The organism is Rhizobium sp. NZLR8 (assembly GCF_019685025.1).
Taxonomy (GTDB): Bacteria; Pseudomonadota; Alphaproteobacteria; order Rhizobiales; family Rhizobiaceae; genus Rhizobium.
Genome location: NZ_JABDVY010000020.1, coordinates 1 through 56,993 on the forward strand (window position 1 = coordinate 1; position 56,993 = coordinate 56,993).

Annotated in this window: 56 protein-coding genes (1 of these 56 running past the window's edge); 16 read left to right on the forward strand and 40 right to left on the reverse strand. The window is 61.9% G+C overall.

All coding sequences use genetic code 11. From position 1 onward, the window contains the following. Nucleotides 1–254: 254 nt before the first annotated feature. The 10 genes from HJB89_RS29680 to HJB89_RS29725 form a co-directional block, all read right to left on the reverse strand. The gene (locus HJB89_RS29680) at nt 255–2,078 is read right to left on the reverse strand and encodes a methyl-accepting chemotaxis protein (RefSeq protein ID WP_221150888.1); all 1,824 of its coding nucleotides are present in this window, start codon (nt 2,076–2,078) and stop codon (nt 255–257) included. Between the two features lie 416 nt (nt 2,079–2,494). Beyond that, nucleotides 2,495–2,956 carry a plant virulence effector HPE1-like domain-containing protein gene (locus HJB89_RS29685; RefSeq protein ID WP_207583152.1) on the reverse strand — a complete coding sequence of 154 codons (462 nt, stop codon included), beginning with the start codon at nt 2,954–2,956 and terminating at the stop codon, nt 2,495–2,497. A 93-nt stretch (nt 2,957–3,049) separates the two neighbouring features. After that, on the reverse strand, nt 3,050–4,333 hold the full coding sequence (gene purD / locus HJB89_RS29690; RefSeq protein WP_207583151.1) for a phosphoribosylamine--glycine ligase: 1,284 nt from the start codon (nt 4,331–4,333) through the stop codon (nt 3,050–3,052). A gap of 65 nt (nt 4,334–4,398) precedes the next feature. Continuing rightward, nucleotides 4,399–6,333, reverse strand: a complete 1,935-nt coding sequence (locus HJB89_RS29695; protein WP_221150889.1) for a DUF2207 domain-containing protein — start codon at nt 6,331–6,333, stop codon at nt 4,399–4,401. Between the two features lie 38 nt (nt 6,334–6,371). Next, the gene (locus HJB89_RS29700) at nt 6,372–7,634 is read right to left on the reverse strand and encodes a 3-phosphoshikimate 1-carboxyvinyltransferase (RefSeq protein WP_207583149.1); all 1,263 of its coding nucleotides are present in this window, start codon (nt 7,632–7,634) and stop codon (nt 6,372–6,374) included. 90 nt (nt 7,635–7,724) lie between these two features. Next, nucleotides 7,725–8,276: a LemA family protein gene (locus tag HJB89_RS29705; RefSeq protein WP_207583148.1), complete on the reverse strand. Its 552-nt coding sequence runs from the start codon at nt 8,274–8,276 to the stop codon at nt 7,725–7,727. A 61-nt stretch (nt 8,277–8,337) separates the two neighbouring features. Beyond that, entirely contained in the window at nt 8,338–8,889 is a 552-nt protein-coding gene (locus HJB89_RS29710; protein WP_221133253.1) for an AAA family ATPase, read from the reverse strand. Then, nucleotides 8,886–9,842, reverse strand: coding sequence for a glycine--tRNA ligase subunit alpha (locus HJB89_RS29715; protein ID WP_221142137.1), 957 nt, complete (start codon nt 9,840–9,842; stop codon nt 8,886–8,888). Before HJB89_RS29715 ends, HJB89_RS29710 begins: the two co-directional genes overlap by 4 nt. Before the next feature lie 278 nt (nt 9,843–10,120). Then, on the reverse strand, nt 10,121–10,312 hold the full coding sequence (locus tag HJB89_RS29720) for a hypothetical protein (protein WP_221117949.1): 192 nt from the start codon (nt 10,310–10,312) through the stop codon (nt 10,121–10,123). An 18-nt stretch (nt 10,313–10,330) separates the two neighbouring features. Next, the gene (locus HJB89_RS29725; protein WP_221117948.1) at nt 10,331–11,191 is read right to left on the reverse strand and encodes a S49 family peptidase; all 861 of its coding nucleotides are present in this window, start codon (nt 11,189–11,191) and stop codon (nt 10,331–10,333) included. A gap of 196 nt (nt 11,192–11,387) precedes the next feature. On the opposite strand from HJB89_RS29725, the gene HJB89_RS29730 reads away from it, so the two are divergent. After that, the gene (locus HJB89_RS29730) at nt 11,388–12,728 is read left to right on the forward strand and encodes an Nramp family divalent metal transporter (RefSeq protein WP_207583143.1); all 1,341 of its coding nucleotides are present in this window, start codon (nt 11,388–11,390) and stop codon (nt 12,726–12,728) included. 152 nt (nt 12,729–12,880) lie between these two features. Here HJB89_RS29730 and HJB89_RS29735 read toward each other — a convergent pair whose 3' ends face one another. Genes HJB89_RS29735 through HJB89_RS29745 form a run of 3 tightly spaced genes read right to left on the reverse strand, consistent with a single transcriptional unit; the run spans nt 12,881 to nt 14,200 of the window. Continuing rightward, nucleotides 12,881–13,147: a hypothetical protein gene (locus HJB89_RS29735; RefSeq protein ID WP_207583142.1), complete on the reverse strand. Its 267-nt coding sequence runs from the start codon at nt 13,145–13,147 to the stop codon at nt 12,881–12,883. A gap of 41 nt (nt 13,148–13,188) precedes the next feature. Continuing rightward, a complete protein-coding gene (locus HJB89_RS29740; protein WP_221150890.1) occupies nt 13,189–13,965 on the reverse strand; it encodes a tRNA1(Val) (adenine(37)-N6)-methyltransferase in 777 nt (258 codons plus the stop codon). 7 nt (nt 13,966–13,972) lie between these two features. Further along, nucleotides 13,973–14,200 (reverse strand): DUF2007 domain-containing protein, encoded by a 228-nt coding sequence (locus tag HJB89_RS29745; RefSeq protein ID WP_007632954.1) that lies wholly within the window; start codon nt 14,198–14,200, stop codon nt 13,973–13,975. A 108-nt stretch (nt 14,201–14,308) separates the two neighbouring features. On the opposite strand from HJB89_RS29745, the gene HJB89_RS29750 reads away from it, so the two are divergent. From HJB89_RS29750 to moaB, 4 genes are all read left to right on the forward strand, one after another. Continuing rightward, nucleotides 14,309–15,325, forward strand: a complete 1,017-nt coding sequence (locus HJB89_RS29750; protein ID WP_207583140.1) for a polyprenyl synthetase family protein — start codon at nt 14,309–14,311, stop codon at nt 15,323–15,325. A 132-nt stretch (nt 15,326–15,457) separates the two neighbouring features. Continuing rightward, on the forward strand, nt 15,458–17,290 hold the full coding sequence (locus HJB89_RS29755; RefSeq protein WP_221150891.1) for a tetratricopeptide repeat protein: 1,833 nt from the start codon (nt 15,458–15,460) through the stop codon (nt 17,288–17,290). A 10-nt stretch (nt 17,291–17,300) separates the two neighbouring features. Further along, entirely contained in the window at nt 17,301–18,197 is an 897-nt protein-coding gene (locus HJB89_RS29760; RefSeq protein ID WP_207583138.1) for a 4-(cytidine 5'-diphospho)-2-C-methyl-D-erythritol kinase, read from the forward strand. Continuing rightward, nucleotides 18,197–18,748 carry a molybdenum cofactor biosynthesis protein B gene (gene moaB, locus HJB89_RS29765; protein WP_221117944.1) on the forward strand — a complete coding sequence of 184 codons (552 nt, stop codon included), beginning with the start codon at nt 18,197–18,199 and terminating at the stop codon, nt 18,746–18,748. The genes HJB89_RS29760 and moaB overlap by 1 nt, the downstream gene beginning before the upstream one ends. Nucleotides 18,749–18,830: 82 nt before the next feature. Here the strand turns inward: moaB and HJB89_RS29770 are convergent, their stop codons facing one another. After that, entirely contained in the window at nt 18,831–19,145 is a 315-nt protein-coding gene (locus HJB89_RS29770; RefSeq protein WP_207583136.1) for a hypothetical protein, read from the reverse strand. Between the two features lie 183 nt (nt 19,146–19,328). Then, a complete protein-coding gene (locus tag HJB89_RS29775) occupies nt 19,329–19,847 on the reverse strand; it encodes a glycosyltransferase family A protein (protein WP_221150892.1) in 519 nt (172 codons plus the stop codon). 139 nt (nt 19,848–19,986) lie between these two features. On the opposite strand from HJB89_RS29775, the gene HJB89_RS29780 reads away from it, so the two are divergent. Continuing rightward, on the forward strand, nt 19,987–21,144 hold the full coding sequence (locus HJB89_RS29780; RefSeq protein WP_207583134.1) for a PA0069 family radical SAM protein: 1,158 nt from the start codon (nt 19,987–19,989) through the stop codon (nt 21,142–21,144). A 326-nt stretch (nt 21,145–21,470) separates the two neighbouring features. Beyond that, nucleotides 21,471–22,160, forward strand: coding sequence for a ribonuclease HII (locus HJB89_RS29785; RefSeq protein ID WP_221150893.1), 690 nt, complete (start codon nt 21,471–21,473; stop codon nt 22,158–22,160). A 293-nt stretch (nt 22,161–22,453) separates the two neighbouring features. On the opposite strand, the gene HJB89_RS29790 is transcribed toward HJB89_RS29785, so the two are convergent. The 12 genes from HJB89_RS29790 to HJB89_RS29845 all read right to left on the reverse strand — a co-directional run bounded on the left by HJB89_RS29790 (nt 22,454) and on the right by HJB89_RS29845 (nt 33,820). Further along, the gene (locus tag HJB89_RS29790) at nt 22,454–22,945 is read right to left on the reverse strand and encodes a F0F1 ATP synthase subunit B (RefSeq protein ID WP_207583132.1); all 492 of its coding nucleotides are present in this window, start codon (nt 22,943–22,945) and stop codon (nt 22,454–22,456) included. Nucleotides 22,946–22,948: 3 nt separating this feature from the next. After that, the gene (locus HJB89_RS29795) at nt 22,949–23,572 is read right to left on the reverse strand and encodes a F0F1 ATP synthase subunit B (RefSeq protein ID WP_207583131.1); all 624 of its coding nucleotides are present in this window, start codon (nt 23,570–23,572) and stop codon (nt 22,949–22,951) included. 77 nt (nt 23,573–23,649) lie between these two features. Beyond that, nucleotides 23,650–23,877, reverse strand: coding sequence for a F0F1 ATP synthase subunit C (locus HJB89_RS29800; RefSeq protein ID WP_207583130.1), 228 nt, complete (start codon nt 23,875–23,877; stop codon nt 23,650–23,652). Between the two features lie 68 nt (nt 23,878–23,945). Next, nucleotides 23,946–24,698 (reverse strand): F0F1 ATP synthase subunit A, encoded by a 753-nt coding sequence (locus HJB89_RS29805; protein WP_207583129.1) that lies wholly within the window; start codon nt 24,696–24,698, stop codon nt 23,946–23,948. Between the two features lie 63 nt (nt 24,699–24,761). Beyond that, on the reverse strand, nt 24,762–25,094 hold the full coding sequence (locus tag HJB89_RS29810; protein WP_207583128.1) for an AtpZ/AtpI family protein: 333 nt from the start codon (nt 25,092–25,094) through the stop codon (nt 24,762–24,764). Nucleotides 25,095–25,365: 271 nt separating this feature from the next. Next, nucleotides 25,366–26,559: a cell wall hydrolase gene (locus HJB89_RS29815; RefSeq protein WP_207583127.1), complete on the reverse strand. Its 1,194-nt coding sequence runs from the start codon at nt 26,557–26,559 to the stop codon at nt 25,366–25,368. Between the two features lie 363 nt (nt 26,560–26,922). Further along, entirely contained in the window at nt 26,923–28,821 is a 1,899-nt protein-coding gene (locus HJB89_RS29820; RefSeq protein WP_207583126.1) for a potassium transporter Kup, read from the reverse strand. 18 nt (nt 28,822–28,839) lie between these two features. After that, nucleotides 28,840–29,817 (reverse strand): magnesium transporter CorA family protein, encoded by a 978-nt coding sequence (locus tag HJB89_RS29825; RefSeq protein ID WP_207583125.1) that lies wholly within the window; start codon nt 29,815–29,817, stop codon nt 28,840–28,842. A gap of 477 nt (nt 29,818–30,294) precedes the next feature. Beyond that, nucleotides 30,295–31,476, reverse strand: a complete 1,182-nt coding sequence (locus tag HJB89_RS29830; RefSeq protein WP_207583124.1) for an Mrp/NBP35 family ATP-binding protein — start codon at nt 31,474–31,476, stop codon at nt 30,295–30,297. Between the two features lie 21 nt (nt 31,477–31,497). Further along, nucleotides 31,498–31,854, reverse strand: a complete 357-nt coding sequence (locus HJB89_RS29835; RefSeq protein WP_221150894.1) for a hypothetical protein — start codon at nt 31,852–31,854, stop codon at nt 31,498–31,500. Between the two features lie 152 nt (nt 31,855–32,006). After that, nucleotides 32,007–32,741 (reverse strand): LuxR family transcriptional regulator, encoded by a 735-nt coding sequence (locus tag HJB89_RS29840; protein WP_221150895.1) that lies wholly within the window; start codon nt 32,739–32,741, stop codon nt 32,007–32,009. A gap of 281 nt (nt 32,742–33,022) precedes the next feature. Further along, complete coding sequence (locus HJB89_RS29845; RefSeq protein ID WP_207583121.1) at nt 33,023–33,820, reverse strand: IclR family transcriptional regulator; 798 nt, start codon at nt 33,818–33,820, stop codon at nt 33,023–33,025. 108 nt (nt 33,821–33,928) lie between these two features. Between HJB89_RS29845 and HJB89_RS29850 the strand changes: the two genes are divergently transcribed. The 5 genes from HJB89_RS29850 to HJB89_RS29870 all read left to right on the forward strand — a co-directional run bounded on the left by HJB89_RS29850 (nt 33,929) and on the right by HJB89_RS29870 (nt 37,984). Beyond that, nucleotides 33,929–34,696 (forward strand): SDR family NAD(P)-dependent oxidoreductase, encoded by a 768-nt coding sequence (locus tag HJB89_RS29850; protein ID WP_207583120.1) that lies wholly within the window; start codon nt 33,929–33,931, stop codon nt 34,694–34,696. Beyond that, on the forward strand, nt 34,696–35,610 hold the full coding sequence (locus tag HJB89_RS29855; RefSeq protein ID WP_207583119.1) for a 2-dehydro-3-deoxygalactonokinase: 915 nt from the start codon (nt 34,696–34,698) through the stop codon (nt 35,608–35,610). Before HJB89_RS29850 ends, HJB89_RS29855 begins: the two co-directional genes overlap by 1 nt. Nucleotides 35,611–35,623: 13 nt before the next feature. After that, the gene (locus HJB89_RS29860; RefSeq protein WP_221117558.1) at nt 35,624–36,256 is read left to right on the forward strand and encodes a 2-dehydro-3-deoxy-6-phosphogalactonate aldolase; all 633 of its coding nucleotides are present in this window, start codon (nt 35,624–35,626) and stop codon (nt 36,254–36,256) included. Nucleotides 36,257–36,260: 4 nt separating this feature from the next. Continuing rightward, nucleotides 36,261–37,148 carry an SMP-30/gluconolactonase/LRE family protein gene (locus tag HJB89_RS29865; protein ID WP_207583117.1) on the forward strand — a complete coding sequence of 296 codons (888 nt, stop codon included), beginning with the start codon at nt 36,261–36,263 and terminating at the stop codon, nt 37,146–37,148. Nucleotides 37,149–37,375: 227 nt separating this feature from the next. Beyond that, complete coding sequence (locus HJB89_RS29870) at nt 37,376–37,984, forward strand: PRC-barrel domain-containing protein (RefSeq protein ID WP_207583116.1); 609 nt, start codon at nt 37,376–37,378, stop codon at nt 37,982–37,984. Nucleotides 37,985–38,102: 118 nt separating this feature from the next. Here the strand turns inward: HJB89_RS29870 and HJB89_RS29875 are convergent, their stop codons facing one another. Together HJB89_RS29875 and HJB89_RS29880 are read right to left on the reverse strand one after the other, a co-directional pair. Next, nucleotides 38,103–39,467 (reverse strand): EAL domain-containing protein, encoded by a 1,365-nt coding sequence (locus HJB89_RS29875; RefSeq protein ID WP_221150910.1) that lies wholly within the window; start codon nt 39,465–39,467, stop codon nt 38,103–38,105. Between the two features lie 120 nt (nt 39,468–39,587). After that, nucleotides 39,588–41,312, reverse strand: a complete 1,725-nt coding sequence (locus HJB89_RS29880; protein ID WP_207583115.1) for a response regulator — start codon at nt 41,310–41,312, stop codon at nt 39,588–39,590. A 185-nt stretch (nt 41,313–41,497) separates the two neighbouring features. On the opposite strand from HJB89_RS29880, the gene mutL reads away from it, so the two are divergent. Both mutL and HJB89_RS29890 read left to right on the forward strand, forming a co-directional pair. Then, nucleotides 41,498–43,300, forward strand: a complete 1,803-nt coding sequence (mutL, locus tag HJB89_RS29885; protein ID WP_221150896.1) for a DNA mismatch repair endonuclease MutL — start codon at nt 41,498–41,500, stop codon at nt 43,298–43,300. A gap of 171 nt (nt 43,301–43,471) precedes the next feature. Beyond that, nucleotides 43,472–43,702, forward strand: a complete 231-nt coding sequence (locus HJB89_RS29890) for a DUF2093 domain-containing protein (RefSeq protein WP_003588271.1) — start codon at nt 43,472–43,474, stop codon at nt 43,700–43,702. A gap of 115 nt (nt 43,703–43,817) precedes the next feature. Here the strand turns inward: HJB89_RS29890 and HJB89_RS29895 are convergent, their stop codons facing one another. From HJB89_RS29895 to HJB89_RS29905, 3 genes are all read right to left on the reverse strand, one after another. Beyond that, nucleotides 43,818–44,735: a sugar ABC transporter substrate-binding protein gene (locus HJB89_RS29895; RefSeq protein ID WP_207583113.1), complete on the reverse strand. Its 918-nt coding sequence runs from the start codon at nt 44,733–44,735 to the stop codon at nt 43,818–43,820. Nucleotides 44,736–44,813: 78 nt separating this feature from the next. After that, on the reverse strand, nt 44,814–45,578 hold the full coding sequence (locus HJB89_RS29900; protein ID WP_207583112.1) for an ATP-binding cassette domain-containing protein: 765 nt from the start codon (nt 45,576–45,578) through the stop codon (nt 44,814–44,816). Further along, nucleotides 45,575–46,633, reverse strand: a complete 1,059-nt coding sequence (locus HJB89_RS29905; protein ID WP_221131098.1) for an ABC transporter permease — start codon at nt 46,631–46,633, stop codon at nt 45,575–45,577. Before HJB89_RS29905 ends, HJB89_RS29900 begins: the two co-directional genes overlap by 4 nt. A gap of 99 nt (nt 46,634–46,732) precedes the next feature. On the opposite strand from HJB89_RS29905, the gene HJB89_RS29910 reads away from it, so the two are divergent. Then, nucleotides 46,733–47,617 (forward strand): GntR family transcriptional regulator, encoded by an 885-nt coding sequence (locus HJB89_RS29910; RefSeq protein WP_221150897.1) that lies wholly within the window; start codon nt 46,733–46,735, stop codon nt 47,615–47,617. An 89-nt stretch (nt 47,618–47,706) separates the two neighbouring features. Here HJB89_RS29910 and lpxK read toward each other — a convergent pair whose 3' ends face one another. The 6 genes from lpxK to HJB89_RS29940 form a co-directional block, all read right to left on the reverse strand. Then, a complete protein-coding gene (gene lpxK / locus HJB89_RS29915) occupies nt 47,707–48,780 on the reverse strand; it encodes a tetraacyldisaccharide 4'-kinase (protein WP_221150898.1) in 1,074 nt (357 codons plus the stop codon). A 202-nt stretch (nt 48,781–48,982) separates the two neighbouring features. Next, nucleotides 48,983–49,705, reverse strand: coding sequence for an HAD family hydrolase (locus HJB89_RS29920; RefSeq protein ID WP_207583108.1), 723 nt, complete (start codon nt 49,703–49,705; stop codon nt 48,983–48,985). A 9-nt stretch (nt 49,706–49,714) separates the two neighbouring features. Beyond that, on the reverse strand, nt 49,715–51,034 hold the full coding sequence (gene waaA, locus HJB89_RS29925; protein ID WP_207583107.1) for a lipid IV(A) 3-deoxy-D-manno-octulosonic acid transferase: 1,320 nt from the start codon (nt 51,032–51,034) through the stop codon (nt 49,715–49,717). A 265-nt stretch (nt 51,035–51,299) separates the two neighbouring features. After that, entirely contained in the window at nt 51,300–51,548 is a 249-nt protein-coding gene (locus tag HJB89_RS29930; RefSeq protein ID WP_207583106.1) for a DUF4170 domain-containing protein, read from the reverse strand. 61 nt (nt 51,549–51,609) lie between these two features. Further along, on the reverse strand, nt 51,610–52,419 hold the full coding sequence (locus HJB89_RS29935; RefSeq protein WP_207583105.1) for a 3'(2'),5'-bisphosphate nucleotidase CysQ: 810 nt from the start codon (nt 52,417–52,419) through the stop codon (nt 51,610–51,612). A gap of 78 nt (nt 52,420–52,497) precedes the next feature. Beyond that, a complete protein-coding gene (locus HJB89_RS29940) occupies nt 52,498–53,844 on the reverse strand; it encodes a TldD/PmbA family protein (RefSeq protein ID WP_221150899.1) in 1,347 nt (448 codons plus the stop codon). 119 nt (nt 53,845–53,963) lie between these two features. On the opposite strand from HJB89_RS29940, the gene HJB89_RS29945 reads away from it, so the two are divergent. Further along, nucleotides 53,964–55,778: a monovalent cation:proton antiporter-2 (CPA2) family protein gene (locus HJB89_RS29945; protein WP_207583103.1), complete on the forward strand. Its 1,815-nt coding sequence runs from the start codon at nt 53,964–53,966 to the stop codon at nt 55,776–55,778. Between the two features lie 12 nt (nt 55,779–55,790). Here the strand turns inward: HJB89_RS29945 and HJB89_RS29950 are convergent, their stop codons facing one another. After that, entirely contained in the window at nt 55,791–56,672 is an 882-nt protein-coding gene (locus HJB89_RS29950; RefSeq protein ID WP_207583102.1) for a patatin-like phospholipase family protein, read from the reverse strand. 12 nt (nt 56,673–56,684) lie between these two features. After that, a protein-coding gene (gene rsmD, locus HJB89_RS29955) for a 16S rRNA (guanine(966)-N(2))-methyltransferase RsmD (protein ID WP_039618105.1) crosses the window boundary here: on the reverse strand, nt 56,685–56,993 show its 3' portion. It continues 252 nt past the right edge of the window; the window shows 309 of its 561 coding nt (coding positions 253–561); its start codon lies off the right edge, out of view; its stop codon occupies nt 56,685–56,687.

The window sequence follows — 56,993 nt, forward strand, 5'->3', positions numbered from 1 at the left end:
AACGGCGGACGGAGACCCAGGCTCTCCCACGGGCTTGGTGTCCCAAAGGTGCAACGGTCTTCCATCCGCCACCGCAACAGGCAGTACTACGCCAATAGCGGGTAAAGGGAAGTTACAAAGGTGCCGGGCGGATGAGGGGCTGCTCTCGCCGAGCAATTTCATTCATGCTGATAGGCGTCCAAAACGGCACGGCCGCCGGAGAACCGACGGCCGCTAAGAATTTGGTGATGAAACGCCGATTGTCCCCGCGCCGTTTAAGCGGCGCGGCGACCCTGATGCATGGCCGGAGCAATGTTTTCGCCACTGACGCGGAAGCCGCGGATGAGATCGATCAGCTCGTCGGTGTCGGTGGCCAGCGTTTCCGCCGAGGCCGTGGTCTCCTCGGCCATGGCGGCGTTCTGCTGGGTGGCGGCGTCGAGCTGGTTCATCGACGACGAGATCGAGCGCAGCGTTGTGTCCTGTTCGGAGGCGCTGTGGGCGATCTTGGCGACGATCTCGTTGGCAGCCTTGATCTGGTCGGAGATGCGCTTCAGCGCCTCGCCAGCCTCGCCGACCAGTCGGACGCCATGGTCGACCTGGCTGGAAGAACGAGCAATCTGGTCCTTGATCTCCTTGGCCGCAGCGGCGGAACGCTGGGCAAGTTCGCGGACTTCCTGGGCGACGACCGCAAAACCCTTGCCGGATTCGCCGGCGCGGGCCGCCTCGACGCCGGCATTCAGCGCCAAAAGGTTGGTCTGGAAGGCGATCTCGTCGATGACGCCGATGATCTTGGTGATCTCCGAGGACGACTTCTCGATGCCGCTCATCGCTTCGATCGCCTGGGTGACGATCGCATCGCTGTGGGTGGCTTCGGTGCTGACCGAATGGACACGTTTGCTCGCCTCATGGGCGCCGTCGGCCGTCTGGCGGACGGCGACGGTGAGTTCGTCGAGGGCCGCCGAGGTTTCCTCGAGGCTTGCCGCCTGGCGCTCGGTGCGCTGCGACAATTCGTTGGAGGCGCGGCGGATCTCTTCCTTGCTGGTGCCGATATCGGTACCCTTGGCGCTGACCTTGGCCATGGCGGCTTCGAGATGCGACAATGCATCGTTGAAGTTGTCGCGAAGGGCGGCATATTTCTGGCCGAGATCGGCGCAGCGGACGGTGAGATCGCCACGCGCAGTCATCTCCAGCGCCTGGCCGATCGTCGTCACCACCCGGGCCTGGAGCGTCGCTTCGTCCTGTTGCTGGCGCAGGTTGTTCTCGCGCTCGTTTTCCAGCGCCAGCTGCTGGGCCGCCTCGCGATCCGACATCGCATGGCGTTCCCTGATCTTTTCTTGCAGCGACTGCGTCGCCTTGGCCATCATCCCGACTTCGTTGTTCATGCCGGTATGCGGAATGGCGATGGAAACGTCCTCTTCGGCCACCGCCTTCAGGGCGGCATGGACGCTGTTGAGAGGGCCCGAAATGCCGCGGATGACGACATAAGCGGCCAAAATAGCAAGGAAGAACAGTATGATGCTGCCGGACAAAGCGGTCAGGATCGTGCTGTTGATCTGGGCATCGAGATCTTCCATGTAGACGCCGGTGACGACGACGACCTTCCAAGGGTCGAAGGCCAGTGCATAGGCCGTCTTACGAAAATCGCCAGCCGGCTGACCCGGTTTGGCTGTGGAATAATATTCGACGAGACCGCCACCCTGCTGCCCGAGCCTGACCAGCTCTTCGCGATAGAGCTTGCCCTTGCTGTCCGGCTGGCCCTTGTTGATCTGCCCGACTTTCGAGGCATCGAAGTGGAACATCATCTGGATGTCGTAGCTATAGCCGAAGAAATAGCCATCGGGATCGTATTTCATTGCATTGACGGTGGCGTAGGCCTGCTTCTGGGCGTCCTCAAGCGTCATTTCGCCCGCGGTGACCTTGGCCTGGTAAAGCTTGAGAACAGAGACCGCCGACTGAACTTCGGAACGGAGCATGTCATAGCGCTCCTTGTAGATCGCATCGACCGAGGAGCGGATCTGCAGGGACGTGGCGATCGCGAAGGCGATCATCAGGCCGATGACCAGCAATATGAGCTGCTTCGATATTTTGAGATTTTTCATGAATCCTCGCAACGGGAATGGTGGGGCATTCCGGTGCGGTCTTCTACCGCTTGTGCGAGCGCGCCCAAGAAGACGACGCGTCTACCGCTGCTAAAAACAACATGCTGCGACCGGTGAGTAACAATTGAGGCTTATCCGATAAGAAAGCTTTAATTTTACTGTTTACGACGCGAATTCCCTAAAAATCTGGGGGCACCGACAAAGCAGAACCGCCGGACGTTCATCCGGCGGTCTGCAAGGGCCGAAATCCGCGCCCATTTTTCCGCATATGTTCCAAAACAGGAATGCACCCTCGCTTCTCTTCGAGGATGCATCCGGTCCACCGAAGTGGAACCCCAAGCGATCGAAACCTTGATCAGGCAGGGGCAGGGAACTTTCGTCTTTACGCAATTCCGGACGTTAAAACCGAAGTTGCTTTAAAAACGCATCTTGAATTCGGAAACGTTAAGCGTCGCCGGTTGTTCCGCCATGCCGGCGGCAACGGGCTTGGTGTCGCTTCCGATGACGGCTGCGGTCGTCGCGCTCATATCGATGCCATCGGCAGGCGGGGTCGGCGGCATGGCCGCAATGATCGCTTCCGGGGTCGCCTTGCTGACGAAGACTACGGGTGAGCCGCCCATCCAGCCTTCGGTGCGATAGATCTTCTTTTCGCCGCCGACATCGCGGACTTCACTGGCCTGGAGGACGCCGGGCTTAAGTTCCGGCACCTTATAGTCCTTCTTGACGAGTTCGGCCTGCAGCGGCGGGCAATTGACACAGGTTTCGGTGACGATGCTGCCGTCAGCGTGCGGCGCGGTCTTGCCGATCACCTCGATCGAGGACGCCATCGCCGAACCTGCCATCAGCAGGATTGCCGCACCGAGGAAAATCTGACGCATCAACGCACCTCCGTCTCACTGTGAGAGCGGTATAGCGCAGCTTTGTTTCCATCCCGTCAGGGGAAAGGGTAAAAATTTAAAGAACGCCGCGGTTTATACTTTGTCCGAGCCCGTTTCGCGCTCGATCGCCCGCCAGCCGATGTCGCGCCGGCAAAAGCCGTTTTCCCACCTCACCCGGTCGAGCAGCGCGTAGGCGCGGTCCTTGGCGTCGGCCACCGTGCCGCCCGAGGCGGTGACGTTCAGCACGCGGCCGCCGGTCGCAACCAGCGCGCCGTCCTTGAGACCCGTGCCGGCATGAAACACCTTCTCGCCCTCGCCTGCCTCGGGCACGGAGAGGATGGGCGTATTCTTCGCGTAGGCGCCGGGATAGCCTTTGGAGGCCATGACCACTGTCAGCGCCGGATCGTCATTCCATTCCGCCTTCAGCTGATCGAGCGTGCCGTTGGCGGTGGCAAGCAGCAGCGGCAGCAGATCGCTCTTCAACCGCATCATCATCACCTGGCATTCGGGATCGCCGAAGCGGACATTGTATTCGATGAGTTCCGGCCCCTTCCTGGTGATCATCAGCCCGGCGAAAAACACGCCGGAGAAGGGATGACCGCTCTCAGCCATGCCGCGGATCGTGGGCTCGATGATCTCCTTCATGGTGCGCTCGACCATTTCGGCAGTCATGACAGGCGCCGGCGAATAGGCGCCCATGCCGCCGGTATTGACGCCGGTATCGCCCTCGCCCACCCGCTTGTGATCCTGGGCGGTTGCGAGCGGCAGCGCGTTCTTCCCGTCGCAGAGGCAGAAGAAGCTTGCCTCCTCGCCATCGAGATAGGCTTCGACGACGACTTCGGCGCCGGCTTCGCCAAAGGCGCCCTCGAAGCAGTCGTCGACGGCCGCCAAGGCTTCATCCAGAGTCATCGCAACCGTCACGCCCTTGCCGGCGGCAAGGCCGTCAGCCTTGACGACGATCGGCACGCCTTCAGCGCGGATATAGGCTTTGGCCTTCGGCCCATTGTTGAAGCGCTGGTAGGCGCCCGTCGGAATGCCGTAGCGGGCGCAGATATCCTTGGTGAAGCCCTTCGAGCCCTCGAGTTGGGCGGCGGCGGCGGAGGGGCCGAAGACCGTCAGACCGTCGGCGCGCAGCCGGTCGGCAAGGCCGGCGACCAGCGGCGCTTCCGGGCCGACGACGACGAAATCGATCGCCTTCTCTCGGCAGAAAGCGGCGACTGCTTCATGATCCTCGATATTCAAGGGCACGAGGATGGCGTGTTCGCCTATGCCGGGATTGCCGGGTGCGGCGTAGAATTCCGTCATCAACGGCGATTGCGCCAGCTTCCAGGCGAGCGCATGCTCGCGTCCGCCCGATCCGATCAACAGAACCTTCATGCGCCACCCTTTCCTTTTGCCTCTGGCGGTTAAGGGCCAAGGGCCGAAAGGTCAAGCGGGAAAGCTTACCAGCCGCCGCCCCCACCGCCTCCGCCACCCCCGCCGGACGAACCGCCGCCGGAAAAACCGGAGGACGAACTCGAGGGCGGCGGCGCAGGGATCGTCGAGGCGATGGTCGAGGCCATCGACGAGGAAAAGCCGCCGATGCGGTCGGAAAAGCTGCCGCTGTTGAAATTGCCGGAATACCAGGCGGGCGCATAGGCGGCAGCCGCACCGGCCGCGGCGGCTGCAAGCCAGGTCTCGAAGGTGCGCGACCAGGGTTTTTCGACCCCAAGCGCCACGGCATAAGGCAGCAGCGTCTCGAAATGCCGCGGCGACATTTGCGGGGCGCCCGCCGTGTTCATCCGGTCTTTCTCGGCCAGCGTCAAATATTGGCGCAAGCCGTCTATGCCATCCATCATCTTGGCGCCGAGCGGGGTCGGCGCGCTCATGATGAAGAAATAGAGGATGTTCAAAAGCACGATGCCGCCGACGGCAAAGAGCATCGGCGTTTCATGCAGTTCCACCAGCGACGAGGCAAGCGCCATAACGACGACCGCAAGAATGCTGATGCCGACGAAAACGCCGACCGCGGTGGCGATGATGGCGATGATCTTGCCGAACAGCGACGTGCCGCGATGCAGCGACCTGACGAGGGCGGCAGCGAACACGGCAACAAAAACCGCGATGGCGGTCGGGATCAGCATCAGCGCGATCGTCTCCGGTTCCAGCGAGCCAAAGACGAACAGCGCCACCAGGGCGGCGGCGCTGAGCGCGATGCCGCCTGCGGTATAACCGAGGTTGGAATTGTAATATTTGCCGCGGTGCTCCTTCTCGATCGCCGAACGGAAGGCCTGGCCGACGGATTTGACCCGCTCGCCATTGGCCTTGTCGATCGCCAGTGTCGAACCCGCACCGCCGGCAACCTTCAGCAATTCGATTTCGCCGGCCTGGAATTTCTCCTTGCCGAGCGCTTTACCGGTACCTTGGATGACGATTGAATTCTTCAGGTCTTCGAGCTTGACGTAACCGCGGACGGCAAGATTGAGCGCCGTGGCCGACAGCGCGATCCAGCCCTCGCCGGAGAAGCCCTTATTGTCGATGTAGTTGACCAGCGCCGGCGAGATGCCATCAGGTGCGTCCCAGCGCGGCACGACGACGCCGCGGGCGGGATCGCGGCCGACTTTCAGCCAGGACCAGGTGTAATAGGCGAAAACCAGGATCAGACCGCCGAAGCCGATGAAATAATTACGGTTGTCCTTCAGCCACCATGTGCTTTCCATATCCGCGCTCGGCGGATCGATCGACCCTTTCGGCATGCGGATCGCGAAAGTCAGGCCCTCATTGGCGTCAAGCGGCGCGGTCGTTGCAAAGACCAGGCCGGCGCCGGTCTCGTCGACGCTGGCGTTCTTTCCCGTCCCGCCCTGAGGGCCGGTAAAGAAGACCGTGTCGGTGGCGGTAACACCCGGCGGCAGCGTCACCGTCGCCGTGGCCGAGCGGATCGGGAAGATCCAGCCATTGCCGGTGACGTTCCAGTAGAGTTCGGCATGATCGTCGAAATAGCGGATCTGGCGGTTGGTCCGGTAGGTGAAGACATAACGATGACGACCCGGCGTCACCCTCACGTCGGCAGAACCGGCATAGATGCGGATGCCGCCCGAAATCGATTCGGTATGCCAGGGCTCATCCGCGCCGTCGCGCTGCACCGAGACCATATTGAAATCGACGCTGCGGCGACGCTCTGCGGCATCGGTGAAGTAGAGCGGGAAATCACGAAAGATGCCGTGATTGATCTGGTTACCCTCGGCATCGACGGTGATCGTTTCCGTCACCGTCATCGCGCCGCTCTTTTCGAGTACGATGTCGGAGGCGAAACTGTCGATGACCTCGGCGGCAAAGGCCGCCGGAGCAGCGAACATCAACAGCAGTGCAAAACAAAACCCGAAAAACCGACGCCCCATCCCTGTCTCCCCGCCGGCAGCCTCGGCTGCACGTTACCTCAATCTTTGTCCTGATATGTCACGCCGAGGGCGGCGAGCGTCCGCCAATAGGCGGGGAAGGTCTTGCCGACGCAATCGGGATCGAGAATGGTGATGCCGTCGATCTTCAGCCCGGCGAGCGCGAAACTCATGGCGATACGGTGATCGGCAAAGCTGTCGATCTCGGCCGGAAGACGCTGTCCTGCAAGTGCGGGATCGGACTTTACGATCAGATCGTCGCCCTCTTCGCGGGCAAGCCCCGGAACGATACCGTTGAGGCCGGTCGAGAGCGCCCGGATACGATCGCATTCCTTGACGCGCAGGTTGGCGATGCCGACGAAGCGAACCGGCGTCTCGTTGAAGGCGGCAAGCACCGCAAGCGTCGGGACGGCATCCTGCATCTGCGAGCCGTCGATCTCCGCCGGCAGCTGCGGAAAACGGGCGATCATGTCGTAGGCGCGCGCATCCGGCTGCGAAAAGGCGTCGGAGGGAACGCCGAGATCGATCGCGCCGCCGGTCAGGACCTCGGCGGCCCAGAGGTAGGTGGCAGCCGAGGCATCGGGCTCGACGATGAAGTCGGCGGCGCGGTAGCCGGTCGGCTCGACGCGCCAGGTGACGGCGCTGGTCTTTTCGACCTTGGCGCCGAAGGCTTTCATCGCCGCCGTGGTCAGATCGATATAACCGAGCGCGCCGATATCCTCGCCGACCAGTTCGATATCGACCGGCCGGTCGCCGCCGGCCGCCATCATCAGCAGCGCCGAGACATACTGGCTGGACAGACCGCCATCGATGCGGATGCGGTCGGCCTGGAAGCGGCCGGTGCCTTTGACGGTGACCGGCGGGCAGCCGGTTTCGGCGCTCGCATCGATGCCGAGGGTGCGCATCGCCTCGACCAGCGGGCCGATCGGGCGCTTGCGCATATGTTCGTCGCCATCGACGATCACCGTGCCGTCGACCAGGGCGGCCGCGGCCGTCAGGAAGCGCGTCGCCGTGCCGGCATTGCCGAGGAAGAGCGGCGCTTTCGGCGGCAGCAGCCTGCCGCTGCCGGTAACGACGAAGCTGGTATCATCGGGCTCGTCGATCACAACACCCATGGCGCGCAGCGCATCGGCCATATAGCGCGTATCGTCGCTCTTCAGCGCACCGGTCAGCCGGCTCGTGCCCTTGGCGAGGCCGGCGAGCAGCAGCGCGCGATTGGTGATCGACTTCGAGCCCGGCGGCATGGCGCGGCCCGAAAGCGGCTTGCCCGGCGGGATGATCGTGAGTTTGGCTGTGCGTGTCATGCTGAGTCTTCCGTCCATGGGGCGAGCCTTATCGGCCGCAGTCTGCCCCTGCTCTTAATCGCTTTTTCGCAAAGGCAAAATGCCGGATCGTCAGAATTTCACGCTGGGAACGGCGCGGTCGGTCTCGTTGGTGATTTCGAAATATTCCCGCTTGGCAAAACCGAATTGGCCGGCGACGAGATTGGAGGGGAAGCTTTCGACCTTGACGTTCAGGTCGCGGGCGGCACCGTTGTAATACCGCCGCGCCATCTGCAGCTCGCCTTCCATGGTTTCCAGCGAGGCCTGCAGCTCGGCAAAATTCTGGTTGGCCTTGAGATCGGGATAGGCTTCGGCGAGCGCGATGACCCGCCCGAGCGCTTGGCCAAGCAGGCCTTCCGCCTGCGCCCTGCCGGCAACATCGCCTGATGGCACCGCCTGCGCCTTGTTGCGAAGCGAAACCACCTCTTCGAGCGTGGTCTTTTCATGGGCGGCATAACCCTTGACCGTCTCGATCAGGTTCGGGATCAGATCGGCACGGCGCTTCAGCTGCACGTCGATGCCCGACCAGGCTTCCTCCGCCATCTGCCGGGAGCGAACCAGGCCGTTGTAGATAAAGACGACGTAGAGCACGACCAGAACGATGACGCCAAGTGCAATATACATCGCGAATCCCCCGCAGCGAAGTAATGTCCGGGCGGAGACTACGCAGGTTTCCCGGTTGCCGTCAAACGCCGATATCTCCGAGGATTCGGGCCATCGTGTGCTCCGGCGAAAGGCCTGTCGTGTCGATTTCGACGGTGCGTTCAGCCAGTCCGCGCAGCAGTTTATAGTTTGCCCGCAACCGTTGCAGCGTTGCCGTATCCGTCAGCTTGAGCGCCTCGGACCGACCGGGAGAGGCAAGGCGCCTGGCATTCTCTTCCGGCGCACAATCGAGCAGGATCGCCACAAGATTAACGCCTCTTGCGGCAGCCAGATCGCGATACCAGGAGAAGACCGCACTATCATCTGCGTCATCCGAGAGCGCATCGGTGAAGACGAAGCTTTCGGCCGGGTCGGCGCGCACGGCATGGTCGAAAAACGCCTGGCGGATCTGCCCGCGCAGCGATGCGTGCAACGGATCGCTGCGGGAGAACAGAGCCTCGGCCGGATTGAGCAGCGTGTGATTGTCGATGAGCCGCGCGCCGAGCCTTTCAGCCAGCAAACGGCCGACGGTCAGCTTCCCGGTGCCTGGCCAGCCGTTGATATGGACGATACGGCTGGCAGGCTTTTGCGTCACGCCGCCTCTTTCGACAGGTTGACGCCGCCAGCGTCGGTCAGCAGGAAGGCTTCGCCGCAGGCCTTGGCGAGGGTGCGCACGCGCAGGATATAGCTCTGGCGCTCGGTGACGGAGATGACGCCGCGGGCGTCGAGCAGGTTGAAGACGTGGCTGGCCTTGATGCACTGGTCATAGGCCGGGAAGACGCATTTGTGCAGGCGCTGGTTGGCGTTGTCGGCAGGCGCGCCGGCATCGAGCAGCGCCCGGCATTCCTTCTCGGCATCGACGAAGTGGCGATGCAGCATCTCGGTATTGGCGAATTCGAAATTGTGGCGAGAGTATTCCTGCTCGGCCTGCAGGAAGACATCGCCATAGCTGATCTTCTCATCACCTTCGCGGCCGTTGAAGTTCAGGTCGTAGACATTGTCGACACCCTGGACATACATGGCGAGGCGTTCGAGGCCATAGGTCAGTTCGCCAGCGACCGGCGAGCATTCGATGCCGCAGACCTGCTGGAAATAGGTGAACTGCGACACTTCCATGCCGTCGCACCAGCATTCCCAGCCGAGCCCCCAGGCGCCGAGCGTCGGGCTTTCCCAGTCGTCCTCGACGAAGCGGATATCGTGCAGCAGCGGATCGAGACCAATCGCCGAAAGCGATCCGAGATAAAGCTCCTGCAGATTCGCAGGGTTCGGCTTCAGGATGACCTGATACTGGTAATAATGCTGCAGCCGGTTCGGGTTTTCGCCGTAGCGGCCATCGGATGGGCGCCGCGACGGCTGGACGTAGGCGGCCTTCCACGGCTTGGGGCCGAGGGCGCGCAGCGTTGTGGCGGGGTGGAAGGTGCCGGCGCCGACTTCCATGTCGTAGGGCTGCAGCACCGCGCAACCCTTGTCCGCCCAATAGTTATGCAGGGTCAGGATCAGCGCCTGGAAGGAGCGCTTCGGGTTCATATGGTCTGGCATAGCTGACATGAAACGGCACCGATTGCTTAGGGATTATCGGCGTGACAGGTGCCATGGAGGGCGGCAGGGGTCAAGAGTTTTGCGCGGGTGGCGAACGCTGTGTGGAGAGAGCCTCTGCCCCTCACCCTAACACTCTCCCCGTAAACGGGGCGAGGGGACCTGCCCTGCGAGAAGCCAGCGAGGGACGGAGACGTTGCGGCATATCCCCTTCGCCCCGTTTGCCGGGAAAAGGTGGCGGCAGCCGGATGAGGGGCAGCCCCGACGCGCGGCAAGCGGAGCTGTGGCGCCTATTCTCCCTCGCGCTTCAGCCGGTATTCCCCGGTCACCGGATCCTTGACCAGCGTGCCGATCGCGCCGGTCTGGCGCTCTTTCTCAGCCAGGCGCGACTTTTCGGCGAGCTTGCGGGCATCGGAGACGAAGCGACGATAGAGCCACCAGGCTGAGAAGACCAGGATCAGGATGGTAATAAGCTGCGGCATGACCCTATTCTGCTCCCCTCAAAGCCCGAAACGGCTCCACAATGCTCTTTCTTCCGCGGCTTCGGCAAGCCCTGTGGCAAGACCGGACGCCGCCCCTTCGAGCGACACCGGCGACACGCCGGGAATGCGGCGGCCGAGCAGGCCGCGGCCGGCGGTGACAAGCTCCAGCTTGGTCTTCTGGCCGTAGCGCCGCTTCAATTCCTGGCGCATGTCGCCGAGGCCATCGATGAGGCCGAGCTCAAGGCCGCGGGTGCCGCTCCAGAACAGGCCGGAGAACACCGCCGCATCATCCCGCAGCTTGCCGGCGCGGCGTTCGCGCACCATTGCTATGAAAACCTGGTGGATTTCGAGCTGCAGGCTCTTCAGGTATTCGATGTCCTTTTCCTTTTCGGGCTGGAAAGGGTCGAGGATCACCTTGTTTTCGCCGGCGGTGTAAACGCGGCGCTCGACGCCGATCTTCTTCAAGAGCTCGGGAAAGCCGAACCCGCCGGAAACGACGCCGATCGAGCCGACGATCGAGGTGGCGTCGGCAATGATCTCGTCGCCGGCAAGGGCGATCATGTAACCGCCGGACGCGGCGACGTCCTCGACGAAGACCAGCACCTTCTTCTGCTTCTCGCGAGCGAGTTCCCGAATGCGGGTGAAGATCAGGCGGGACTGGACGGGCGAACCGCCGGGCGAATTGATCGAGATGGCAACCGCCGGCGCGTCCTTCATGGCGAAGGCCTTCTCCAGAACCGGAGCGACATTGGCGAGATTGAGGGCCGGCCGGAACTGGCCGCCGCCGCTGACGATCGCCCCCTGCAGCCGGACGACCGGGATGGTGATGCCGTCCTTGCGGAACCGTTTCGGCAGCAGCTTTCTCAACAATCCAGCCATCTCTTATCCTTCGCTTCGGGTCGCACGATCGTCAATCCGCGATCGGCATCCATGTATGCGCTGGAACGACAAACGCAATGGCTGCGTTCTCGAAACATCGGACCTGAAAACATCGGATTGATTTTGTTGTTGCGAATGACTTGCATTATCATTCTAATTCGTCATAGTGCAGACACGATAAACAGGTGGAAATCGCATGGATGCCCTGAATCCGAATGCAAGAAGCGGCTGGCGGCACGAACGCGGCGAGGCGTCGCTATCGGATGTCTACCGCACCGTCGGAACCGGGCGTCATAGCTCGAGATGGCGGCGGGCGGCCGCCTTCGCCGGACCGGGCTACATGGTCGCCGTCGGTTACATGGATCCCGGCAATTGGGCGACCTCGCTCGCCGGCGGCTCGAAATTCGGCTATGCGCTGCTCACCGTCGCGCTGCTTTCCAACCTGATGGCGATCGTGTTGCAATCGCTCTGCGCACGTCTGGCGATCGCCTCCGGCCGTGACCTCGCGCAGGCCTGCCGCGACGCCTTTCCGAAATATGTCTCGATACCGCTGTGGGCCTTTGCGGAAATCGCCATCATCGCCACCGATATCGCCGAGGTGATCGGCACGGCGATCGGCCTCAACCTGCTGATGGGCATCCCGCTCGAACTTGGTGTGCTGATCACCGCGCTCGACGTCTTCGTCATCCTCTTCCTGCAGAAGCTTGGTTTCCGCTGGGTGGAAGCCTTCATCATTGCGCTGCTCGGCGTCATCGCGGTCTGCTTCGGCGTGCAGATCCTGCTTGCCGACCCGCAATGGGGCGCCGTCGTCACCGGCTTCTTCCCGACGACGGAGATCGTCACCAATCCGGAGATGCTCTATCTGGCGCTCGGTATTCTCGGCGCGACCGTCATGCCGCACAATCTCTACCTCCACTCCGGCATCGTCCAGACACGGGCCTATGGCCATACGGTTCCCGAGAAGAAGGAGGCGCTGACCTTTGCGACGATCGACTCGACGGTGGCCCTGTGCTTCGCCCTGCTGGTCAACGCCTCGATCCTGATTCTCGCGGCTGCCGCCTTCAATGCGCATGGGAAGACCGATGTCGTCGAACTCGGCGACGCCTATTCGCTGCTGTCGCCGCTGCTCGGTCTCGCCATCGCGCCGACGCTGTTCGGCATCGCGCTCTTATGCTGCGGCCTCAACTCGACGGTGACGGCAACACTTGCCGGCCAGATCGTCATGGAAGGCTTCCTGAAGATCAGGCTGAAACCTTGGGTGCGCCGGCTGATCACCCGCGCCATCGCCATCGTGCCGGCGGCGATCGTCACCATCTGGTATGGCGACCAGGGCACTGCGGAGCTTTTGATCCTCACTCAAGTGGTGCTCAGCCTGCAGCTTTCCTTCGCCGTCTTCCCGCTTGTCATGTTCACCGCCAGCAAGGCCAAGATGGGCGAACTCGTCGCGCCGCGCTGGCTGAGCGGCATCGCCTATCTGATCGCAGTCGTCATCGCCGGCCTCAACGTCAAGCTGCTCTTCGACTTCGTCACCGGCTAACGAAAGTGCGGCGCCGGCTGCGTGCGGCGGTCCGGGACTAAGAAACGACAGCGCGGCGCATCGACCTTGGTTGATGCGCCGCGCTTTGATTTGTCCGCCATTCATCGATCGATTTGGATCCACCAGGTCTCTAACTGCGGTTTTCCGACCATTCAGGAGAGTTCCGATTTGGCCAGGAGATGGGCATCGCCGCTGTCGTCTCGGACGGCCACGCCGGATTTCAACATGTCAAGCAGATCGGCGCTGAAGGCTTGCTCGCCGATCTCAGTCGTTAGCTGCAGGATCTCGCTTTGGACCCGATGTCGGTAAAGCGCCACCTGTGCAGCGTCATGCGGGATCCACTGATATCCTTTGTCATTATAGGCAGCAACGATGCGCAGAAGATCGAGCAGGCGCTTCCGCGGGTCGGATATTGTCACAAATCATCCCTCGCCAATGAACAGCTTCGATGCACGCGCTTTCAAAGCCTGGCATAGGCCGCCCGGCCATTGTTGAAATCATCGACGAGAGGGGAGAACTTATGGCTGCCTTCTTCGTGCATGATCAGAGGCGCGCGCAGCGACAGTCGAGCCCGCGATCCCTTGATCGCCGTCATCAGGATACGGACGGCGTTTTCACCCTGGCGCGGATGAATGGTAGTGATCTCGATGCCGCCAAAACGCCGGCCACAGGCGATAACGATCTCGGCGATCGATTGCGGCCTTGCGATCAGCGACAATTGCCCGCCCGAGATCATGATGGCGCCAGCCGTGCGGATCCAGCTTTCAAACAGGCCGTCGGTCATCGCATGGGCTTCGGCCTTCAGCGCATCCGGCGTGCGCCGGTCGCCGGCGTGGTTGAAGGGCGGGTTCATGATGACGTGGTGGAAACTCTCGTCGATGAGACCGGCATCGTTGCGCGCCTTGGCAGTCAGCGTCACATCGGCTTCGACGACGCTGACGCGGGCGGCGAAATGGGCATTTTCGGGCAGAAGGATGCTGCGGCGGGCATAATCGGCCATCTCGGCCGAACGCTCGAAAAGCACCACGTCCGCATCGGCAAGGCGCGAGGCGACGGCAAGGCCGGCAGCACCGGCGCCGGCGCCGAGATCGGCGACCCTGACCGGCCGATCGTCAGCGACGAGGGCGCCAAGCAGCATCGCATCCATGCCGGCGCGATGGCCCCTGCCCTTCGGCTGCACCAGATGGAAGGCGCCGCGATGAAAGGCATCGATGGTTTCGGCAGGCTCCCCGATCATCGGGCGCTCACTTCCTGTCGCGCAATTCGCCGCCGAGGCCGGCGTCGGTCAGGATGCGGCGCGCCTGATCGGCCATCTCTTCATCCACCAGCAGGCGGCGCGGCAGCATGCCGAGCGAGCCTTCCAGCACGCTCATGCCCTGATCGGCGATGAAGCAGTGAATTCCGGCATCCTTCATCAAACTCTCGGCAAAGGAGAGCAGAACGGGGTCGTTGGCGCGGATAAGTTCATGCATTTGCCGTCGTTTTCCTTCCAATTTCGTCTTGCGCGACAATTCACCCCTTGCCGCGTCCATCGCCCCTTTCTATTGTCAGATGCAAAGAATGAACAGGAGTCCGGGTCGTTGGGCGTGGTCATACCGCTTGAAGAAAGCAAAAACAAACTGGCATCCATCAAGCCATTGGTCGATCTCACCAGGGCGGACATGGAGCGGGTGAACCAGCTCATTCTGTCCAAGGCCGGCTCCGATGTGCAGATGATCCCCGAAGTGGCGAACCATCTGATCTCGTCCGGCGGCAAGCGGTTGCGGCCGATGCTGACGCTGGCGTCCGCCTCGCTGTTCGACTACAGGGGCGAAAACCATGTCAAGCTCGCCACGTCAGTCGAGTTCATGCACACGGCGACGCTGCTGCATGACGATGTCGTCGACGAAAGCGATCTGCGCCGCGGCAAATCGACAGCGCGGATGATCTGGGGCAACCAGGCAAGTGTGCTGGTCGGCGACTTCCTGCTCGGCCAGGCCTTCCGCATGATGGTCGATGTCGGCTCGCTCGATGCGCTCGACGTCTTGTCTTCCGCTGCCTGCGTGATCGCCGAAGGCGAGGTGCTGCAGCTTTCCGTCGCCAAGAACATGGAGACGACGGAGGACGATTATCTCTCTGTCATCCGCGCGAAGACGGCCGCCCTCTTTGCCGCTGCCGCCGAAGTCGGGCCGATCGTCGCCGAGGCCGGTCGCTCCGGTCGCAATGCATTGAAATCCTATGGGATGAATCTGGGACTTGCCTTCCAACTCGTCGACGACGCGCTCGACTATGGCGGCAAGGCGGCCGATCTCGGCAAGAATGTCGGCGACGATTTCCGCGAGGGCAAGATCACCCTGCCGGTCATTCTCGCCTATCGCCGCGGTACCGAGGACGAGCGCGCCTTCTGGCGCGATGCGATCGAAGCCGGCAACAGCACCGACGCGAACCTCGAAAAAGCGCTCGGGCTGATCACCAAATACGGCACGCTCGCCGACACGATCGGCCGCGCGATCCATTACGGCACGATCGCTAGGGACGCACTTGCGCCCCTGCCCGATACGGTATGGAAATCCGCCCTGATGGAAGTGATCGATTTCTGCATCGAGCGTGTCAACTGATCACACATGCTCGATTGCGGGCTGATTTTCTTGCAGCGCCGCTTCAAAAAAGCCATCCTGTTATGAATCAGTGAGCGCAACTGGTTTGCGACCGGCACCAGTGTCGGGACGCTGTCGAAGAAAGGTTTCCTAATGCGGCAGAGAATTGCCATCCGTCTTCTTACGAGCGCAGCGCTTGCCGCTGTCCTTTCGCTGGGCGGCGTCGGCGGCGTCAACGCCGAGGATGCGGCCAAGGCGAGTGAAGCCGGAACAACCGACAGCTTCGATGCCGATAGCGTTACCACTTTCTCCGGCGCCTTCCTCGCGGCGCGCACGGCCGATGTCGACCATGACTATGAAACGGCGATCGAACTCTACAAGAAGGCGCTGCAGATCGAGCCCGGCAATCCCGAGATCCGCCAGCGGCTGATGATCTCGCTACTGCTCAATGGCGACATCAAGGACGGCGTCAAATATGCCAACGACCTGAAGGGCGATCCGTCCGTCGAGCGCATTACCACGATCGTGCGCGGTATGGATGCCGTGCGCCGTGATGACTACAAGACCGCCGAGACCATCCTCAAATATAACGGGCCGAACGATCTCGATCGGATGATGAACGACCTGCTGCTCGCCTGGGCTCGCGTCGGCGCCGGCCGCGGCAAGGAAGCGCTCGTCATGGTCGAGAAGATGAAGGGGCCGGACTGGGTCGGCATCTTCCAGAATTATAATGCAGGCGCGATCGCCATCACCACCGGCGACGTGAAATCCGCCCGAAAGCATCTGAACGATGCCGTGCTCGACAAGGAGGGAGGTGCGACGGCGCCCGACACCTTCATGCGCGCAGTGATGGCACTTGCACGCCTCGAGGCAATACAAGGCAATAAGCAGAAGGCGCTCGACGCCGTCTCCGTCGGCGACAATCTGCTGCCGAACTATGCGCCGTTGAACGCGCTGCGCGCCAGTATCGAAAAAGACGAAAAGCAGGAACAGCAGGTCAAGACGGCCGAAGAAGGGGCCGCCGGCGTGCTGTTTTCGGTCGGCGGCGCGCTGAACCGCGACGGCGCCGAGGATATCGTCTCGCTTTACCTGCAGACCGCCAATGCGCTCGACCCGAACAGCGCCGATACGCTGGTGCTGCTCGGCGGCATCGCCGAGAAGCAGAACCAGATGGACCGCGCCATCGCGCTCTACAAGAAGGTGCCGGAGAATTCGCCGATGCGGCGCATCTCCGAACTGCAACTCGGCCTCGCCCTTGCCCAGGGCGGCAAGGTAGACGAGGCGCGCAAGCACCTGCAGGCGCTGATCGCCTCCGACCCGAAGGATATCCGCAGCTACCTCGCCTATGGCAGCGTGCTCTCCGACGCCAAGGACTACGAGGCGATGGCGGCCAATTACGACAAGGCCGTCGAAGCGATCGGTCCGATTCCCGGCCGTGCCAACTGGAGCGTCTTCTTCCAGCGCGGCATCGCCTATGAGCGGCTGAAGAAGTGGGACCAGGCGGAACCGAACTTCCGCAAGGCCCTGGAGCTCAATCCCGACCAGCCGCAGGTGCTGAACTATCTCGGCTACTCCTGGATCGACATGAACCGGAACCTCGACGAAGGTCTCGGCATGATCAAGAAGGCCGTCGACCTTCGCCCAGACGATGGCTACATCATCGATTCGCTCGGCTGGGCCTATTTCCGCCTCAACCGCTTCGACGACGCCGTCGACGAACTGGAACGGGCAGCACAGATCAAGGCCGGCGACGCGACGATCAACGACCATCTCGGCGATGCCTATTGGCGCGTCGGCCGCAAGCTCGAAGCCGTTTATCAGTGGAACCGGGCGCTCGCCTCCGAACCCGAAGCCGCCGAGATCCCGAAGATCAAGGAAAAGGTCGCCAACGGCCTGCCTGCCGCCAGCGACGATGCCAAAGCGGCCGACAAGAAGCAGCCGGATCCGGCACCGGTCACCCCGCCGCCGGTCGACAAGAAATCCTGACGGGCGAGACATGCCTGACGAGGGCATATCAGGCGCTTTCAGTGTCACCGAAGAGGCTCGCGCGAAGATCAACCTCGCTTTGCATGTGACGGGTCAGCGGGCAGATGGTTATCATCTGCTCGATATGCTGGTCACTTTCGCAGATTGCGGCGATCGGCTGAGCTTCTTGCGCGCGCCGGCCGACGCGTTCTCCCTGTCGGGCCGTTTCGGCGAGACGCTTGCCGGCGACGGCGAAGCCAATCTGGTGCTGCGGGCGCGTGATTTGTTGCGCGCGGCGGTCGGCCCCCTCGCCTTCCCCGTTCACATCCACTTGGAAAAGAACCTGCCGATCGCCTCCGGCATCGGCGGCGGCTCAGCCGATGCGGCCGCGACGCTACGCGGGCTGATGCGGCTCTGGGAGACGACCTTGCCCGTGGAGACGCTCGCGCCCTTGGCGCTGCAGCTCGGCGCCGACGTGCCGATGTGCCTTGAGAGCCGGCCGCTGATTGCCCACGGCATCGGTGAACAGATCGAAGCCGTGCCGGATCTGCCCGCGTTTGCCATGGTGCTCGCCAACCCGCTGAAGGGTGTCTCGACGCCCAAGGTTTTCCGCCGACTGGCGACAAAGAACAATCCGGCTCTGAACCTCGCTCCGGGTCTTCGTGGGGCTACCGGCTGGCTCGCGGCGATTGGCGCTGCCCGTAACGACCTGGAGCCGCCTGCGCGCGATCTCGTGCCTGAGATTGCGGCAATCTCGGCGATGCTGCAGGCGCGCGGCGCGCTTTTGGCTCGCATGTCCGGTTCCGGCGCCACCTGTTTCGGGATCTTTGCCAGCATGACGGCCGCGCAAGATGCGGCGGCAGCTCTTCACGCCGAGCGGCCCGACTGGTATTTTCAGGTAACGGAAACGGTTTCAGGAGGCATGTGATGGCTGGTCTGGAAGAAAAGCGGCCCTTCATCGCCGTCGGCATCGCGATTCTCACAGTTTCGGATACGCGCACTCCGGAGACGGACAAGTCAGGCGACACGCTGGCGGAGCGAATTACCGAGGCGGGCCACAGGCTGGTCGACCGAGCGATCGTGCCTGACGATCGGGAGAAAATTGCAGCCCGGGTGAAGGCCTGGACCGAACGGGACGAGATCGACGTCGTCATCACCACCGGCGGCACCGGCTTCACCGGCCGCGATGTGACGCCTGAGGCGCTGGAACCTTTGTTCGAAAAGCGCATGGACGGCTTTTCCGCCATCTTCCACCGCATCTCCTATGAGAAGATCGGCACGGCGACGATCCAGTCGCGCGCTACGGCAGGCGTTGCAAACGCCACCTTCATCTTCGCGCTGCCGGGCTCGCCCGGCGCCTGCCGGGATGCCTGGGACGGCATTTTGAAAGGGCAGCTCGACTACCGCAGCGCGCCGTGCAATTTCGTCGAAATCATGCCGCGTCTGGACGAGCATTTGAAACGCGGCGCGGCGAAATAATGCATGTCGCCCGGGAGTGTGCCGCGGTTCCGGGATACCGACATTCATAAAACAACTAAAGCGGGCCGCGCTTTTGAATTCGCTATATGGCAAGGCCCGGCAAAGCGGGCATCGTTTCCCAGCTATCACCCGACAGCAGGATGCAGCTGATGCCATGAACATCCGTGACGACGAGCGTCCAGGTTCCGCTTTCGGCGGCATAGACCTCGAGAACGGCGTTCTGGTTGACCAGGCCGACTGCCGTCAGCTTTTCAGCGAAGTTCCTGTCAAGGAAATTGACGACGTCGGATCGGCCTGCGCAACTGAGCATCGTCTGCGATGCTGCCGAATGCGGATGCGCGATCATCAATGTCGGCAATATGACGGCCAGCAGGCCGTAGACCATACCGTGTGCCATGACGCACCTCCTTTCGCCGGGACCCCGGCAGAAGAGGAGATTTTCGCTGACCTGTTCTGCCGTCCACCGGCATTCCATGGCCATCCGTTGCGAAGCGAGGCGCTTCGGCGGCGCCATCGACGAATTATAGCGCAAAATTCCATTGGGCGCCATCTTTGCGCGATGACGGGAGGAGCGCGAATATTACCGCGCGGCTCTGGCGACCCAGGAGGGAATCAGTTCGCTCGCGAGATTGCGTGGCTTCTGACCCTTGGCGAACTCAGCAAGGCGCATGCCGCTATGGGCAGCGGCGAGCGCCTGTTTCTTCGGCATCAGCAAACCAAGCTCCAGCGGCGGCACGGCGCGGCCGAGGCGGCGGAGGAACGGGCGCCGGTAGCCGCGCGAGGCGGTGAAACGCGCCGGCAGCTTGTTCAGCGCGACATATTCGGCGATCTCGTCGATCCAGCCGGCCTGGGGTCTGGCGCCCGGCTCGACGAAAAGCAGCCATTCGCCGCGGGCCGAGCGGACGATGTCCTTGATATCCCACTGCGAATGAAAACGGCAGCCGGCGGCGTCGGCGACCCGCGAGGTGCCGTCGCGCGAGCCGTGATCAAGCACGACCACATCGCTGACGAGCCCCTCCACCGCGCCTGCCACCAATACCGATAGGGTCTGCGCCAGCTCAGATTCCTGATCCTGACATTCGAGAACAACCGTCAACATTGCCTATTCATAATGCGCCGCACAAAATTTTGCCAGCGGCGTTTTCCGCATTTTGTTCTTGCATTGTTCTTGTTTTGCGGATAGGAATTTAATCATCAAAACGGGCGGGAGCGATGGCTTTCCGTCACGGGAGAATCCGATGAGAGAGCAGTCCCTGGCAGGGCAGGCCGCATTCGCGCCTGCCAACACAGCAGATATTGCCGATGCGATGATGGTGTCTTCCGGCCTGCGGATCGAGGTCGATCGGCGGCGCGGGCGTGGGGCGGGACTGAACCCGACCGGGCGGTTCGAGGCGCTGCAGCGGGAAACCATCGATGACGGCTGGCAGACGCTGGAAGAGCTTCCGCCGTTCAAGACCGACGTGCAGATCGAGAAACCCCGCACGGCCATCACCCGCAACGAATCGCCGGATATTCCCTTCGACCGTTCGATTAATCCCTATCGTGGCTGCGAACATGGCTGCATCTATTGTTTCGCCCGGCCGACACATGCCTATATGGGGCTCTCGGCGGGGCTCGATTTCGAGACGAAGCTCTTTGCCAAGCCGGATGCGGCAAAACTGCTGGAGCGGGAACTCGCCAAGCCGGGTTATAAGGTGCGGGCGATCGCGATCGGCACCAATACCGACCCCTATCAGCCGATCGAGAAGGAGTGGCGCGTCATGCGCGGCATTCTTGAGGTCTTGAACAAGGCGAACCATCCGGTATCGATCGTCACCAAGTCGGCGATGATCCTGAGGGATCTCGATATTCTGCAGGATATGGCGGCGAAGAACCTGGTGCGCGTCGGCATCTCCGTGACCACGCTCGACCGCAAGCTTGCCCGGACGATGGAGCCTCGCGCCGCCACGCCGCCGCGCCGGCTGGAGACCATTCACACGCTGTCGGAAGCAGGCATCCAGACGGCTGTGATGGCCGCCCCGCTGATCCCGGCGCTGAACGATCACGAGCTGGAACGCATCCTCGAATCGGCCAAGGCTGCCGGCGCAGCCGAGGCGAGTTATGTCATCCTGAGGCTGCCGCTCGAGGTCAGCCCGCTGTTTCGCGACTGGCTGCTGCAGCACTACCCCGATCGTTACCGGCATGTGATGTCGCTGGTGCGCTCGATGCGCGGCGGCAAGGATTATGATGCCGAATTCGGCAAACGTATGAAGGGCGCCGGTCCCTATGCCTGGCAGATCGCCCGGCGCTTTGAAATGGCGGCAAGACGTTTCGGCCTGACGCGACGCGGCATGCCATTGCGCGACGACCTGTTCGTGCCGCCTGATGGTAGCGGCGTGCAACTGTCACTGCTGTAACCGTTTGTTTTACGCAATTCTGGGCAACAGCGCTTCGCGCTTTGCCCCGGGGAAAACCGCAAGGCACTTTTCCTGGAATTGACCTGACTTTTTACGCAATTCTTGGCAAAGGCGCTTCGCGCCTTGCCTGGGAAAACCGCAAGGCACTTTTCCTGCAATTGCTTGAAGCTTGCGCATCGGCCCATCGAGAAACCGCCCTGTTTTCGAGCTCCGAGCGCAATTCCAGCGGATGGGCCTGACCGCCCCCATCCGCCGGACCCGGTCCCCGACCGCCGCCCTGATCGGGGACTTGCGGGCAATCGGGTTGGCGTGCGAGGTTCAGCCGCATGAAACCTCGCACGCCACCCGATTCTCCGCTGCTTTTCCAAGCGGTTCCGCTGGTGCCGGATTTCCGGCTGGAGCTCAAAGCCCGCAAGGCCGGCCACTGGCCGGTCGCCGGCGCCGACGAGGCCGGCCGGGGGCCGCTGGCCGGGCCGGTCGTCGCCGCTGCCGTCATCCTCGATCCGAAGCGCATCCCTGAGGGTCTGAACGATTCCAAGCAGCTTTCGGCGCAACGGCGCGAGGAGTTGTTCGTGCAGATCCTGGCGACCGCCACCGTCTCCATCGCCTCCTCCAGCTCGACCCGCATCGACGAGACCGATATCCGCAAGGCGAGCCTCGACGCCATGCGCCGCGCTATCTGCGGCCTCGCCATTCCGGCAAGCTACGTGCTGACCGACGGGCTAGACGTGCCGCCCGGCCTCGATTGCCCCGGGCAGGCTGTGGTCAAGGGTGATGCCCGTTCAGTCTCGATCGCTGCCGCCTCGATCGTCGCCAAGGTAACGCGCGACCGGATGATGGCCCGGGTCCATCGGGTGTTTCCGGACTACGGCTTTGCCGCCCATGTGGGATACGGTACGCCGCAGCACCGCGCCGGTATCGAGAAGCATGGCCCGTGCTCCCTGCACCGGATGAGCTTCAGGCCGCTGCGCAAGGTCGAGGATGGTCCTGAGATGGACGAGCTGATTTCCGAATAGGCCTGCTCAAAAGAAAAGACCTTGGCCTCCGGACTGTCGAGCGCTTGCCCCTCATCCACTGCCGGCACCTCTCCCCGCTCGCGGAGCGAAGGACAAGCCGCACCCGCTTCCTTAACCTCAAAGCCGCGTTTGGCACGTTCCCTCGCCTCGTTTACTGGTAGAGAGTTAGGGTGAGGAGCAGTCTTCGGCGCCAAGCCGACAGCCGTGGCGCACAGCTTGGGATAGATAAAAACGTCTGCCAACAAGAAAGGCCGGGACATGCCCGGCCTTCGATCTCAATCTTTTCGAAGCGCTCAGTTGAGCCGCGTCTTGACCTGGCCGACGGCATTGCCGAAGAGTTCGGACTGGACCTTGGCGTCGGCCTGCTTGGCAAGCACCGTTTCGGCGGCGGCGATTGCGAGATCGACGGCAGCGGAACGCACCGCCTTGATCGCCTCGGCCTCGGCCTGCTTGATCTTCTGCTCGGAAACCGCCGTGCGATTGGCGACGAATTCTTCCGTCTTCATCTTCGCCTCAGTGGTCAGCATTTCGGCTTCGCGCTCGGCAGCGGCTACGATGTGGGCAGCTTCGGCTTCCGCTTCCTTGCGCTTGCGCTGGTATTCGGCGAGCAGGTGCTGGGCCTCCTCGCGCAGGCGCTTGGCTTCGGCCAATTCGTTGCGAATCTGGTCGGCACGGTCGTCGAGCGACCTTGCCATCATGCCCGGAACCTTCAGATAAACCACCAGGGCCAGGAAGAGGACGAGGCCGACAAAGGCGAAGAAAGTCGCGTCAAAGGCAAATTCCATCGATCAAGCCTCCTTCTTGGCCGCCGCGACGGCAGCGGCAACATCGGCCTTGGCTACGGTGCCGCCGATCAGCTGATCGACCACGGCAGCCGCGGTTTCCTCGGCAATGGTGCCGACGTCGGCAAAGGCCTTGGCCTTGATCTCGCCGATGCGGAGCTCGGCAGCCTTGATCTTTTCCGACAGGCTCGCCTCGACAGCGCGGCGATCCTCTTCGGCCTTGGCCTTGGCGGCATCGCGTGCGGCAGCGCCGATCGCGTTGGATTTGGCGCGGGCAGCGGCCAGTTCACCTTCATAGGTCCGGACGGCAGCGTCGGCTTCCGCCTTCAGGCGGCCTGCTTCTTCCAGATCCTGGGAAAGGCGCGTGTGACGCTGATCGAGGATCGCCCCGATGCGCGGCGCGATGACCTTTTGCATGAGCAAATAGAAGACGCCGAACGTGATCACCAGCCAGAGCAGCTGAGACGCGAAGGTCGTCGAATCGAAAGGCGGGAAAGGGCCGCGGGCGTGTCCGCCTTCGGCAACACCGGTCTCGGTATGGACCTCGCCTGCGGCCGGAGCGGCATGCGCATCCGTACCCGTCGCTGCCGCCGGTGCTTCTTCAGCGTAAGCCGGGGTCACAAAAAACATTCTCACCTCCAGGTGGACTGCAAATGCAAAGGATCACGGCTTGCGGTCGCAGGCCGTGATCCATCTATTCGCCGATATCAGACGGCGAAGAGGAGGAGGAGAGCGATGAGCAGCGAGAAGATGCCCAGAGCTTCCGTAACGGCGAAACCGAATACCAGACGGCCGAACTGGGCGTCAGCGGCAGACGGATTGCGCAGTGCGCCGGAGAGGTAGCTGCCGAAAATATTGCCGAGGCCGAGAGCCGTACCGGCCATACCAAAGCAAGCCAGGCCTGCACCGATGTACTTTGCTGCTTCCGCTTCCATGTTGAACTCCTTTGAAATGGTTGTTGCGGCGAATGACTGACGCCCTCGAGACGTCGATGTCGTTATCCTTAGTGCCCGCCCGGATGGATTGCGTCGTTGAGGTACATGCAAGTCAGCACCGCGAAGACGTAAGCCTGAAGGAAGGCGACGAGGAACTCGAGACCGGTCAGGGCGACGGTCATGATGAGGGGAAGAACGGCGCCGCCGACACCGAGAGCACCCAGGGTTCCAAGCGAGGCGACGAAGCCTGCGAACACTTTGAGCGTGATGTGACCAGCGAGCATGTTGGCGAAAAGACGAACCGAGAGTGAAATCGGCCGCGACAGGAAGGAAATGATTTCAATCGTCACCACCAGCGGCAACAGCGCGACCGGCACGCCCTGCGGCACGAAGAGATTGAAGAAGCGGAAGCCGTGCTTATAAAAACCGTAGACGACGACGGTGCCGATGACGAGCAGGGCAAGGGCGAAGGTCACGATGATCTGGCTCGTCACCGTGAAGAAATACGGGAACATGCCAAGCAGGTTCGCCGTCAGCACGAACATGAAGAGCGAGAAGACCAGCGGGAAGAATTTCATTCCCTGCTTGCCCGCGCCTTCCTTCAGCATGTTGGCGATGAATTCATAGGACATTTCCGCGACCGACTGCGAACGGCCCGGCACGATGGCACGGTTTGAGGTCGCGAAATAAAGGAAGCCGACGGCAACGGCAGCGGAAGCGGCCATGAAGAGCGATGCATTGGTGAACGAAAAATCAATTCCGCCGATTTCGATCGGCACAATCTTCTGGATCAGGAACTGATGAGTCGGATCGTTAGACACCGCTTGTTCTCTCTCTTTGGCCCGCAGGACGCGGGGTCATTGCACTGGACCGGAACCCGGTCCCTATTTCTTGTCGTCGTCCAGGGGATGGGCCACCACCCCCGCAGAACGCAGCACGTTCAGAACGCCGGCACAGAATCCGAGAAGCAGAAGAACAATCATCCCCCAAGGCGCCGTGCCAACAAAACGGTCGAAGACATAGCCAAGGACGGCACCGACGACGATGGCGGAAATGAACTCGCTGGAAAGCTTCATCGCCTGGGCATAACCTTTGCGGCTTACCTCGGCACGGGCTTCCCTGGCCTCGTCCTTCCCCGTCTCGACACGCTTGGTCGCGAGTTTCGCTTCCAGTTGCGTACGGCGCTTTTCAAGACTTTCCTCGCGGTCGTCCGCCATGGATCTCTCCTCGCTTGCCCGTTGCCCGCACTCCCGCTACCCCGGTCATTCGGACCCCGGACGCGAAGGGTGAGACCCTTCCGGCCCGTTCTGAAGTCGCGCGCAACATAGTTTTAGGGATTAGCATAGTCAAGGCGTAGACAGCTTCTGTCCAGCGAGAAAATAATTTCATCGAATCAAAGAGATAAACCGATTTTGGGTCGATCGCTTAAATTCGATGGAAAGAATCCGCTTTTGAGCCCGGTAAATCAGCTTGTGCAGGCGATTTATCTCAGCTCCAGCCGCCGCCATAGGTGCGATAGAAGACGTGAAGACCGATGCGGCCGACCTTTTCCATGGTCTTTGCCCATTTCGGCCTGACATAGACGGCATGGTAATGAGTCGCCGAGCCCACCTGCGGCAGCCAGATTTTGCCGGCGGTCACCGCCATCGCCACATCGCGAGCCATCCGCCAGTGGTATTCCGAGTTCACCCGGTCCTTGATGCTGTCGCAGGCGAAGGAAAACTGGCAGCGGTTGCGCCAATCTTCGTTCTGGTAGACGACGCCGCAGATGGTTTTCGGATAGGAAGGGTTGCGGACGCGGTTGAGGATGACCTGGGCGACTGCCGCCTGGCCCTTCACCGATTCCCCACGCGCCTCGAAATAGATGCCGGAGGCAAGGCACTGCTGTTCGCGGGCGGAAAAGACGCTCGGCGCCAATATGCTTGCGGCCCAGGCATGGTCGCGCGGGCCGATCTCCGGAACGAAGCGGCCGCTGTCCTGCTCGGTCAGTATGGAATCGAAGGGCGACTGGCGGGAATAGTCGGGTGCGGCCGGCCCATAGGCAGTGGCAAGCACATCGGCCTTGTCGCTGGTGACGAGGCTTGCAAGCATCGCCGGCACGCCATCATCGGTCACCACCGGCAGCTTCTTATAGAAAGATGTGGCGATCTCGATTTCTTTGCCCTGGATCTTCGGCTTGACGAAGGCCGACCTGTCCTTGAGATCGAAGCTCGGGGTGAACAGCATCTTGGTGCGCTCGAGGATAGAGCCGGCGGAAAAGTCCTTCGGCGGCTGCATCCTCTCGACGGCGACGACGCGGCCCTTCTTGGTGGCGCGGTTGACGCGATCCTCGTCCGGCGTGTCCTCGTGGCCCTTGTCCTTGGCGGTGCCCTTGTCTTTGGCAGTGAAAGCAACCTTGCGGCCATCGGGAAGCACCATGCCGGCCCCTGACGAGATCGTGCCTGTCACCGTCGGGTCGGCGAAGGCAAGTTCGGCCTGATGGATGGAACCGGCCGGCGAATTGGTCAGCACCATGCGCCAGTTCCCACCCTCATGATCGAGGCCGGCAAGCATGGCGGCGAGATCGGCATGGGACGTGACGCTCGGGAAGATCAGCCAGCAGGCAAGCCCGAAGATCATCGGCGATACCCAGTTCTCGGGGAAAAGACGCAGCTTGCTACGGGAAGAGCTCTTTCGACGCAAAACCAACTCCGGCAATGGAACGCGGGATCATTCCATCGAAAATCTCTCATTAACCTTGACGTCGGGTTAACGGGCCGTACCGGAATGTGGCTATGGCCGAGGTCAGGCTTGCTCTCTCTTCTCCCCAGCGGGGAGAAGGTGGCCCGAAGGGTCGGATGAGGGGGCCACACGGCACGCCCTTCATTGCCCTTCGCTTGCGCGACGAGCATTCGCGGCTTTGCCGCTCACCCCCTCGTCTGCCTGCCGGCATCTTCTCCCCGCTGGGGAGAAGGGGAATCGTGGCACCGTCAAGCGTCGCCTGTGGAACGCCGCTTGTGCCTTGCTACCTGGCTCGCCACAGGAGAAACTAACAGCTCCCACCCATCAAATTATAACATGAGACCCCAGTTCCACCACGCGGTTGGCCGGCAGGCGGAAGTAGTCGGAGGGGTTGGCGGCGGCGTTGGCCAGCGCGATGTAGAGCCGGTCCTGCCAGTAAGGCATGCCCGACTTGGCGTCCGGCACCAGCTTGCGGCGGCCGAGATAGAAGGAGGTCGACATGATATCGAACTTCAGTCCCGTCTTGCGCAACGTCGCCAAGGCCTGCGAGACGTTCTGCGATTCCATGAAGCCGAAGAGCAATTCGACGCGGGAGAAGCGCTCGGAAATCTGCTCGACCTTGTAGCGGTCCTGGCTTGGGACGCGCGGCTTGTTGACGGTGCGGATCGTCAGGATGACGTTGCGGTCGTGAAGCACATGGTTGTGCTTGAGATTGTGCAGCAAGGCGGCGGGGGCCGATTCCGGATCGCTGGTCAGGAAGATCGCGGTGCCCGGAACCTGGGCCGGCGAATGGTCGCTTTTGCGCTCGATCGAGCTTACGAAGGAGGCGAGCGGAATATCGGTGTGGCGGGTCTTTTCCATCAGGATCGCGGTGCCGCGGCGCCAGGTCCACATGACGACGGTAAAGGCCGTGGCGATCAGGATCGGGATATAGCCGCCGTCGTGGATCTTCAGAAGGTTGGCGCCGAGGAAGATCAATTCGAGCACGACCAGCGGCGCGAGCGCGATCACCGCAACCGGAAGCGACCAGTTCCAGCGGGCGCGAACGAATTCGAAGGCCATGATCGAGGTGACGACCATGGCACCGGTGACGGAGATGCCATAGGCGGTCGCCAGCGCGTCCGACGTCTTGAAACTCAGGACCAGGAAGATGACGCCAATGAACAGCACTGCATTGACCGAAGGAAGGAAGATCTGGCCGGTATTGGTTTCCGAGGTGAAGAGGATTTCCATGCGCGGCAGGAAGCCGAGGTTAATGCCCTGACGCACCAGCGAGAAGGCACCGGTGATGACGGCCTGGCTGGCAATGATCGTCGCGGCGGTCGCCAGGATGACGACCGGCAGCAGCGCCCATTGCGGAAACATCAGATAGAAGGGATCGGACATCGTCTCCGGCTTGCCGAGCACGAGGGCGCCCTGCCCGAGATAGTTCAGCGTCAGCGACGGAAACACCAGCGCAAACCAGGCCCATTGAATTGGCCGGCGGCCGAAATGGCCGAGATCGGCATAAAGCGCCTCGGCGCCCGTCACCGTCAGGAAGACGGCGCCAAGCACGACGACACCGTAGAAGCCCTCATGCAGCAGGAAGCTGACGGCATAATAGGGATTGAAGGCGGCGAGGATGCCGAAATCGTCCGAGATATGGGAAATGCCGGCGGCGGCGATGACGATGAACCAGACGGCGGTGATCGGGCCGAAGAACCTGGCGACGGCACCGGTGCCGCGCGATTGCACGACGAAAAGCAGCGCCAGGATCACCACCGAGATCGGCACGATATATTCCGAGAGCCTCGGTGTGACGAGCTTCAGGCCTTCGACGGCCGAAAGCACCGAAAGCGCCGGCGTGATCATCGCATCGCCGAGGAAGAGGGCAGCACCCATCAGGCCGAGCAGCATCAGTATGGCGGTATGGCCATTGGCGGTCTTCATCAGAAGGGCAAGCAGCGACAGCGTGCCGCCCTCCCCCTCGTTGTCGGCGCGCAGCAGGAAGAGCACATATTTGATGGTGACGATGATCGTCAGCGCCCAGATCATCAGCGAAATCAGGCTGATGACCTCGAAGCGGGTGAGGCCGTCATGGGCCACGGGCTTCAGCGCCTCGCGAAAGGCATAGAGCGGGCTGGTGCCGATATCGCCATAGACGACGCCGACGGAACCCAGCGTCAGATAGAACAGCTTTTTCGGCGTCATCTGGGATTCGTTCGGATGGCTCTCTTCAGACATGAAGTTGCAACAGGCTCCTCAGAGCCAGCCTTTCCAGCGAAAAAAGAAAAAGGGGATGACGGCGGAGACCACCATCAGAGCCAGCGAATAGGGATAACCCGCGGCCCAGGCCAGCTCCGGCATGACCTGAAAATTCATTCCATAGACGGAGGCGACCAATGTCGGCGGCAAGAACACCACCGAGGCGATCGAGAAAATCTTGATGATCGAATTCTGCTCGATGTTGATCAGACCGAGCGACGCGTCGAGCAGGAAGGTGATGTTGCCTGCGACGAAGGAGGCATGCTCCGACAGCGACTGGATATCGCGCGAGACGGTGCGGCAGAGCTCCTTCGCCTCACGGTCCTGCTGGATCGCCGGGATCGTGTGAAAGAAGGTAAGCAGGCGGGAAAGCGAACCGAGGCTGTCGCGCACCTTGCTGATCATCCGGTGATGGCCGGCGATATCCCGCAACTTCTCCTCGAGGTAGTTCGAGGGCTTGCGCGTTTTCTTCGCCCGGTCGCCGAAGACATGCATCGACAGGATGTCGAGGCGCAAGATCGAAACCTCGAGGATTTCGGCGGTGCGGTCGACGATCGTCTCCAACAGCTTGGCGAGAAGGGCAGCACCGCTGCGCCAGTTTTCCGGCAGCCGGTGAAGGGCGGCGATGAACAGCGCAAAGGATTTTGGATGGGCGTAGCGGATGGTGACCAGCCGGTTTCCGGCCAGGATGAAGGCGACATCGGTCAGCGTCGGGGCCTCGGTATCAGCCTTCCAGAGAAGCGAGCCGGTCATGAAGACGGCATCGTTTTCGACATAGAGGCGGGCGGAAGGCTCGATATCCTTGAGGTCGTCACGGGTCGGAACCTCAATGCCGAGAACCTTCTCGACATAGAGTTCCTCGTCGCGGGTCGGCTCGATCATGTCGATCCATACGACATCCCCAGGAAAGGATGTGGCATGCGACAGATCGCGGATCTCGACCGACGTGCAATTGGAACAGTAAGCGGTGATCACCGGCAGCCTCTCCGATGCTCACGACGCTTCGCGGCCATTGCGCTTTTCATCGAAAGCCTTTCCATGCGGCCGCCAGCGCGGCAACGCGACGGTCGCTCGTGTGCGTCGCTCGAAGCGACAGCGGATCAAGAAAGTTCATACAACTCCGGCTGCATGCAACCTCAACGGCCAGCATGCGCATTGTGCTCCACCGCATCGCAGCTACCAATCCTTCGATCGACAAGACAACTCCGAACTTGCAGGCGAGGCGACCCTTCGAAAACGAAGATGGCCGTCATTGAGCATCTGCAGCAAACGCCATCATGGCGCCGCGGCATATGAAGCAAAGCCATGCAATAATCAAGACATCTTCCGTGATCCGCGGCTTTTCACCACGTTTCCCTCGCAATTTCGGGTATCCGCCGCGGTGATTCGAGGTTCGAAAGTCTCTGTTTTGCGCGCGCCTCGAGCTGCTGCACACTTTTTGATGGACGAGGCTTATTCGAAGACGATCGCCGGAGCAGGACGCTGCGGCTGGCCACTGACCTGTTCCCAGACCTTGGTGGCGATGCCGCGATAGATGCCGGCGACGACGCCATTCGGCTCGGAGGCGACGAGCGGCGTGCCGGCGTCGGAGGTTTCACGGATGTTCATCGTCAGCGGCACTTCGCCGAGGAAGGGCACGCCGATGCGCTCGGCCTCCTTGCGGGCCCCCCCATGGCCGAAGATGTCGTAGCGGGTGCCGGTATCGGGCGCGATGAAATAGCTCATGTTTTCGACGATGCCGAGCACAGGCACCTCGACCTTGCGGAACATGTTGAGGCCCTTGCGGGCATCGATCAACGCCAGATCCTGCGGCGTGGAGACGATGACGGCACCGGCAAGCGGCACCTGCTGGGCCATGGTCAGCTGCGCGTCGCCGGTGCCGGGCGGCATGTCGACAACGAGCACGTCGAGTTCACCCCAGGCGACTTCGCGCAGCATCTGCAGCAGTGCCGACTGGACCATCGGGCCACGCCAGATCATGGCCGTCTCCTCGTCGACGAGGAAACCCATCGACATGACCTTGAGGCCGTAATTCTCCATCGGATTGATGATGCGGCCGTCGATCTGCGTCGGACGGCCGGATATTTTTAAGAGCCGCGGCATCGAGGGACCGTAGATATCGGCATCGAGAATGCCGACACGGAGGCCATTGGCAAGCAGCCCGAGCGCCAGGTTGACGGCGGTGGTCGACTTGCCAACTCCCCCTTTACCCGAGGCGACGGCGATGATGGCGCCGATGCCGGGAACGCCGATCTTGCCGGCCCGCGGCGGCTGTTGCGGGGCATGGGCGTGGCCCCGGTGTTCATGTTGGTGATCATGTTGATGATCATGGCCGTGCGGCGGGTTCGGTACTGGGCGGGCAGCCGGAGCGGCGGCGGCGGCCTTCTTATCGGCGGTCAGTGTGACGAGCGCGCCCTTGACACCCGGCATTGCTTTGACGACGCGCTCAGCGGCGAGCCGCATAGGCTCCAGCTCCTTGGCGCGATCAGCCGGAACGGTGATGGAGAAATAGACCTTGCCGTCGGAGATGAAGACGTCGGAAACCATGCCGAGCTCGACGATATCGTGCTCGAGATCCGGTCCACGCACGGTCTTCAGCGTTTCGAGAACCTGTTCCTTGGTGACGTCGGTCATTCCACCCTCACTGCTTCTCGATCACAGATAGTGGAGGCGGACGCCTTCGCCAAACAAAATCATCGCAGGGAAAATCGATTTGCCGGCCAGCAAAAAAAGCGCGGGGAGAATCGGCGATCCGTTGCGGCCATCAAGTCCGCCGGGCTTTCGCCCTGATGGCCGCAACGGTCTCCCCGAGAACCGGCGCAATCCGGGGCGAACTAGCGCAAGCCGACAAAAAGGCCAGAAAAAAACGAAGGGGAAAGGCCAGATCACCACAAGCTGCGATGCAAGCGGTGCCAAAACGCAACAACCGCCGCCAACACCGAAGGCTAGGAAAAGCGGCATCGGCGTCGGGCAGCGGCGTGTCGGCCGCGCCATTTGCTGGCGCTGGTCCAAGTCCCCTCTGGGCCTTTGGCAAAAGAGATGCAGAAAGCGTGCCAGACGGAAATCGGGCGGAAATGGCACAAAAGCGGCCTGAAGACGGCGACAACGGCAAGGAAATGCCCAAGCGCTGGGCGTCGGCGAAACCATGCCGTGCTTTTTGCAACTTATTTGATCAGGCCGATGCGCAGCGCCTTGGCAACCGCCTGGGTCCGGTTGACCGTGTCGAGCTTCTTGGTGGCGCGGTTGAGGTAGTGATTGACTGTGTGCTCGGAGAGAGTGAGGATTTCGGCGATTTCCGCACTGGTCTTGCCCGCCGCCGTCCAGTTGAGGCAGTCGATTTCCCGGTCGGTCAGCGTGTCCGTCATGCGCGTATCGAGGTTACGGATCTCGGCGAGCCTGTCGTAGACATGGATAGAGATGTAGCAGAGTTCACGCATCTCCGCCGGGCTGAAAGGCTCGCGGTCGCCGGTGAAAGAGATGGCGCCGCGCAGGCCGGATGGCTCATGCGTCGGAAAATAGGCGCCGCGCATCATCCTGAACCGTTCGAACAGCGTGATGACGAGGCCGGACTTGCCGTCGTCCCGCGACCAGTTCTGGCGCGACATGTCGTAGGAGAAAGGCCGCGCCGATGTTCTGAGGCGTCTCAGAACCGGGCTGTTCACCAACAGGCCCTCCTGGTCGTAAAGGGCCAGAAACTCGGCCGGCCAGCTGGTGATGACGGTGCTGCCCTGGATATCCAGGGATGTGATCGGCGGCAGATTGAGAACCATGAAGGCGCGGCTGCGATAGGCTTCGGTCACGCGTTTCAGGAACCGGAAAATATCAAACTGGGTCTTCAGGCCGGCTATTTCGTTGATGTAGTCGTCGTCTTCCGGGGATGTTTGCGACAAGGGTGCCATCACATTTCTTCATCTTCGGCGCTGCGGCCGGTTCGATTGCATCGGAGAATGACGATCGCTTGGATCAAACGGAATCGGCCTCGGCATGCAGCGTTCGGCCGGCAAGTGGTTAATCGATTTCGCAGACTATTTGCAGTTGTCGTGATTCGCCGGCAAATCTCAATATCGCCCTCATCATAAGCATGCTCTCAGATCGCATTCGGCAAGGGGCGGAGGGCAATTTATTCTCCACTCCAACATGATGTCGTCCGAATACCGCTCACACTTTTAGGCATCGGGCTCTAGCGGCGGGGGCCGAGCCGGATGCGCATGTCTTCCATGATCCTCCCAGCCGCCAACTGAACCGGAACGGCCCATTGACGCAGAAGTTCCATCGACAAGCGGTAGGCCGGGCCGGTGATCGAAATGCCGCCGACAAAGGTTCGGTCCTGCGACCAGACGGGTGCGGCAACGCAGCGGATGCCGGCTTCATGCTCCTCGCGGTCGAAAGCATAGCCCTGGTCGGCAATCTCGCGGATTTCGGCCAGCAGCGTTTCGGCTGAGACATGGGTCGAGGCGGTAAAGCTGGTGAAGCTCAGGCCGGTGAGGAGATCGACGAGGCTTTCGGCCGGAAGCAGCGAAAGCGCGGCCTTGCCGACACCGGTGCAGTAGCAGGGCGAGGCATTGCCGATCTGCGAATACATGCGCACCGGCTGACGGCCGTCGACCTTATCGAGATAGATGATCGACTGACCCCTGAGGACACCGAGATGCACCGTCTCACCGGTCGCCTGCTGCAGATCGGAAAGGTGCGGCTCGGCAATCAGCCGGAATTCGTTGCGCGCCCAGCTGCGCGCGGCGAAGTCGAGCAGGCGCAGGCCGGGCGCATAACGGCCGTCGCCATCAAGTTCAAGCAGGCCTTCCTCCAGCAGATGGCTCAGTTGGCGATGCAATGTGCCGCGCGGCTGGCCGGCAAGGGCCAGGATATCGGTGAAACGCAGCGGCGCATCCGCATGGGTGACGAGATCGAGCAGAACCATCAGTTTGCCGAGCGTGCCGGTCTCGCGTGCCCGTGCTGCGCTCTCGCCGTTTGAATTCATCGCCTCATCCACCCTTGACAGAAAGGCCAGCGTAAACCGATAATTCCATATAGTCAAATTAAGTTCCAAATAATGGAACGGCGGCAAACTCGGGAGGAGACGGTGACCATGATGCCAGCAGCACAATTTCCCGAGTTCAAAGAACGAGCCGTGCTGGTGACCGGCGGCGGATCGGGCATAGGTGCTGCGATCGTCGAAGGTTTCGCCCGCCAAGGCGCCAAGGTCGCGTTCATCGACATCGCCGAGGCGGCAGGCCGCGAGCTCGCCGAACGGCTATCGCGGGAGACGACCCATCCGGTCTCCTTCTACCATGCCGACCTGCGCGACATCGAGGCGATCCGGCGCACGGTCGACACCGTCGTCGCAAGTTCAGGGCCGATCCGGGTGCTGGTCAACAATGCCGCGTGGGACGACCGTCATGATTTCGACGCGGTAACCGAGGCCTATTGGGACAACAACCAGGCGGTCAACTTGCGGCATGTATTCTTCGCCTCGCAGGCGGTGGCGCCGTCGATGCGGGCGGCCGGCGGTGGGGCGATCATCAATATGTCGTCGATCGCCTTCAAACTGAACATGGGCGGCTTTCCCTCCTACGCGGCGGCGAAGGCTGCGGTCGTCGGGCTGACAAAGAGCATGGCGGGCAGGCTCGGGCCGGAGAACATCCGGGTCAACTGCATCCTGCCCGGCATGGTCGTCACCGAACGGCAGATGCAGCTCTGGCTGACGGAGGAGAGCATTGCGCGCTCCGTCGAGCAGCAGTGCCTGAAAATACCCCTCCAGGCCGACGCGATCGTCGGCCCCTGCCTGTTTCTTGCATCCGACTGTGCTGCGGGAATGACCGCCCAGTCCCTGATTGTCGATGGAGGCGTTCTGTAATGGCAAATCCCGCTTATGTCGCGGTGGACTGGGGCACCAGCAGTTTCCGGCTCTGGCTGATCGCCAGGGACGGCAGCATCCTTGCCGAGCGCCGAAGCGGCGAAGGCATGACGAGCGCTGTAAAAACCGGCTTTTCAGCCGTGCTATCAGGCCATCTCACCGCCGTCGAGGCGCCGGAAAACCTGCCGGTGATCGTCTGCGGCATGGCCGGCGCCCGGCAGGGCTGGGTCGAGGCCGGTTATATCGACGTGCCGGCCCCGCTCACCTCGATCCTGACCGCGGCAGTCTCCGTGCCTGGCGAAAGCCGCGACGTCCGCATCCTGCCGGGCCTTGCCCAGCGGGATAAGGCGACGCCCGACGTCATGCGCGGCGAGGAAACCCAGCTTCTCGGCGCACTCGATACCGCAAGCTCGGGCGCGCAGGCGGTCTGCATGCCCGGCACCCATTCGAAATGGGTGCATGTCAGGGATAGCAAGGTCACCGGCTTTTCGACCTTCATGACCGGCGAGCTGTTCGACGTCATCAGCAAACACACGATCCTTTCGCATGCGGTTGCCGGTGCGGGAGAGCAGCCGGCGGACACGGCGGCCTTCGAGGCGGCGGTATCGGCGGCCTTCCAGCGTCCAGCACTTGCCTCCAACCTGCTGTTTACCGCCCGCTCGGGCCAGCTTCTGCACGGCATATCTGCCGCTGCCGCGCAAGCCCGGCTTTCCGGCACGCTGATCGGTCTCGAAATCGCCGGCGCGCTGCAGGATGCCGCCAACTCAGACATCACCCTCGTCGCTTCCGGACGCCTGCAGGCGCTCTACGAACAGGCGTTCAGAACACTCTCCCTTACCTTCACCGCCATCGATGCGGACGCCGCCGTGCGCCGCGGGCTTTCGGCCGCTGCCGAAACCATCTGGCCGAATTGAGAAAGCTGACACGATGAACCGTATCCCCTTCCCCGACATGAAGCGCCCGCTGATCGCCATCCTTCGCGGCATCCGGCCTGACGAGATCGAGAGCATCGTCGGCGCCTTGATCGATAATGGCTTGACGGCGATCGAGATCCCGCTCAACTCGCCGGAGCCGTTCAAATCCATCGAGATCGCCGCGAAGATGGCGCCGGCCGAGGTGCTGATCGGCGCCGGCACGGTGCTGACGGTCGAGGCGGTCGACAGCCTGCATGCCGCCGGCGGTAAGCTGCTGGTCACACCGAATGTCGAGCCCGAGGTGATCATCCGGGCCCGCGACTACGGCATGGTGACGATGCCGGGTGTGTTTACGCCGACCGAGGCGCTGGCCGCCGCGCGCGCCGGCGCCACCGGTCTCAAATTCTTTCCGGCCAGCGTGCTCGGTCCATCCGGCATCACGGCGATCCGGGCCATCCTGCCGCCGGAACTGGTGATTGCCGCCGTCGGCGGCGTATCGGACAAGAATTTCGGCGATTACACCAAGGCTGGCATCTTCTCCTTCGGCCTCGGCACCAGCCTCTACAAGCCGGGAATGACCGCGGCAGAGGTTGCCGAGCGCGCCAAGGCGACCATTTACGCCTATGATGCAGCCATTGGAGCGTGAACGTATGACCGATATCTACGAGTTCGAGGGCAAGACCCTTTGCAACACCAATTCCGTTCTCGGCGAAGGCCCGACCTATGATCCGGACAGCAATACCGTCTGGTGGTTCAACATCCTCGGCAAGGAACTGCACGAGCTCAATCTTTCGACGAGCGCGAAAAAGGTGCATCCGCTGCCTGCCATGGCCAGCGTGCTTGCCCGTATCGACGCCGGACGGCAGCTGATCGCGACCGAAGAAGGGCTTTTCGTCCGCGATGTGGCCAGCGGCGGCCTCACCTTCTACGCTGCGCTCGAAAACGACAGGCCGGAAAACCGTTCGAACGACGGCCGCACCCATCCCTCCGGTGCGCTCTGGATCGGCACGATGAGCAAGCGGGCGGAAAACCAGGCCGGCGCCATCTATCATGTCGCTAGCGGCAAGGTGACGAAGATCTTCAACGGCATCAGCATCCCGAATTCGATCTGCTTCTCGCCTGACGGCACGATCGGCTATTATACGGATTCGCGCCTCAACCGGCTGATGCGCGTCATGGTCGATCCGCAGACCGGCCTGCCCTCGGGCGAACCGATCGTACTGGTCGACAGCGCCAACGAGCCCGGCGATATCGACGGCTCGGTGGTCGATGCCGACGGGTATATCTGGAATTCGCGCTGGGGCGCCGGCGTCGTCGACCGTTACAATCCCGATGGCCTGCGCATCTCGCGCTACAAGGTTCCCGCCGTCCAGCCCTCTTGCCCTGCCTTCATCGGCGTCAACGCCGATCGGCTGGCGGTAACGACCGCCTGGGAGGGGCTGGACGAGGATGCCCGTTCTGCGCAGCCCAGCGCCGGCGCGCTGCTGGAACTCGGCATCGACGTCAAAGGCGTGTTCGATCCGGTCTATGTGATCTGAACATCGGATCATCTGAATTTGCTTGCCAGAGGCGCTCCCGACCGGGGCGCCTTTTGTCATTTCGGCTGCCGCCTCTTGAGAAATGTTCCGTGAAAATCGAGAAATTTTCCGTGTTTTCAACCGGAACCAATCGGCGCACCAGTCATTTTACCTTCGAACCGGCGCGGCAATGACACAGATATTGCCGGGTCAGCGACTACTCCAGGAAAAATGAAGGTAGGTTCGAAATGACACGCAAACTCTTGACGACCGTTGCCGCTGGCGCACTGTTTGCCACGGCTTTCGCACCGGCGGCATTCTCGCAGGCGGCCCCGCAACCGGCGGATCCAGCCGCTCCGACGCAGGCAGCGCCTGCCGATCCGACAGCCCCGAAGCCGCCGATCACCCCTGATGTCACCAAGCCCGCAGGCGATGCCGCACAGGCTCCTGCCGCAGCACCGACGGCAGACACGGCTCAGGCCGGTTATATCACGGAGCAGGCTCCGGACCAGGTCAGCGCCAACACCTATATCGGCCAGTCGGTCTATAACGGCAAAAATGAAAGCATCGGCAGCGTCAACGATCTGATCCTCAAGAAGGACGGCGGCTTCGTTGCGGCGATCATCGGCGTCGGCGGCTTCCTCGGCATCGGCGAAAAGAACGTCGCCGTGCCGATGGAAAAAATCACCGTCGCTCAGAACACCCAGGACGGCAGCGTCAAGCTGACGACTAGCGAAACGGCTGAATCGCTGAAGGCCGCACCTGAGTTCAAGACGCTGGCCATGCAGTCAGCTGAAAAGGCCCCGGCGGCGACCGGTACCGATACCACGGCCACCGGCTCGACGACCGCCAAGTGAGCCAGGGCCAACTAAACTCGGGCCAAATACACTACTTGGCCCAAGTACCCGCGCGGGTCGTATAGCGTAGGCGATGGTGCTCCCAGGGGCGCCATCGTTTTTTTTGCTGTGCCATCGCTTAAGCGCTAACACGCTCGACCATGGCCGGATCGTAATAGTTCTCGTGCAGGAAGCGCAGCGTGGCGATACCGTCGGCCGGACGGCCGAAATGGTAGCCCTGGCCCATGCCGCAGCCCAGCGTGCGCAACTTCACCGCTTCGGCATAATCCTCGATGCCCTCAGCCACGACTTCCAGTTCCAGGCCCTCGCACATGGTCAGGATCGCCTTGACGATGTGTTCGGAGGCGCGGTCGGAGTTGATGCGGGACACGAAGGCACGATCGATCTTGATCTTGTCGAAGATGAAGTCGCGCAGGCGCCCGAGACTCGACTGGCCGGTGCCGAAATCGTCCAGCGAAATCCGCACCCCGGCGGCGCGCAAATCGGCAATAATGCGGTGGGCGGTGTCGGCAGAGCTCATGACCGCGGTCTCGGTGATCTCCAGCTCGAGGCGATGCGGATCGAAACCGACGCGGCCGAGGATCGACAGGACGCTGCTGCTCGTGCCCGGGTCCATCAGCTGGGCCGAGGAGAGATTGAACGACAGGAAGAGTTCGCGCGGCCAGGAAAGGGCCGCTTCGGCGGCTTTGCGCAGCAGCGCCTCCGACAGCGCATCGATGAAGCCGCGCTCTTCGGCCAGCGGCACGAAGACGCCGGGCGAGACGAAGCCGAGATCCGGATCGTTCCAGCGGGCGAGCGCTTCGAAGCCGACGACCTGATTGTTGGAGAGCGAGACGATCGGCTGGAAATGCACGTCGATCACGTCGGTGATGATGGCGTTTCTGAGCGCCTGCTCCAGCTGCGTTGCGCGCTTCATTTCCTGCGCGATCTCGCGCGAATAAACGGTGACCTGGCCGCGGCCGCGGCGCTTGGAACGGTAGAGTGCGGTTTCGGCGCTCTTCAGCAGTTCCTCGCAATCTTCTCCGGCGAACGGGTAGATGGCAAAGCCGAGGGAGGCGGAGAGACGGACGTTGCGGTCGCCGAGGTCATAGGGGGCCGACAGCACCTCGCGGATCATCTGGCCGAATTTCTCGGCACTCGCCCGTTCGAAAATCAGCGGCAACACGAAAGCGAATTCATCTCCGTCATGGCGGGTAACCAGCGCGCCATCAGGAATACAGGCCCTCAGGCGATGGGCGACCTGGCACAGGATTTCATCGCCGGCTGTCGAGCCGAAGAGATCGTTGATCGGTTTGAAACTGTCGAGATTGGCGATGCCGATGGTGAAGGGGGCCGGATCGCTGGCGCGCTCCGAAGAGATCTGCAAGACCTTGTCCCGCATGCGATTGCGGTTTCCCAATCCGGTCAGCGGATCGCTATAGGCCATCGCCTGAAGCCCATTCTGACCGACGGTCGAGAAGGCCATTTCCGCCGATTTCATTATCCACCCGAGCTTTCCCGCGCCACGCAGAGAATGACCGGCATGTCTTAACAATTCGATAGTAAATCAGCAGCCCTTGCCGCTTGGACCCTCCGAAATCCAGGGGTTGACAGCTATTTACGGCTAGCCTCGCGCTCGCACGGCCTCTTCCATCAGGTATCTCTGAAATACAGCCTCGAGCATGTCAGGGCTGACGGGTTTCATGATGACATCGTCCATGCCTGATTTGGCGCATTCGGCACGGTCTCGTTCGAAGGCCTGGGTAAGCACGCCGACGATCGGGGTGCGGGTTCCGCTGCCGGTTTCCTCCATCTGCCGGATAAGGCGGGCGGCCTCGAAGCCGTTGAAGCCCGGCAGGGAAATATCCATCAGCACGATCTGCGGCCGGTGCTCGGCCCACAAGCGCACGACCTCGTCGCCGGTTGCCGCGATCATATGGCGATAACCAAGGCCTTCGAGGATCTGCGAAAAAACGATCTGGTTGATATCATTGTCTTCGGCGACGAGAACTTGCAGGCCGACGACGTCGTCGGAAATGCTGATCTCCCAATCCGTATCCGCACCGGCGCCACTATTGCGGCTGTTGCGGTTGAAATGGCGGGCGATCTGGAAGGTGAGCTCGTTGGCGATCTGAAAGCCGTCCATGACCAGCGCCGGGATACCGTATTGCTCGGCAAGCTCGAGGCAGCGCATGCCCATCTGATTATCGATGATCAGCAGATCGAGCGAGATCCCGGAGGAGGTGGCAATTTCCAGGAACCGCTCCTCCTCGTCCTCGCCGCGGACCGAGCAGGATTCGAAACCGTATTTCGACAGCGTCCGCAGTGCGGCGGTCTCGGCGGCGAGGTCGGCAGTGACGACGAGGACCTTGCGGCCAGAGAAATTCTCCGGAACGATCGCTTCCATCGCCGCCGGCTCGCGGCGCTCGACGGCGCTCGGCGCCGGCACATAGGCCCGACGATAGCTTTGATTGCTGGAAGTGGTGATCGTCGATGCACGACCGAACTCGTCGAGATCGGCGCCGTCGCGTGGCAGGTCCTGCATGGTCGACACCAGGAAATAGCGGCCCGACTTGCCGATGCGGTGCTTGCGGCTGACAATGTCGCGCTCGATACCGTCGCGGGAGATCTGACGCTGGCGGGAGATCGACATCTCGCCGGTCTCCAGCACATGACGATCGCTTTCCTCGAAGCGTTTGGCGATCTCATCTGAAAAAAGATCGGCGCTCTTGCGCCCGAGCACCTCGTCGGCGGTGGTCTGATATTTCTCGCAGAAGGCGAGATTGACCGCGACATAGGTGAGGTTGCGGTCCTTGACGAAGAGCGGGAACGGCAGATTGTCGAGAATGTCCTCGGTGAGCTGCACACGCTCGAGATCCGAGCGCCATTGCTCTTCGCGCTTCTTGTCCTCGGAAATGTCGGAAATGACGGTGACGCCGTAACCGCCCGGCAGCCGGCGTTTGACGAAACGGACCCAGCTGTCGGTCCCGTGACGCTCGACGGAGTCAAAGCGCTCGCGCCAGTGCGAGGCGATTTTCTGCGACAGCCAGTCCTCGCGGCTCAGCGAGCCGCGCTGCTTCACATCATATTGCTGGCGAATGCCGGTGTCGTACATCGCGCCGAGGAAATCGCGAAGCCGCGTCCCGGGCTTCAGCATTTCGGGCGGCAGTGGGAAAAATTCCAGCGTCTGGCGGCTGGCGAAGATCAGATGATCGTTCTTGTCGTAGATGATGAAGGCTGCCGCAAGGCTGTCGCACACCACATCGAAAAGCGCCGTCTGCAGATCGGCCTCGGCGGAAATCCCGTCGGTTTCCGATGATGTGTCCGCCTTTTCGAAGCCGGCACTCATTCCATTGCGTCCCACATCTGTTCGATTTCACAGCTTCCGGAGGTATATGAATAGAAATGCCATTTTTATGTTAAAACCGGCTTAACACTAGCGACCTCCCAAGTTTGAGGGAGCCCCCGGATCACGCTTTGGGAATGCCCATCGAAACCCCTTCCCTCCGGCCCACGAATCCTCGAAAATAGCCCATGGCCATCAGACAGCTTTCCGAAACGCTCATCAACCAGATCGCCGCCGGCGAAGTCATCGAACGGCCGGCGAGCGCTGCCAAGGAACTGATCGAAAACGCGATCGATGCGGGCGCTACGCGCATCGAGATCGCCACATCAGGCGGCGGCAAGGCGCTGCTGCGCGTCAGCGACAACGGCTCGGGCATGGACGCGGCCGACCTGGAACTGGCGGTCAGGCGCCACTGCACCTCGAAGTTATCGGAGACGCTTGAGGATATCCGCACGCTCGGCTTCCGCGGCGAGGCACTGCCCTCGATCGGCTCGGTCGCAAGGCTCAGCATCGCCAGTCGCAGACGCGACAGCGCCGGCGGCCACGAGATTGCCGTCAACGGTGGCAAGATTGCGCATATGCGCCCGGCGGCCGCCAATCCCGGCACGATCGTCGAAGTGCGCGACCTGTTCTTCGCGACGCCCGCCCGGCTCAAATTCCTCAAGACAGAGAAAGCCGAGGCCGGCGCAATCACCGAAATCGTCAAGCGCATGGCAATCGCCTTCCCGGCTGTGCGCTTCGTGCTGTCAGGCTCGGACCGCACGACGCTGGAATTCCCAGCGACCGGCGACGACCATCTGGCGCGTATGGCGCAGGTGCTCGGCAAGGAATTCCGCGACAACGCCATTGCGCTCGACGCCGAACGCGAGGAGATCGCGCTGACCGGTTTTGCCGGCGTGCCAACCTTCAATCGCGGCAACTCCGCCCATCAATACGCCTTCGTCAACGGCCGGCCGGTGCAGGATAAGCTGATCCTCTCGGCGATCCGCGGCGCCTATGCCGAGACGATCCCGTCTGGGCGCCATCCGGTGGCGGTGCTGTCAATCACACTCGATCCGGCGCTCGTCGACGTCAACGTGCATCCGGCAAAATCCGACGTGCGGTTCCGCGACCCCGGCCTGGTACGCGGCCTGATCGTCGGCGCCATCCGCGAGGCCTTGGCGCGCGACGGCAGCCGGGCGGCAACGACCGGGGCAAGCGATATGCTGCGCTCCTTCCGCCCCGGTTTTCAGCCACACGCGCAACAGCCGCAGACGGCATGGTCGGCCGAGACCTCGCCCTTTCGTCCCTACCAGCCGGCAACAGGTTTCGGCGATCGGCCGCAGGCCTCCTTCGACGGGCTGTCGATGCCGACGGCGCGGGCCGAGCCGCAGTTTTCGCCGCAGCCGGCAGCAGCCGAGACGGTCGCACGCTATCCGCTCGGCGCGGCGCGGGCGCAGATCCACGCCAATTATATCGTCGCCCAGACCGAGGACGGGCTGGTGATCGTCGACCAGCATGCCGCACACGAGCGGCTGGTCTTCGAGGCGATGCGCAAGGCGCTGCATTCGAAGCGGCTGGCCTCGCAGGTGCTGCTGATCCCGGAGATCGTCGACATTCCGGAAGAGGATTGCGACCGGCTGATGCAGCATGCGGCCGAGCTTTCCGAACTCGGCCTGGCGATCGAGCGTTTCGGTCCCGGGGCGATCGCCGTGCGTGAGACGCCGGCCATGCTCGGCCAGGTCGATGCGCATGGCCTGATCCGCCAGCTTGCCGACGAGATTGCCGAATGGGATACGGCGTCGGGCCTGTCGGCCAAGCTCGAATATGTGGCGGCGACGATGGCCTGCCACGGATCGGTGCGCTCCGGACGGCGGCTGCGGCCGGAGGAAATGAACGCGCTGCTGCGGGAAATGGAAGTGACGCCAGGCTCCGGCCAGTGCAATCATGGCCGGCCGACCTATATCGAATTGAAGCTCAGTGATATCGAGCGGCTTTTCGGCAGAAGCTAAAAAAGCTGGAAAAGCAGCCCTTGCGGGAGTATGGCAGACTAAAGCGTGCCGCGATCTTTCAGATTCGCTTTCCACGCTTTAGGTCTTTGGTTTTCCGCATGTCGTGATCGCAAATCCGCGGCACACTTTTGCGCGACAAGCTTTAATGACAGGCTGCAGGGAACGGAGCGCATGAATTTGTTCGAAGGACACGGAAACCGCGAGGCGAAGATCCGGTACCTCGACGGCGATTTCCAGATTCTCTCGCCCGGCTCCTATGTCGTCTGCGCGATGACGGGAAAACAGATCCCGCTCGACGAATTGCGCTATTGGAGCGTCGCCCGGCAGGAACCCTATGCCGACGTGATCTCGGCCATCGAAGCCGACAAACGCGCCGGCGTGCTGCCGAACCAGCGGCGTTAGAGCGCGGCCGCGTGCGAGGGGCCACAGGTCCGGCCCGCCCCACGCAGGACGGGCCGTTTGCTGAGCAACAACATGGTCCATGTGCTCTTTGCGAATTGCACAGAGGGGCAAGTGTTTACTTGAATTGCGCCATATTCTCAGGCGTCACGAGCGCGGCGCCAGAATCTATCAAAGACTCCACCGTCTCTCCGCGAATCGATTTTACCAGCGCATCCACACCGAGTTCAGCCATCTTGGTGGGGAACTGCGCCACCGAAGCATCCTCGATTCCACTCTTCAGCGCTTCCTCTTCACCGCAGCAGAAGTCGAAACCGACCAGCACAATCTTGTCATTGGCAGTGCCGGCATTCTTGATTGCGCGCGCCGCGCCAGCAGCGGGCGGGCCGCAAGCGGCGTAAATGGCCTTGAGGTCCGGGTTCTTCGTGAGCAGATCTTCGGCGACACTGATCCCGAGTTCCTCGGTGCAGTTTGTTGCGCCTTTCCCGACGATCTTGACGTCAAGGCCCTGCAGCCCTTCAAGCATACCCTTCACACGGTCATCAAGCGCTGGCACACCGGGCACACCCTCGAGAATCCCGAGCGTGTCGCCGGCTTTAAGAACAGTTTTGAGATATTCGCCGGCGATTTTGCCCGCGGCGAAATTATCGGTCGTGGCAAGCGCCGTCCTGCCTTTCCAATCCGGAATATTGTTATCCATCAGCACGACCTTGACACCGGCCGCCACCGCCTTGTCCAGGGCAGCGGACACGGTCGGATCGACGGGCGTGAGGGCAATGCCCTGCACGCCTCGTGTCACCATGGACTCGATCTGTGCAATCTGGCCCTCGATGTCGGTTGCGGACGTGCCCTGCCCGTAGATGATCTCGACGCCGGGATTTCTCTTTGCATAATCTTTGGCTGCGTTCTCCATTGTTGCGAAGAATGGTACCGGGAACTTGGTTATAAAGCCGAGCTTGACCGGCTCCTGCGCCAAGGACGGGACTGCAGCGACAGCCAGGAGAGCGAGAGCTCCCAGCAGGGATTGCGGTTTCATGATACACCTCCCATGTTTCGACCGCCCTCCTCTAGAGCGATCTCGTTGTCCACTGCCCTAACGAAGCAGCGATCTCCTTTAAGTCTCGGCGCCGACAATCATCGCGACAAGGTCCTGCTTGTTCGCTTCGGTTGGCTTCAGTTCACCCACCTTGCGACCCTGCCGCAGCACCACTGCCCGATCGGCGATTTCGACGACATGTTCCATATTGTGTGTGATTATGATCACGGCATTGCCTTCAGCTTTAAGCTGATTGACAAGGTCGAGAACTTGGCGAGATTCGCGAACACCGAGGGCGGCCGTTGGTTCGTCAAGGATCACCAGCTTGCGTGCAAAAACAATGGCGCGCGCGACCGCAATCGCCTGTCGCTGTCCACCAGACATCAGCGCGACCGGCGCGTCGAACCGCGGCAGCTTAACCTTCAGACGATCGATTACACGCGCTGCTTCCCGCTTCATCACGCCCGTGTTGAGGAAGCGGAGCGGGCGTGGCAGCCAAGAAGGGAAAGAGATTTCTCGCCCGCAATAGAAATTCTGCACAGGGGTCAGGTTGTCGAAAAGCGCCAGATCCTGATAGACGGTTTCAATGCCGGCGCGGCGGGCCGCCGCCGTTGAATGGAGCAATACGGGAGCACCATCCACAAGGATCTCTCCTTCGTCGAGACTATGAAGCCCACTGATGCATTTGACGAGCGTCGACTTGCCAGCGCCGTTGTCACCCAGGAGAGCGGTTACCTCCCCTGCATATGCATCAAAGCTTACATTTTTCAGGGCATGGATGGCGCCAAAGCGCTTCTGCGCATTTCGAACCGAAAGGACCGGTGGGGCGGATGCAGCGTTCATTGCACTCTCGCCGATTGAAGCACGCGCGCGCGCGCCTCGAGATGGTTACGAAGCACGTCAGCCTCTACGGCGATGACGATGACGAGCCCGATCGCGATCATTTGAAAGAACACGTCGACGCCGAGAAGATTAAGGGCGTTGCGGATGACGCCGATCAGCACGGCGCCGATCAGGGCGTGGCCGAGATGGCCCCGTCCGCCAAGGAAGCTAGCACCACCGATAATCACCGCCGCAATCGTGTCGAGCTCCAAGAGATTGCCATAGATTGGCGAGGCGGCGCCGGTCCGTCCTGCCAGCAGCACCGCGCCGGCACCGGCACAAAAGCCTGAGATAATGTAGGTCGAGAGCAGAACACCCTTTACCGGTATACCCATGCTTCTGGCGGCATTCGGCGAGCCGCCGACCGCATAGATCCATCTGCCACAGACCATTGACTTTGTCAGGATCAGAAACAGGAACCCGAACATCACGACGACAAAGAAGGAATTGGGCACACCAAACGTCGTGCCGCCACCGATCGCAGTAACTGTATCGGGCATCCCGCGCATGGTGGTGTGGCCGGGCGCCAATGCAAGTGCCAGGCCACGGCAGATACTCAAGGTCGCAAGGGTAATAATGAAGGGGTGTGGCAGCCGACCGTAGACAAACACCACGCCGTTTACCGCCCCGATGGCAGCACCCGCAAGCAACATGGCCATAATGACGGCGATCGAGGCATCAACCTGCTGGTAGACGAGTCCGCCGACTACTGTCGCGAGCGCGAGATTTGAGCCGACAGACAGGTCGACCCCGCGTGTCAGGATAACGAGCTGCTGCCCCATTGCCACAAGAGCAATCACCGCCGTCTGCGCCAGGATGTTCCCCAGGTTGCTGGGCTTTAGAAAAGCCGGCGTGATCAAACTGACGACGGCAATGAGTATAATGAGGATCAATAATGGGCCTAAGCTCAAAAGCTTCAGTCCCAATGTGATGCCAGATTGTCTCGGGTGGAAGGTTGCACCTTGCGAACCACCAGGCCGGGACGAATTCTGAGGCAGAATCCCAGAGTCTTCCAAATTTCCCGAGCCTCCCTGGTTTTTTATACATAAGAAACATATGATACACGTACGTCAAATTGTTTTTTATGGATATCTAAACATACCGGGAGTTGCTCAGTGAGAACGGATACGACCTTTAAGCGGGCCTTCAATGATATGATCGATATCCTTCGGACATTCGATCTTGGGGAGGAATTGCCGTCCGAAAACGCACTGCGCGCCCAGCTTGGCGTAAGCAGAACAACTGTGCGGAAGGTGCTGGCGGCGATGTCCGCACGTGGGATCATCATATCCGAAGCGCATAGGCGGATCATACGGAAGCAGCCGCGGCAGACAGAGCGCTATCCGAAGGAAGAGACCTTAGCAATTTCGGAACAGGTCGAGACGAGTTTCATGGAATGGATGCTGCGTGGCGATGCCTGTCCGGGCACAGAAATCAACGAGGCTGAATTAGCTCGGAAATTCGGCGTCGCGACAACCATAGTCCGTGAGTTTCTCAATCGATTTCAGAAATATGGGCTGATCGAGAAGCGTCAGAATGCAGGCTGGGTTTTTAAAGGGTTCACAGCGAGTTTCGCACTCGAACTGTTCGAGATCAGAGAGATGTTCGAAATGCGCTCCGCACGCCTGTTCGCTAGCCTGCCCCACGGCTCGCCCATCTGGAAGCAGGTGCGTGCTATACGGGCGGCACATCTGGAACTGCTCGCGGATATCGATGCACGGTTTCAGGATTTCTCGGAACTGGACAGCCGATTCCATCGGCTGATTGTGGCTGTCGCGCCAAACCGCTTTATCGAAAGCTTCCAAGACGTGATCGCCATGGTCTTCCACTATCACTATCAGTGGAACAAGCGGGATGAACGCGCGCGGAATGAGGTCGCCATTGGGGAACATCTGGCGCTGATCGATGCCCTCGAAAGCCGCAATCTCGCGTTGATCAATCACGCTTGCCGGTCGCATCTGACCTCGGCGCGCGAAACTTTGCTTCACTCGATCGTGTGATAACATTGCAAGGACAGATGTGAGCAGCACTCTGGCTTGGTCTGACTTCCGGTGTCTCTGCCACGGGAGGACGTTTTGCTGCAGCCTGATTAGAGCGGTTCGGCCTTTCCTGGAATCGCTTCAACCTCAGCCTTCAATTCTCTGAGGCGGCGCTCGCGGCAGGCGGCGATCGCCCGGTCGATGATCAGGCTCGGGGCGAGGTGATCTTCGAATACCATGTCGACCTCGATCACCCGGCACTTTTCAATAAGCTGCGCCGCCTTGCCGGGATGGCCGGAGAGGCGGACGAAATCCTTGGATGTCGTGACGATCAGCAGGTCCTGACACTCGGCGGTCGTCAGGATGTCGTCGATCTCCTCTTCGGTCAGGTGTTCATGATCGCCGAAGGTCTTGGCGACGGCGATTTCGGCGCCGCGCGATTCGACCGTGCGGAAGAATTTGGCAGGATCGGCGATGCCGGCGAAGGCGAGCACCTTCATGCCGGCAAGCGTGTTGTTGCCGCGCACTTTCAGCGATGCGGTGAAATAGGGTTTTGCGGCGCGCGCCGCCATGCGGACGATCCTGTCGGCGGCATTGCCGCCACCGACCTTCAGCAGGGCTGTCGCAGAACGCAGCTGCTGGCCGATCGGCGCGCGGACAGGGCCGCCGGGCACGATATGGCCATTGCCGAGGCCGCGGGTCGCGTCGATGACGAGCAGGGCATAGTCGATCGCCAACCGGGCACTCTGGAAACCGTCATCCATGATGATGAGGTCGGCGCCCTCCGCCACCAGCCGCTGAGCACCGTCGACGCGCCGGCGAGAAATCACCGTCAACGCCTCCTGGGCAAGCAGCAGTGGCTCATCGCCGACGGCGACCGCACGGTGATGATCGGGATCGACCACCGTCGTCACATCGAGCGATCCGCCGTAACCCCTGCTGAGAAAGCCGGGCTTCAGCCCTTTCGCCTTGGCGGCACGGGCAATGGTCAGCGCCGTCGGCGTCTTGCCGGCGCCGCCGACAGTGAAATTACCGACGCAGATGACGGGAATAGGAACCGAGGCGCGGCGCGCATGGGCCATGCGGTGGCCGGCGATACGGCCGTAGACAAAGGAAAGCGGCAGCAGCAGCCAGGCCCGCCAATCGGCTTTCCGCCACCAGAACGGCGGCGCTTCGGATATCATCTTGCCGTCCCGCTCCCCTGCCCGCCTTGCGGCAACCGGCCCCTTGCTTTTCGACCGGCGGGATTGAGAGGCCAAAATCGATGAAAATGCAAGCCCTTAGAGCGCCGCGCGCCCGATTGGACGCGTCAAGGACGCTCTATGACTTTGAACTGGCACTCAACCTCGAAAATCGATTCCGATCTTCGAGGTTGAATGCTGCCGGTCAGGCTGGCTGCAGATCCGGCAGCAGCGCCTCGAGAGCGGTGATATCGTCGAGCACATGATCGGCTGCAGCGGCAAGCGAATCGCGCGAACCGGTGCCGGTCAGCACTGCAATCCTGAGCCCTGTGCCGGCATTCAGGCCCATGTGCAGATCGTGATTGTTGTCGCCGACCATGGCAACTTCCTCAGGCGAAAGTCCGGTCGCGGCGCAGAAGCCGAGTACCATGCCCGGCTCCGGTTTGACCCCGAAACCGCTGTCGTAGCCGGCGATGTAATCGACGTAGCGGGCAAAACCGAAGCGTTCCGCCGTTTGGCGGATCGACCGTTCGTTGTCGCTGGAGGCGACACCGAGCTTGAAGCCGCGCCGATGCAGCCTTGCGAAGAAGCCGGCGAGGTCGGTCACCGGCACGGAAAATTCGGCGGCGCTGGAAAACAGGGCGTCTAGGCGCACCGTCAGTTCGTCGACATCGACCATCGAGCCCGCAGCAACCAGACCCTCGGAAATCTGGCGGGTATTGCCGGCAGCAAGCAGGCTGTCGGGAACGATATGGCCGGTCACCGGATCCATGCCGCAGGCAGACAGCAGCCGGTCGGCCAGAAGCGGGTCATCTTCCGCGGCGATGCGGGCAAGCTCCCGGTTCACCGGCAGCCAGCTCTCGTCATAGTCGAGCAGAGTGCCGTCCTTGTCGAAGAGAATGCCTTTGATATGGGCCGCTGCCGACATGATATATCCTCAGACCTGGGCCACGGCCTTGGGCAGCAACCGCGCCTTCACCGTCAGCGGATTGATGTAGGGTTCCAGCCCTTTCACGGTCGCGGTCAGCGCACCGCGCATCTCGTGCACCGCGGTGATGCCGGCCTCGATCATATTGCGGCGGGCTTCATCATTGATCAGCAGGTAATGCACGCCCTTGGCCAGCATTTCGGTATCGCGCACCATGCGGGCGCTGCCGCTGCGGGCGAGCTTCTGATAGGCATCGCGGAAATTCTGTACATGGCCGCCGGAGAGAACGGCGCAGCCGAGCATGGCGGGCTCCAGCGGGTTCTGGCCGCCTTCGGCAAACAGCGAGCGGCCGACGAAAGCGATTTCCGTCAGTCTCAAATAGAGGCCCATTTCGCCGATCGTATCACCGAGGAAAATATCGACATCGGCCGACAAGACATCGTCACGGGTGCGGCGGGCGACCTTCAGCCCCAGCTTGACCAGGGCCGCCTCGATCTCGTCGCAGCGCTCCGGATGACGCGGCACGATGATCGTCAATTGACGATCGCGCTCCCTCAGCGCCCGATGGACGATGGCAGCGGCATTCTCCTCGCCGTCGAAGGTCGAGATCGCCGCCCAGGTCTTGCGGTCGCCGATCTGCTTCTTGTAGCGGGCAAGGACAGCGCTGTCATAAGGCGGTGCGTCGGTGTCGACCTTCAGATTGCCGGAGGTGATGACGGGAACAGCGCCGAGATCGCGGAAACGTTCTGCATCCATATCCGACTGGGCGATGACGAGGGCGAGATTCTCGAACAGGGCTTCGGCTATCGCCGGGCGGCGGCGCCAGCGGGTAAAGGAGCGGTCCGACATGCGGGCATTGATCAGGATCTGCGGAATGCGGCGGCGGCCAAGCTCCAGCACCGTTGCCGGCCAGATCTCGGATTCGGCGATGATGGCGCAATCGGGCTGCCAGTAATCGAGGAAGCGGCTGACCGACGGCTTCAGGTCGAGCGGCACATATTGGTGGATTGCGTCTTGACCGAGCCGCTCGGCGGCGAGCTTGGCGGAGGTGATGGTGCCGGTCGTCAGGATGACATGGATATCGCGGCGGCGGATTTCGCGGATCAGCGGGATGACGGCATTGGTTTCACCGACGCTTGCGGCATGGAACCAGACGAGCGGGCCTTGCGGCCGATTGGCGCTTGGATAGCCGAAGCGTTCCAGGCGGCGCGCTCGGTCTTCCTTGCCCTTGGCGGTGCGGTAGGTGATATAGAGGCCGACAACAGGAGAGGCCACGGTTCCCGCCAGACGGTATGCGCTCAGACCGAACCGAGCCATCCGGGAACTCATCGCGCCAGTCTCCGATCCAAACCGATCGACATCAAACCCATTCCCTCATTATCGTTGCGGCCGCAATGACCGATCAATTTGTTCAGAATGCGTCAAACAATCCGGAGCGCCCGATGCCGGAAAGCCCCGCTCGCCGGCGGCACAAGAGCGTGATGCCGAAAGGTGCAAGCGGTTTTCTCACGACACCATGCCCTAACCAATTAATTCAGAACAGGATTCAGACTTGGGGCCGACCCGGCCTGAAATCAACCTGTTTCTAGCGAGGTCAGTTGCCCCTGGCCTTTTCCTGCGGATCGAGCAAACGATGCATGTGGACGATGAAGTAGCGCATATGCGCATTGTCGACCGTCTGTTGCGCTTTCGCCTTCCAGGCCGTCAGCGCCGTGGCATAATCCGGGAAAATGCCGACGATATCGAGACCGCTCAGATCACGGAACTGGACATCATCGAGGCTTTCCAGTTCGCCGCCAAAAACGAGATGCAGAAGCTGCTTCTTGTCACCGGAGTCAGTCATTTTTTGTTCTCTTTCTGCTATTCTCCTCCGCCACCCCATCTGCGGGATTTTGACGGAAACGTCAACTGTCTCGTCGCCCAGCAAAGGCCACGAGGAATTCGTCGAGACGGGGCGTAGGTGCTGCGCAGAGGACGTTGTGGGTAACGGCGGCGCGATTGTAGACGATCGGCCTGCCTTCAAGGTCGACAAGGCCACCGCCCGCGCAGGCCAGGATAAGATCGGCGGCGGCAAGGTCCCAATCATGCGAATTGCTCTTGACGAAGGTGCCTTCGAGACGACCGTCCGCCACCATGGCGATGCGATAGGCAAGCGAGGGTATGTGCTTCTGGCGGGTGACCCGGTCGCGAAACTCCGGCGGGAAGGTCTTCAACAGATCCTCGCCGATCGCCAGGCGGCTCACCTGCTCCGGTCCTGCGGCGGAGACGGTAAAGGGCGCGCCATTCTTCATCGCCACGCCACCTTCGGTCGCCTCATAGAGTTCCTCGAGCGCCGGGGCATAGAGCACGCCGGCGACCGGCCGGCCGCGATGAACGACCGCGACGCTGACGCACCAGACCTTTTGCCCGCCGAGGAAGGCGCGCGTGCCGTCGATCGGATCGACGATGAACAGCGTCTCGCGCAGGAGGCGGTCGGCATCATCGTCAGTTTCCTCAGACAACCAGCCATAATCCGGCCGGGCCTTGCGCAGAATGGTCTCGAGCGTCTTGTTGGCGGCGAAGTCGGCGGCACTGACGGGGGAGCGGTCGCCGTTTTTCCACCAGACCTCAGGAGACTGGTTGAAAAAGCCGAAAGCAACCGCACCGGCCTCTTTCGCAGCATCGGCAATCAACGTGAGATCGCCCTGCCAGCGAGACTTTTCCCTATCGCTCATCTCGCCTATCCGTTTCTCAGTTCAATAGTAGCAGCATGATATCGTCCGAAACCGCCGCACATTTTTGCGAAGGGATGTTCAGCGCCCTGCGAGCGTCATGCCTTCGATGGCGAAGGTCGGAGCCGCGACGCCGAATTTGCGATCGATGTCGTTTGCCAGCGTCAGGCGCATGAACATGTCCTTGAGGTTCGAGGCAATCGTCACCTCGGAAACCGGGAAGGTGAGTTCACCGTTCTCGATCCAGAAGCCGGTGGCGCCGCGGCTGTACTCGCCGGTGATCATGTTGACGCCGTGGCCGATCAATTCGGTGACATAAAAACCGTTGCCGACGCTGCGGATCAGTTCCTCGGGCGAGATGTCCCCGGGTTCAAGGGCAAGATTGGTGGAGGACGGCGAGACGGCGGTGCCGCCGCGCACGCCCCGGCCATTGGTTTCCAGACCCAATTCGCGGGCGGTCGAGGTCGAGAGAAACCAGTGGTTCAAGACGCCGTCCTCGATCATCACCAGCCGCTCGCCCGACACGCCCTCACCGTCGAATGGCCGCGAGGAGGGGCCGCGCACGATCAACGGATCGTCGGTGATCGACAGGCCCGCCTTCAGCACCTGCTGACCCATCTTGTCGCGCAGGAAGCTGGACTTGCGGGCGACGGCAGCACCATTGATCGCGCCGGCGATATGGCCGACGAAGCCGCGGGCGACGCGCGGGTCGAAGATCACGGTAACATCCTTGCTGGTCGGCACCTGGCGAGGATTGATGCGCTTTACCACCCGTTCGCCGGCGCGACGACCGATTTCAGCGGGATCGTCGAGTTCGGCATAGTAGAGGCGGCTGTCGTAGTCATAGTCGCGTTCCATGCCGGTGCCTTCGCCCGATATGACGCTGACGGAATGGCCGAAGCGCGACGCCATGTAACTGCCCTCAAAACCGTGCGAGGTGGCAAGGACGAGGCCGCCCATGCCGGCCGAGGCGCCGGCGCCGGAGGAATTGGTGACACCCTCGACCGCCAGAGCGGCTGCCTCAGCGGCGAGGCTCGCCTCGCGCAGCATCTCGGAGGAGACCTCGGTGGTATCGAGCAATTGCAGGTCGGGATAGGATTTCGACAGGCTCGCCTCATCCGCCAGGCAGGCGAACGGATCTTCCGGCGAGACCTTGGCCATGGCGACGGCGCGTTCGGCAAGCGCCTGGAGATCGAAGCCCGGATTGGCCGAAACGCTGGCGACGCGTTTGCCGATGAAGACGCGCAGCGAAAAATCGTCGCTTTCGGAAGATTCGGTGCCCTCGACCTTGCCGAGGCGGACGCTGACCGATTGCGAGCGCGACCGGACGACGACGGCGTCGGCGGCGTCGGCCCCCGCCTTCCTGGCCAGATCGATCAATTGACTTGCGCGGGAAAGAAGTGTCGAGGAATCAATTTCTGAGGACATGATTTGGCCTTTCCTTCGGCTTCCATTTATTGTGCACTCTCCCAAGCATCAAGGCCGCCGCCGCCGATTCTTTGTCGGGGTTGCCCGCCTGCTTCCCGCCGTCGAAAGAAATTGCCCTGATGTCAGCGTCCAATGCCTTTTTTTCCGAAACGATCCTGCTGCTCGGCGGAGCCGTGGTCGCCGCGCCGATCTTCAAGAAGCTTGGGCTCGGCACGGTGCTCGGCTATCTCGCTGCCGGCATCGTCATCGGCCCTGTCTTCCACGGCATCACCGACGGTGAACAGATCCTTGCGGTCGCCGAACTCGGCGTCGTCTTCCTGCTCTTCATCATCGGACTGGAATTGAAACCCAGCCGCCTCTGGCAGATGCGGCGCGACATCTTCGGCCTCGGCACGGCGCAGGTGGTGGTGACCGGGCTGGCGCTGACCGCGCTCGCCTGGTTTTCCCACGTTCTCGATTGGCGCGGCAGCATCGTCGCCGGCTTTGGCCTGGCACTGTCGTCGACGGCCTTCGCCATGCAGATCCTCGAGGGCGACGGCGACGTCAATACGAAATACGGGCAGCGTTCCTTCTCGATGCTGCTGTTCCAGGACCTGGCGATCGTGCCGCTCTTGGCGCTGATCACCGTTCTCGACGGCGGCGGCAAGGGCAGCAATGCGCCGCTCGCCGATTTCGCCGTCGCCGTCGGCGCGGTCGCGGCAATGGTCGTCATGGGGCGTTACCTGCTGACGCCGCTCTTCCAGATCATCGCCCGGACCGGCGCGCGCGAGGCGATGATTGCCGCCGCCCTTTTCGTCGTCATGGGATCGGCAAGCCTGATGCAGCTTGCCGGGCTTTCGATGGCGATGGGCGCCTTCCTCTCCGGGGTGATGCTCGCCGAATCCTCCTACCGGCACGAGCTGGAGGCCGATATCGAGCCCTTCCGCGGCGTGCTGCTCGCCATCTTCTTCATCGCCGTCGGCCTGTCGCTGCAGCTCGACGTGCTTGCCGACAACGCGCTCTTCGTCATCGTTGCGGTGCCGATCATCATGGCGGTCAAGGCGATCATCATCTACGGGCTTTGCCGGATCTCCGGCTCTCCGCACAACGATGCGATCCGGATCGCCTTTCTGCTGCCGCAAGGCGGCGAATTCGGCTTCGTGCTGTTTACCGCGGCGGCAACCGTCGGGCTGATGTCGGCGAGCACGGCATCGCTGCTGGTCGCGATCGTCACGCTGTCCATGGCGCTGACGCCGATCGGCGCGGCTCTTTCCAAGCGGCTGCTCAGCGGCGATGAGCATGAGGAATTGGACGAGGATTTCGAGGGTGCCGGCGCCGATGTGTTGATGGTCGGCTTCTCGCGTTTCGGCCAGATCGCCGCCCAGATCCTGCTTGCCGGCGGGCGCAGCGTCACCGTCATCGATTTTTCGGCGGACCGTATCCGCCAGGCCTCCGCCTTCGGCTTTCGCATCTATTTCGGCGACGGCGCCCGCAAGGACGTGCTGCGCTCGGCCGGCATCGACCGGGCAAAGATCGTGCTCGTCTGCACGCAGAAGAAGGAAATCACCGACAAGGTGGTGGAACTGGTGCAGGCGGACTATCCGCACACCAGGCTTTACGTGCGCTCCTACGATCGCATCCATTCGATCGAGCTGCGTAACAAGGGTATCGACTACGAACTGCGCGAAACGTTGGAATCAGGCCTGCTCTTCGGGCGGCGGACGCTGGAGGCGCTTGGTGTGCCCGAGGTCGATGCCTATGAAATCGGCGAGGATATCCGCAAGCGCGACGAGGCGCGCCTGGTGCTGCAGGTGTCCGAAGGATTGCAGGCCGGCCGCGACATGCTGTTTTCCCATCCCGTCCGCCCCGAACCGCTGGTCAAGCCGAAACGTGCCGCCGATGCTTTCGAGGACGATCCGCTGGCAGGCACCGTGGATGCGACGGCGGAGGCGTAAATCAAGAGAACATCAGCGCTTCAGCCGCGCTTCGATCTCGCGGTCGAGGGCGAATTTCAGGTCGTCCTTGACACCGACGGACATGGCCAGCACATCGCGGGCCTTGAGGAAATCCATGACGCCGGTGCGGCCGACTGCCGGGCGCAGGAAGATATGCGGCGGGCGGAGCTTCAGCTTCAGCGTGATCGCCGTCTGCATCATCAGCTGGCCGGAACCGAAGATGCTCTCCATGCGGTTCGGGATATGGGTGCCGTCGCCTTCCGGCGCGCCGACGACATCGATGCCGACGACGATGTCGGCAAGATCCATCAGGCATTCGTAAGGCACCGGATTGCTGATGCCGCCGTCGATCATCACGCGGTCGCGCAGGCGCACCGGCATGAAGACGGCGGGGATGGCGGATGAGGCAGCGAGTGCCGGAAACAGCTCGCCTTCTTCGATGATGACTTCACACTGCCCGTAATAATCTGTGGTGATGACTTTCATTGGCACCAGCAGATCTTCAAAGCGGGCCGGCAGCTCGGACGGCAGGAAGGCCTTGAGGATCCGCTCCAGATTGAATTGGCCGATGCGGATGCCCTTGGCCACGGCATCCCGCACCGTCGCCGGCCTCAGGCCCCAGATGCGGCTGACGACGGCCGTCCTGTTGCCGACGGTCGCCAGCGCATGTTCGCGGATTTCGGCGCCGGACATGCCGGCGGCCATGCCGGCCCCCATGATCGCACCCATCGACGAGCCTGACACCGCCACTGGCCGGATCCCGAGTTCGTCGAGCGTCTCGATCACATGGATATGGGCAAGCCCGCGCGCGCCGCCGCCGCCGAAAGCGACGGCGACCGTTGGGAGATCACTGATCGCCGGCAGTTTCGGGCTGATGATCTCTGCCTGCTGCACGCCCGCCCCCGCTTATTGCGGCTGATACCGGAAGAAATGCACCCTCGTATCGCCAAAGATGCGGTTTTCGAGGAAAACATAGGAAGGATGCACGGAAACGACAATATCGGCGCGTTCTTCCAGCACCGCGATCGCGCCAGGCCGCAGCCAGCCGCCCTGAGCGGCGGCCGCCATTGCCTTCTCGCCGAGACCCTTGCCATAGGGCGGGTCGGCAAACAGCACGTCGAAGGCTTCGAGATTGCCGACGCTGCCGAGATCGGTGGCATCGCGGCGCAGGATGCGCGTGCGGCCGTGCAGGCCGAGCGCATCGATGTTTTCCCA

Coding starts and splice junctions, on each gene's coding strand:
- HJB89_RS29680 (WP_221150888.1), bottom strand. CDS start 2,078: ATGAAAAATCTCAAAATATCGAAGCAGCTCATATTGCTGGTCATCGGC.
- HJB89_RS29685 (WP_207583152.1), bottom strand. CDS start 2,956: ATGCGTCAGATTTTCCTCGGTGCGGCAATCCTGCTGATGGCAGGTTCG.
- purD (WP_207583151.1), bottom strand. CDS start 4,333: ATGAAGGTTCTGTTGATCGGATCGGGCGGACGCGAGCATGCGCTCGCC.
- HJB89_RS29695 (WP_221150889.1), bottom strand. CDS start 6,333: ATGGGGCGTCGGTTTTTCGGGTTTTGTTTTGCACTGCTGTTGATGTTC.
- HJB89_RS29700 (WP_207583149.1), bottom strand. CDS start 7,634: ATGACACGCACAGCCAAACTCACGATCATCCCGCCGGGCAAGCCGCTT.
- HJB89_RS29705 (WP_207583148.1), bottom strand. CDS start 8,276: ATGTATATTGCACTTGGCGTCATCGTTCTGGTCGTGCTCTACGTCGTC.
- HJB89_RS29715 (WP_221142137.1), bottom strand. CDS start 9,842: ATGTCAGCTATGCCAGACCATATGAACCCGAAGCGCTCCTTCCAGGCG.
- HJB89_RS29720 (WP_221117949.1), bottom strand. CDS start 10,312: ATGCCGCAGCTTATTACCATCCTGATCCTGGTCTTCTCAGCCTGGTGG.
- HJB89_RS29725 (WP_221117948.1), bottom strand. CDS start 11,191: ATGGCTGGATTGTTGAGAAAGCTGCTGCCGAAACGGTTCCGCAAGGAC.
- HJB89_RS29730 (WP_207583143.1), top strand. CDS start 11,388: ATGGATGCCCTGAATCCGAATGCAAGAAGCGGCTGGCGGCACGAACGC.
- HJB89_RS29740 (WP_221150890.1), bottom strand. CDS start 13,965: ATGATCGGGGAGCCTGCCGAAACCATCGATGCCTTTCATCGCGGCGCC.
- HJB89_RS29745 (WP_007632954.1), bottom strand. CDS start 14,200: ATGCATGAACTTATCCGCGCCAACGACCCCGTTCTGCTCTCCTTTGCC.
- HJB89_RS29755 (WP_221150891.1), top strand. CDS start 15,458: ATGCGGCAGAGAATTGCCATCCGTCTTCTTACGAGCGCAGCGCTTGCC.
- HJB89_RS29760 (WP_207583138.1), top strand. CDS start 17,301: ATGCCTGACGAGGGCATATCAGGCGCTTTCAGTGTCACCGAAGAGGCT.
- moaB (WP_221117944.1), top strand. CDS start 18,197: ATGGCTGGTCTGGAAGAAAAGCGGCCCTTCATCGCCGTCGGCATCGCG.
- HJB89_RS29770 (WP_207583136.1), bottom strand. CDS start 19,145: ATGGCACACGGTATGGTCTACGGCCTGCTGGCCGTCATATTGCCGACA.
- HJB89_RS29775 (WP_221150892.1), bottom strand. CDS start 19,847: ATGTTGACGGTTGTTCTCGAATGTCAGGATCAGGAATCTGAGCTGGCG.
- HJB89_RS29780 (WP_207583134.1), top strand. CDS start 19,987: ATGAGAGAGCAGTCCCTGGCAGGGCAGGCCGCATTCGCGCCTGCCAAC.
- HJB89_RS29785 (WP_221150893.1), top strand. CDS start 21,471: ATGAAACCTCGCACGCCACCCGATTCTCCGCTGCTTTTCCAAGCGGTT.
- HJB89_RS29790 (WP_207583132.1), bottom strand. CDS start 22,945: ATGGAATTTGCCTTTGACGCGACTTTCTTCGCCTTTGTCGGCCTCGTC.
- HJB89_RS29795 (WP_207583131.1), bottom strand. CDS start 23,572: ATGTTTTTTGTGACCCCGGCTTACGCTGAAGAAGCACCGGCGGCAGCG.
- HJB89_RS29800 (WP_207583130.1), bottom strand. CDS start 23,877: ATGGAAGCGGAAGCAGCAAAGTACATCGGTGCAGGCCTGGCTTGCTTT.
- HJB89_RS29810 (WP_207583128.1), bottom strand. CDS start 25,094: ATGGCGGACGACCGCGAGGAAAGTCTTGAAAAGCGCCGTACGCAACTG.
- HJB89_RS29820 (WP_207583126.1), bottom strand. CDS start 28,821: ATGTCTGAAGAGAGCCATCCGAACGAATCCCAGATGACGCCGAAAAAG.
- HJB89_RS29830 (WP_207583124.1), bottom strand. CDS start 31,476: ATGACCGACGTCACCAAGGAACAGGTTCTCGAAACGCTGAAGACCGTG.
- HJB89_RS29840 (WP_221150895.1), bottom strand. CDS start 32,741: ATGGCACCCTTGTCGCAAACATCCCCGGAAGACGACGACTACATCAAC.
- HJB89_RS29845 (WP_207583121.1), bottom strand. CDS start 33,820: ATGAATTCAAACGGCGAGAGCGCAGCACGGGCACGCGAGACCGGCACG.
- HJB89_RS29850 (WP_207583120.1), top strand. CDS start 33,929: ATGATGCCAGCAGCACAATTTCCCGAGTTCAAAGAACGAGCCGTGCTG.
- HJB89_RS29855 (WP_207583119.1), top strand. CDS start 34,696: ATGGCAAATCCCGCTTATGTCGCGGTGGACTGGGGCACCAGCAGTTTC.
- HJB89_RS29860 (WP_221117558.1), top strand. CDS start 35,624: ATGAACCGTATCCCCTTCCCCGACATGAAGCGCCCGCTGATCGCCATC.
- HJB89_RS29865 (WP_207583117.1), top strand. CDS start 36,261: ATGACCGATATCTACGAGTTCGAGGGCAAGACCCTTTGCAACACCAAT.
- HJB89_RS29870 (WP_207583116.1), top strand. CDS start 37,376: ATGACACGCAAACTCTTGACGACCGTTGCCGCTGGCGCACTGTTTGCC.
- HJB89_RS29880 (WP_207583115.1), bottom strand. CDS start 41,312: ATGAGTGCCGGCTTCGAAAAGGCGGACACATCATCGGAAACCGACGGG.
- mutL (WP_221150896.1), top strand. CDS start 41,498: ATGGCCATCAGACAGCTTTCCGAAACGCTCATCAACCAGATCGCCGCC.
- HJB89_RS29890 (WP_003588271.1), top strand. CDS start 43,472: ATGAATTTGTTCGAAGGACACGGAAACCGCGAGGCGAAGATCCGGTAC.
- HJB89_RS29895 (WP_207583113.1), bottom strand. CDS start 44,735: ATGAAACCGCAATCCCTGCTGGGAGCTCTCGCTCTCCTGGCTGTCGCT.
- HJB89_RS29900 (WP_207583112.1), bottom strand. CDS start 45,578: ATGAACGCTGCATCCGCCCCACCGGTCCTTTCGGTTCGAAATGCGCAG.
- lpxK (WP_221150898.1), bottom strand. CDS start 48,780: ATGATATCCGAAGCGCCGCCGTTCTGGTGGCGGAAAGCCGATTGGCGG.
- HJB89_RS29920 (WP_207583108.1), bottom strand. CDS start 49,705: ATGTCGGCAGCGGCCCATATCAAAGGCATTCTCTTCGACAAGGACGGC.
- waaA (WP_207583107.1), bottom strand. CDS start 51,034: ATGAGTTCCCGGATGGCTCGGTTCGGTCTGAGCGCATACCGTCTGGCG.
- HJB89_RS29930 (WP_207583106.1), bottom strand. CDS start 51,548: ATGACTGACTCCGGTGACAAGAAGCAGCTTCTGCATCTCGTTTTTGGC.
- HJB89_RS29935 (WP_207583105.1), bottom strand. CDS start 52,419: ATGAGCGATAGGGAAAAGTCTCGCTGGCAGGGCGATCTCACGTTGATT.
- HJB89_RS29940 (WP_221150899.1), bottom strand. CDS start 53,844: ATGTCCTCAGAAATTGATTCCTCGACACTTCTTTCCCGCGCAAGTCAA.
- HJB89_RS29945 (WP_207583103.1), top strand. CDS start 53,964: ATGTCAGCGTCCAATGCCTTTTTTTCCGAAACGATCCTGCTGCTCGGC.